This window comes from Paenibacillus phytorum (assembly GCF_013141715.1).
Taxonomy (GTDB): Bacteria; Bacillota; Bacilli; order Paenibacillales; family NBRC-103111; genus Paenibacillus_E; species Paenibacillus_E phytorum.
In genome coordinates this window covers 1-57,671 of the sequence record NZ_WHOA01000099.1, presented here as the reverse complement: position 1 = coordinate 57,671, position 57,671 = coordinate 1, and the positions used below count along the sequence as shown (strand labels likewise).

The 57,671-nt window shown below is 43.0% G+C and carries 50 protein-coding genes and 1 pseudogene (1 of these 51 running past the window's edge); 45 read left to right on the top strand and 6 right to left on the bottom strand.

The annotated features are described in order from the left end of the window. Positions 1-593, bottom strand: partial view of a sigma-54 interaction domain-containing protein gene (locus tag GC098_RS15365; RefSeq protein WP_246358632.1) — the beginning only. The gene continues 814 nt to the left of window position 1, outside the view; only the first 593 of its 1,407 coding nucleotides appear in the window; its start codon is at positions 591-593; its stop codon lies beyond the left edge, outside the window. 276 nt (positions 594-869) lie between these two features. Here GC098_RS15365 and GC098_RS15360 point away from each other — a divergent pair, with 276 nt between their 5' ends. The 16 genes from GC098_RS15360 (at position 870) to GC098_RS15285 (ending at position 22,324) form a co-directional block, all read left to right on the top strand. Continuing rightward, on the top strand, positions 870-1,850 hold the full coding sequence (locus GC098_RS15360) for an NAD(P)-dependent alcohol dehydrogenase (protein WP_171644128.1): 981 nt from the start codon (positions 870-872) through the stop codon (positions 1,848-1,850). A gap of 89 nt (positions 1,851-1,939) precedes the next feature. Next, positions 1,940-3,418 (top strand): protein adenylyltransferase SelO, encoded by a 1,479-nt coding sequence (locus GC098_RS15355; protein WP_171644013.1) that lies wholly within the window; start codon positions 1,940-1,942, stop codon positions 3,416-3,418. Positions 3,419-3,648: 230 nt separating this feature from the next. Then, the gene (locus GC098_RS15350; RefSeq protein ID WP_171644012.1) at positions 3,649-4,233 is read left to right on the top strand and encodes a TetR/AcrR family transcriptional regulator; all 585 of its coding nucleotides are present in this window, start codon (positions 3,649-3,651) and stop codon (positions 4,231-4,233) included. Positions 4,234-4,317: 84 nt separating this feature from the next. Next, complete coding sequence (locus GC098_RS15345) at positions 4,318-5,088, top strand: SDR family NAD(P)-dependent oxidoreductase (protein ID WP_171644011.1); 771 nt, start codon at positions 4,318-4,320, stop codon at positions 5,086-5,088. 350 nt (positions 5,089-5,438) lie between these two features. After that, positions 5,439-6,689 (top strand): S1C family serine protease, encoded by a 1,251-nt coding sequence (locus tag GC098_RS15340; protein WP_171644010.1) that lies wholly within the window; start codon positions 5,439-5,441, stop codon positions 6,687-6,689. A gap of 143 nt (positions 6,690-6,832) precedes the next feature. Then, a complete protein-coding gene (locus GC098_RS15335) occupies positions 6,833-7,411 on the top strand; it encodes a TetR/AcrR family transcriptional regulator (protein ID WP_171644009.1) in 579 nt (192 codons plus the stop codon). Positions 7,412-7,432: 21 nt separating this feature from the next. Further along, a complete protein-coding gene (locus GC098_RS15330) occupies positions 7,433-7,774 on the top strand; it encodes a DMT family transporter (RefSeq protein ID WP_171644008.1) in 342 nt (113 codons plus the stop codon). After that, the gene (locus GC098_RS15325) at positions 7,774-8,088 is read left to right on the top strand and encodes a DMT family transporter (RefSeq protein ID WP_171644007.1); all 315 of its coding nucleotides are present in this window, start codon (positions 7,774-7,776) and stop codon (positions 8,086-8,088) included. Before GC098_RS15330 ends, GC098_RS15325 begins: the two co-directional genes overlap by 1 nt. A gap of 513 nt (positions 8,089-8,601) precedes the next feature. Beyond that, the gene (locus tag GC098_RS15320) at positions 8,602-9,804 is read left to right on the top strand and encodes a multidrug effflux MFS transporter (RefSeq protein ID WP_171644006.1); all 1,203 of its coding nucleotides are present in this window, start codon (positions 8,602-8,604) and stop codon (positions 9,802-9,804) included. Between the two features lie 476 nt (positions 9,805-10,280). Then, positions 10,281-10,676 carry a VOC family protein gene (locus GC098_RS15315; RefSeq protein ID WP_171644005.1) on the top strand — a complete coding sequence of 132 codons (396 nt, stop codon included), beginning with the start codon at positions 10,281-10,283 and terminating at the stop codon, positions 10,674-10,676. A gap of 137 nt (positions 10,677-10,813) precedes the next feature. Next, positions 10,814-11,206 carry a DoxX family protein gene (locus tag GC098_RS15310; RefSeq protein WP_171644004.1) on the top strand — a complete coding sequence of 131 codons (393 nt, stop codon included), beginning with the start codon at positions 10,814-10,816 and terminating at the stop codon, positions 11,204-11,206. A gap of 776 nt (positions 11,207-11,982) precedes the next feature. Further along, positions 11,983-12,720, top strand: a complete 738-nt coding sequence (locus tag GC098_RS15305) for a hypothetical protein (RefSeq protein ID WP_171644003.1) — start codon at positions 11,983-11,985, stop codon at positions 12,718-12,720. 12 nt (positions 12,721-12,732) lie between these two features. Continuing rightward, positions 12,733-14,415, top strand: a complete 1,683-nt coding sequence (locus GC098_RS15300) for a vWA domain-containing protein (RefSeq protein WP_171644002.1) — start codon at positions 12,733-12,735, stop codon at positions 14,413-14,415. Positions 14,416-14,437: 22 nt separating this feature from the next. Continuing rightward, entirely contained in the window at positions 14,438-15,577 is a 1,140-nt protein-coding gene (locus GC098_RS15295) for a toxic anion resistance protein (RefSeq protein WP_171644001.1), read from the top strand. A gap of 335 nt (positions 15,578-15,912) precedes the next feature. Next, positions 15,913-20,571, top strand: coding sequence for an S-layer homology domain-containing protein (locus GC098_RS15290; protein WP_171644000.1), 4,659 nt, complete (start codon positions 15,913-15,915; stop codon positions 20,569-20,571). Between the two features lie 148 nt (positions 20,572-20,719). Next, positions 20,720-22,324 (top strand): glycoside hydrolase family 99-like domain-containing protein, encoded by a 1,605-nt coding sequence (locus tag GC098_RS15285; protein WP_246358631.1) that lies wholly within the window; start codon positions 20,720-20,722, stop codon positions 22,322-22,324. A gap of 93 nt (positions 22,325-22,417) precedes the next feature. On the opposite strand, the gene GC098_RS15280 is transcribed toward GC098_RS15285, so the two are convergent. After that, positions 22,418-23,998: an FAD-dependent oxidoreductase gene (locus tag GC098_RS15280; RefSeq protein ID WP_171643998.1), complete on the bottom strand. Its 1,581-nt coding sequence runs from the start codon at positions 23,996-23,998 to the stop codon at positions 22,418-22,420. Positions 23,999-24,323: 325 nt separating this feature from the next. Here GC098_RS15280 and GC098_RS15275 point away from each other — a divergent pair, with 325 nt between their 5' ends. From GC098_RS15275 to GC098_RS15185, 20 genes and pseudogenes are all read left to right on the top strand, one after another. Then, positions 24,324-25,244 (top strand): ABC transporter permease, encoded by a 921-nt coding sequence (locus GC098_RS15275; RefSeq protein ID WP_171644127.1) that lies wholly within the window; start codon positions 24,324-24,326, stop codon positions 25,242-25,244. 30 nt (positions 25,245-25,274) lie between these two features. After that, a complete protein-coding gene (locus tag GC098_RS15270; protein ID WP_171643997.1) occupies positions 25,275-26,144 on the top strand; it encodes a carbohydrate ABC transporter permease in 870 nt (289 codons plus the stop codon). 100 nt (positions 26,145-26,244) lie between these two features. After that, positions 26,245-27,777 carry an extracellular solute-binding protein gene (locus GC098_RS15265; protein WP_171643996.1) on the top strand — a complete coding sequence of 511 codons (1,533 nt, stop codon included), beginning with the start codon at positions 26,245-26,247 and terminating at the stop codon, positions 27,775-27,777. 76 nt (positions 27,778-27,853) lie between these two features. Then, entirely contained in the window at positions 27,854-29,665 is a 1,812-nt protein-coding gene (locus GC098_RS15260) for a cache domain-containing sensor histidine kinase (protein WP_171643995.1), read from the top strand. Position 29,666: 1 nt separating this feature from the next. Next, positions 29,667-31,280 (top strand): response regulator, encoded by a 1,614-nt coding sequence (locus GC098_RS15255; RefSeq protein WP_171643994.1) that lies wholly within the window; start codon positions 29,667-29,669, stop codon positions 31,278-31,280. A gap of 282 nt (positions 31,281-31,562) precedes the next feature. After that, complete coding sequence (locus tag GC098_RS15250) at positions 31,563-32,264, top strand: response regulator transcription factor (protein WP_171643993.1); 702 nt, start codon at positions 31,563-31,565, stop codon at positions 32,262-32,264. Next, positions 32,261-34,078 carry a sensor histidine kinase gene (locus GC098_RS15245; RefSeq protein ID WP_171643992.1) on the top strand — a complete coding sequence of 606 codons (1,818 nt, stop codon included), beginning with the start codon at positions 32,261-32,263 and terminating at the stop codon, positions 34,076-34,078. The genes GC098_RS15250 and GC098_RS15245 overlap by 4 nt, the downstream gene beginning before the upstream one ends. 172 nt (positions 34,079-34,250) lie before the next feature. After that, positions 34,251-34,973, top strand: a complete 723-nt coding sequence (locus tag GC098_RS15240; RefSeq protein WP_246358624.1) for an N-acetylmuramoyl-L-alanine amidase family protein — start codon at positions 34,251-34,253, stop codon at positions 34,971-34,973. Positions 34,974-35,160: 187 nt separating this feature from the next. Beyond that, positions 35,161-35,265, top strand: a pseudogene (locus GC098_RS41595) (CapA family protein); the annotation flags it as partial. A gap of 65 nt (positions 35,266-35,330) precedes the next feature. Next, positions 35,331-35,468: a CapA family protein gene (locus GC098_RS41590; protein WP_376773884.1), complete on the top strand. Its 138-nt coding sequence runs from the start codon at positions 35,331-35,333 to the stop codon at positions 35,466-35,468. A 192-nt stretch (positions 35,469-35,660) separates the two neighbouring features. Then, positions 35,661-36,743 (top strand): endospore germination permease, encoded by a 1,083-nt coding sequence (locus GC098_RS15225; RefSeq protein WP_281367051.1) that lies wholly within the window; start codon positions 35,661-35,663, stop codon positions 36,741-36,743. Continuing rightward, the gene (locus GC098_RS15220) at positions 36,740-38,143 is read left to right on the top strand and encodes a spore germination protein (protein ID WP_171643989.1); all 1,404 of its coding nucleotides are present in this window, start codon (positions 36,740-36,742) and stop codon (positions 38,141-38,143) included. The genes GC098_RS15225 and GC098_RS15220 overlap by 4 nt, the downstream gene beginning before the upstream one ends. Further along, on the top strand, positions 38,140-39,246 hold the full coding sequence (locus GC098_RS15215) for a Ger(x)C family spore germination protein (RefSeq protein WP_171643988.1): 1,107 nt from the start codon (positions 38,140-38,142) through the stop codon (positions 39,244-39,246). The genes GC098_RS15220 and GC098_RS15215 overlap by 4 nt, the downstream gene beginning before the upstream one ends. A gap of 207 nt (positions 39,247-39,453) precedes the next feature. Continuing rightward, positions 39,454-40,320 carry a carbohydrate ABC transporter permease gene (locus GC098_RS15210; protein WP_171644125.1) on the top strand — a complete coding sequence of 289 codons (867 nt, stop codon included), beginning with the start codon at positions 39,454-39,456 and terminating at the stop codon, positions 40,318-40,320. Between the two features lie 2 nt (positions 40,321-40,322). Continuing rightward, positions 40,323-41,201, top strand: a complete 879-nt coding sequence (locus tag GC098_RS15205) for a carbohydrate ABC transporter permease (RefSeq protein WP_171643987.1) — start codon at positions 40,323-40,325, stop codon at positions 41,199-41,201. 36 nt (positions 41,202-41,237) lie between these two features. Further along, on the top strand, positions 41,238-42,341 hold the full coding sequence (locus GC098_RS15200; protein WP_171643986.1) for an efflux RND transporter periplasmic adaptor subunit: 1,104 nt from the start codon (positions 41,238-41,240) through the stop codon (positions 42,339-42,341). A gap of 34 nt (positions 42,342-42,375) precedes the next feature. After that, positions 42,376-43,803, top strand: coding sequence for an ABC transporter substrate-binding protein (locus GC098_RS15195; protein ID WP_171643985.1), 1,428 nt, complete (start codon positions 42,376-42,378; stop codon positions 43,801-43,803). Positions 43,804-43,936: 133 nt separating this feature from the next. Further along, the gene (locus GC098_RS40055; protein WP_246358623.1) at positions 43,937-44,395 is read left to right on the top strand and encodes a hypothetical protein; all 459 of its coding nucleotides are present in this window, start codon (positions 43,937-43,939) and stop codon (positions 44,393-44,395) included. Between the two features lie 9 nt (positions 44,396-44,404). Then, on the top strand, positions 44,405-44,704 hold the full coding sequence (locus GC098_RS40050) for an FtsX-like permease family protein (RefSeq protein WP_281367063.1): 300 nt from the start codon (positions 44,405-44,407) through the stop codon (positions 44,702-44,704). Next, positions 44,701-45,411, top strand: a complete 711-nt coding sequence (locus GC098_RS15185) for an ABC transporter ATP-binding protein (protein WP_171643984.1) — start codon at positions 44,701-44,703, stop codon at positions 45,409-45,411. Before GC098_RS40050 ends, GC098_RS15185 begins: the two co-directional genes overlap by 4 nt. An 88-nt stretch (positions 45,412-45,499) precedes the next feature. On the opposite strand, the gene GC098_RS15180 is transcribed toward GC098_RS15185, so the two are convergent. Both GC098_RS15180 and GC098_RS15175 read right to left on the bottom strand, forming a co-directional pair. Next, positions 45,500-45,934: a hypothetical protein gene (locus GC098_RS15180; protein WP_171643983.1), complete on the bottom strand. Its 435-nt coding sequence runs from the start codon at positions 45,932-45,934 to the stop codon at positions 45,500-45,502. Continuing rightward, positions 45,915-46,388 (bottom strand): MerR family transcriptional regulator, encoded by a 474-nt coding sequence (locus GC098_RS15175; RefSeq protein ID WP_171643982.1) that lies wholly within the window; start codon positions 46,386-46,388, stop codon positions 45,915-45,917. Before GC098_RS15175 ends, GC098_RS15180 begins: the two co-directional genes overlap by 20 nt. A gap of 367 nt (positions 46,389-46,755) precedes the next feature. On the opposite strand from GC098_RS15175, the gene GC098_RS15170 reads away from it, so the two are divergent. The 6 genes from GC098_RS15170 (at position 46,756) to GC098_RS15145 (ending at position 54,112) form a co-directional block, all read left to right on the top strand. Continuing rightward, positions 46,756-46,956 carry a hypothetical protein gene (locus GC098_RS15170; RefSeq protein ID WP_171643981.1) on the top strand — a complete coding sequence of 67 codons (201 nt, stop codon included), beginning with the start codon at positions 46,756-46,758 and terminating at the stop codon, positions 46,954-46,956. Between the two features lie 201 nt (positions 46,957-47,157). Further along, positions 47,158-47,586, top strand: coding sequence for a GreA/GreB family elongation factor (locus GC098_RS15165; RefSeq protein ID WP_171643980.1), 429 nt, complete (start codon positions 47,158-47,160; stop codon positions 47,584-47,586). 1,275 nt (positions 47,587-48,861) lie between these two features. Beyond that, positions 48,862-49,524, top strand: coding sequence for a PDDEXK family nuclease (locus GC098_RS15160; RefSeq protein WP_171643979.1), 663 nt, complete (start codon positions 48,862-48,864; stop codon positions 49,522-49,524). Next, positions 49,514-51,496: a hypothetical protein gene (locus GC098_RS15155; protein WP_171643978.1), complete on the top strand. Its 1,983-nt coding sequence runs from the start codon at positions 49,514-49,516 to the stop codon at positions 51,494-51,496. Before GC098_RS15160 ends, GC098_RS15155 begins: the two co-directional genes overlap by 11 nt. A gap of 13 nt (positions 51,497-51,509) precedes the next feature. Continuing rightward, positions 51,510-52,499, top strand: a complete 990-nt coding sequence (locus GC098_RS15150; RefSeq protein WP_312880138.1) for an ATP-binding protein — start codon at positions 51,510-51,512, stop codon at positions 52,497-52,499. Further along, the gene (locus tag GC098_RS15145; RefSeq protein WP_171643977.1) at positions 52,442-54,112 is read left to right on the top strand and encodes a hypothetical protein; all 1,671 of its coding nucleotides are present in this window, start codon (positions 52,442-52,444) and stop codon (positions 54,110-54,112) included. The genes GC098_RS15150 and GC098_RS15145 overlap by 58 nt, the downstream gene beginning before the upstream one ends. Before the next feature lie 157 nt (positions 54,113-54,269). On the opposite strand, the gene GC098_RS15140 is transcribed toward GC098_RS15145, so the two are convergent. Next, positions 54,270-55,265: a DGQHR domain-containing protein gene (locus tag GC098_RS15140; protein ID WP_171643976.1), complete on the bottom strand. Its 996-nt coding sequence runs from the start codon at positions 55,263-55,265 to the stop codon at positions 54,270-54,272. Between the two features lie 26 nt (positions 55,266-55,291). Beyond that, positions 55,292-55,768 carry a hypothetical protein gene (locus GC098_RS15135; RefSeq protein WP_171643975.1) on the bottom strand — a complete coding sequence of 159 codons (477 nt, stop codon included), beginning with the start codon at positions 55,766-55,768 and terminating at the stop codon, positions 55,292-55,294. A 237-nt stretch (positions 55,769-56,005) separates the two neighbouring features. Here GC098_RS15135 and GC098_RS15130 point away from each other — a divergent pair, with 237 nt between their 5' ends. The 3 genes from GC098_RS15130 to GC098_RS15120 all read left to right on the top strand — a co-directional run bounded on the left by GC098_RS15130 (position 56,006) and on the right by GC098_RS15120 (position 57,503). Further along, positions 56,006-56,359: a helix-turn-helix domain-containing protein gene (locus GC098_RS15130; RefSeq protein WP_171643974.1), complete on the top strand. Its 354-nt coding sequence runs from the start codon at positions 56,006-56,008 to the stop codon at positions 56,357-56,359. Between the two features lie 55 nt (positions 56,360-56,414). Further along, complete coding sequence (locus tag GC098_RS41585) at positions 56,415-57,167, top strand: DDE-type integrase/transposase/recombinase (RefSeq protein ID WP_171643973.1); 753 nt, start codon at positions 56,415-56,417, stop codon at positions 57,165-57,167. A 186-nt stretch (positions 57,168-57,353) separates the two neighbouring features. Continuing rightward, positions 57,354-57,503: a hypothetical protein gene (locus GC098_RS15120; RefSeq protein WP_216625298.1), complete on the top strand. Its 150-nt coding sequence runs from the start codon at positions 57,354-57,356 to the stop codon at positions 57,501-57,503. Positions 57,504-57,671: the final 168 nt, after the last annotated feature.

Here is a 57,671-nt window from a genome sequence, read left to right as displayed (position 1 = left end):
TGAGCAATAAATAGACGGTTTCGGCGGGCTCCAGCATTGTGTATGCTCTGGGCGAACAATTCTTTACCGGTACCGGTAGGTCCGGATATCAAAACAGGCGAGCTAGTACGCGAAGCCTTCTTGGCGAAGGAGACTGTATGTAGGAAGGTTTCGCTTTTGCCAATTAAATCACTGAAATGGTATCGGGCGGAGCTGGCGGTTTTCTTATCTTTTGACGGTGATTCGTAGATTTGATGCCTGAGATCAAGGATTTGGTCGTGGAGATGAACAATGCTTGTTATATCCTTTGCCACTTCTAAAGCACCGATGATTTCGCCATTTTCCAAAAGAGGATATGTACTGTTAATGGTAGTGATCCGTTTCCCCGTTACACTCACGTATGTTTGAATTTTTTCTCGTATTTCGATACCTGTTTGTAAAACTTTTATGAAGGTGCTTGTTTCATTCGTTAGGGAAGGAAAAAGGTCGAAGAAGTTCTTTCCTACAACTTGTTCCCGTTTAAAACCATCGGTTTCAGCCATCTTATCATTATAAAAAATGGTTATTCCCTTGTTATCAATCAGATGAACACCGACATCAATGATATTCAACATTTTCTCAAAATACTTCGATCCATGATCGTTCTGCTCGAACAATATGTTCACCCGCCTCACGAAGAATGGTTCAATGGTTCAATTAACACCTTATGATATTTTATCTGGAAAAATGACCCGTGGAAAAACAAAAGGCGAAAATCGGCAAAATAAGCGACAAGCCAGTGCATATTAATCTTGACACAAAGTATATTATAAATTACATTGTGTATATAAAACTTTACATTATGTAAAAGTAAACGTACAGTTCGAGGAGGAAAATGCATGAATACCCGAATGAAAGCAATCGTATGCACCAAATACGGATCACCGGATGTTCTTCAGCTTAGGGAGGTAGAAAAACCTACCCCTAAGGACAATGAAGTACGGATCAGAATATGTGCGGCAACAGTTGGGCCAGCGGACTGCGCCTTTCGAAAGGGAGACCCGTATATTGTCAGACTTTTTTACGGTCTTAGCAAACCGAAAAACCCCATACTGGGGTTTGAGCTAGCCGGGGAAATTGAGGCAGTAGGTAAGGATGTGAAATTATATAGAGTAGGTGACCAGGTCTTTGGTTTAAGTGCAAAGATCTCTGGTGCTCATGCCGAGTACAAATGTCTGTTTGAAGACGCACCACTAGCAATCAAATCGTCCTCTATGTCTTATGAAGAAGCTGTCGCCGTTTGTGATGGGGCAACAACTGCCTTGACTTTCCTTAGAGATAAGGCAAAGATTCAGAGCGGACAAAAAGTCCTGATCAATGGCGCTTCCGGTTCGGTGGGTGTTCACGCGATTCAGCTTGCCAAGTTCTATGGGGCAGAAGTTACGGGGGTATGCAGTACCACGAATGTAAGTTTGTTGAAGTCATTGGGAGCTGATAAGGTAATAGACTATACCAAAGAGGATTTTACATTATCAAGCCAGTCTTATGATGTTATTTTCGACACGGTAGGCAAGCGTTCTTTTGCTCAGTGTAAAGGATCGCTAACGCAACGGGGTGTCTATCTTTCTACTGTCCCTACGCTTTCCATAGTGCTGCAAATGTTATGGACTTCAATGTTAGGCGGCAAAAAAGCTATTTTTACAACTGCTGGATTAATGCAGAGTAAAGAAAATCTAATCTTCCTTAAAGAGCTGTATGAGGCGGGGAATATAAAATCGGTCATCGATCAACGATATACGTTGGAGCAGACTGCCGAGGCTCACCGATATGTTGATAAAGGACACAAAAAGGGAAGTGTAGTCATCACGATGGGACATAATAGTAAGAGCTAACAAAGCGTTGCAGTTGATTGCTGAGAACTGTGATAAGATAAGTCTAACGGTTAGAAAAAATACAAAAGACAAATGAAAAAGGAGCTATGATGACAGAGAATAAACCAATGATAGAAACCGGATGGAACTTCGACAACAGCTATGCTCGGCTACCGGAATCACTTTTTACCAGAATTAATCCAGTTCCTGTTCACTCACCGAAGGTAATTATTCTTAATGATCAGTTGGCAACATCCTTGGGGTTAACCGTCCAATCACTGCAAAGCAATGATGGTGCAGCGGTACTGGCTGGCAACGAGATTCCTGAAGGCGCTTTGCCTCTTGCCCAAGCCTATGCAGGGCATCAATTCGGACATTTTAACCGGTTAGGGGACGGCCGGGCACATCTTCTTGGCGAACAGATCACTCCCGCAGGTATGCGGGTTGATATTCAGTTGAAGGGTTCAGGTAGGACGCCATACTCCCGCGGGGGCGATGGTCGAGCGGCACTTGGACCGATGCTGCGCGAATACATCATCAGTGAAGCCATGTATGCGCTTGGTATTCCTACAACACGCAGCTTAGCCGTGGTAACAACCGGTGAGTCCATATTCCGTGAAACCGAGCAGCCCGGTGCCATTCTTACCCGCGTAGCTGCGAGTCATCTGCGCGTCGCAACCTTTCAGTTTGCTTCTAAATTTGGCAGTGTCCAGGATCTCCGAGCCCTTGCTGATTACACTTTGCAAAGACATTTTCCAGAAGTTGAAGCTGCTGCTGAGAACCGCTACCTTTTACTACTTCAGGAAGTGTTCAAGCGTCAGGCCGTACTCATCTCCAAATGGCAGCTCGTTGGCTTTATTCATGGGGTGATGAACACCGACAATATGGCGATTAGTGGAGAAACTATTGACTACGGTCCTTGCGCCTTCATGGATGCCTATGATCCGGCAACGGTATTCAGTTCCATTGACAAGCAGGGTCGCTATGCCTATGGTAACCAGCCATATATTGCCGCATGGAATCTCGCGAGATTTGCTGAAACCCTACTACCGTTGCTTCATGACGACGAGGCGCAAGCAGTCAAACAAGCCGAGGATGCAATTGCAAGTTTTTCCGAGGTGTATCACCGCAATTGGTTTGCCGGCATGAGGGCAAAACTGGGAATCTTTAATGAAGAACAGCAGGATGAATCTCTTATTAAAGACCTGCTCACTATGATGCAGAAGTTTAATGCGGACTATACCAATACTTTCCGTGCATTAACATTTGATAAGCCAGAAGAGACAGCCCTATTCGGCACCACAGAATTTGTTCAATGGCATGAGCAGTGGCAGGAGAGACTAGGCAGGCAGCAGGAAACAAAAGATTCCTCAAATCAGTTGATGCGCAGCAGCAATCCTGCGATAATCCCCCGTAACCATCGGGTAGAAGACGCACTAGAAGCCGCGGTGAAACAAGGAGACTACAGCGTGATGGAGCGGCTTCTTGATGTTCTTTCGAGACCCTATGCGCACTCCACCGAACAGGCTGATTACTATACATTGCCTGAGTTATCAGACCGTCCTTACCAAACCTTTTGCGGTACCTGAGATAGTAGGTAAGGAATTTCGGAACTTTAAAAAATAACCTGATTGATAGGTTATTTTTTTTTGCAATTTTAGCTTTAATTGAATCGTTAATTTCGTAAATAAAAATAATAGCAGGAAGGAACTCGGATATTTGTTTACATAAAAAATGTTATGGAGTCTTAAGATGTAATTAATTCTTTACCGATCGTTCTCAATATGATAAGATCAAATCGAAAGGAGGAGTCACTAGAATGGCTAGAACCAAGGAATTTGATGAGGATACGGTGTTGCTCAAAGCCATGCAGTTATTCTGGGAACAGGGCTATGAGAAGACATCCATGATGGACCTAGTCTCACATATGGGGGTTCACAAGAGAAGCATGTATGACTCCTTTGGCGATAAGCATTCCTTGTATATCAAGGCGTTAAAGCGATATAGTGATTTGATAGATAAATCGGTTAAAAGCATTATAAAAGGCACCAATTCTGCAGAAGAAACTATTAGGTTGGTGTTAGAAATGGCAATCAGACGGGATGAGGACGAGTTTCCAAAAGGCTGTCTGATGGTAAATACCGCTGTCGAGTTGGCCCCACATGATTCTGAGTCCAGAGCTTTGGTCAATCAGAGCTTGACCTATTTTGAGCAATTGATACGTGAGCTTATTGAGGCAGGTCAACAATCAGGTGAACTTGACAAAACGCTCAATGCGGAATGGCTTTCGTGTTATTTTAATAATGCATTAACTGGGCTTCGGGTTTTGGCGAAGACGACAGACGACAGAGAGAAACTAAAGCAAATAATTGAAACAACAATGTCAATTTTGAAGATAAACTAAATTTTTTTGTTATTTTGTGAATGATCGTTCTCGAAATAGTAACTGAAGAGACGAAAACTATTAATCACAAAGGAGCAATAGAATATGGGAAAACTGAATGGGAAAGTTGCATTAATTACAGGGGGGAGTAGCGGTATTGGCTTGACAGCCGCAAAATTGTTTGTGGCAGAAGGCGCAAAGGTCGTTATTACTGGCCGCAATCAAGTCGCGTTAAACGCGGCAGTGGAGGAACTTGGTACCACCAACGCTCTTGCCGTGCAGGCTGATGCCGCCGATCCAACAAGTGCGGAAATAGCTGTGGCCGCGGCGGTTGAAAAATTCGGCTGCCTGGATGTGGTATTCGCAAATGCGGGCATTTCTGGTCAAACACCAGCGGGAGGAACCGAGCTTTCCGTTTTTGAGGAAATACTCAAGGTTAACGTTACCGGAGTCTTTTTCACTGTTCAAGCTGCTTTGCCTTATCTGAAGGCGGGGGCTTCGGTGATCTTAAACGGCTCGATTCTTGCCAAGGCAGGAAGTCCGGGAACGTCAGCCTATGCGGCGAGTAAAGGGGCAGTCACTAGTATGGCGAGCGTGCTGGTTTCCGAGTTGTCACCGCGCGGCATTCGAGTGAACACTGTCGTGCCAGGAGCAACGCGAACGCCAATTTGGGGACAGCCTGAAAGAATAGCACAATTGGAGCCCGTACTCGCTCGTACGGTTCCGTTGAATCGTTTGGGTGAACCGGAGGAAATCGCAAATGTTGCCTTATTCCTGGCCTCAGATGACTCTTCATTTGTCCAGGGTGCTGAAATTAGCGTAGATGGTGGCGCGGGCTCATCCCCGTTTGGCGCTCCAATTTATCGTCGGAATTAAGGTTATCATATAAAAAGAAGAGATTTCCATGAGTAGAGTACGGTTTTAAACGCAAAATTTATAGTAGACCGTTGGAATATGCATATATTCTCTCTCAATTTGAGAGAGAATAGACTCTTTCGAAATATGCAGAGTTGCAGGCTATTCAATATGACTACAACAAAAAACCTCTTGTTTAACAATTCTCGTTAAACAAGAGGTTTTTTTTGCGCCAATTGACACCTTCAGCATACTTTCAGTTAACTTTCATATGCCTATCAGCCAAACTTAAGTAACACTTCAGGTTAGCGCCTTATACTTCTATCTATCAACACCAATAAAATTAATGGCGCACGAAAGGTGGTAATCGTATGAATGAAGATATGAAAAAAATGATTAACTTAAATGATATAAAGGTTAAAAACAAGACGGGGAGCAGCAAATTTAGATCTATGTTTGCAGCTTTTATGGCTGGTGCAGTCGTTGTCGGTGGGTTGATGTTTACGTCGGATAAGATGAATTTGTTTGGCTATGATGCCGGGCCTGTTCAATCAGGCGTCGCTGCAGGTGCAGCCAACTCGGTGGCAGCGAATGTCCAAACGGCATCATTAACCCCAACGGGGACGAACAGTGTCTCAGCCATTGTCCAAACGGCGAGTCCAGCCATTGTCAAAATAGAGACGAAAGTAAAACAGACGAATAATGGGCAGAATAGAAGAAACACACTGGGGCAAGGTACCGAAAGCGGAGATACCATTGAAAATGGGATTGGATCAGGCTTCGTTTTCGACTCGAGTGGTTATATTTTAACGAATGAACATGTTATTAATGGCGCAGACGAAATCGATGTCTACGTGCAAGGTTATGACACACCATTTACGGCAAAGCTTCTTGGAAGCAGTTATGATCTAGACTTGGCTGTGCTCAAAATTCAAGGGGATAAAGCTTTCCCTTCCCTGAAATTAGGCAACTCCGACACTACGCAAGTGGGGGATTGGCTTGTTGCGATCGGTAACCCGTATGACTTCGATTACTCCGTAACTACGGGCGTTTTAAGCGCCAAAGAGCGCACGATCAGCATCGATGATGAGCAGGGTACTCGAAATTACAAACATTTGCTGCAAACTGACACAGCGATTAATCCAGGTAACTCCGGCGGTCCACTTTTGAATTTGAATGGTGAAGTGATCGGTATCAACACAGCTGTAAACGCTGAAGCGCAAGGAATGGGATTTGCAATTCCCGCAAGTACGATTAGTTCTGTTGTAGATAAACTGAAAAATAACGAAACGATTCCCAAAGAGCCAGCACCATACATCGGCGTAGCTCTACAAAATATTTCGGATGATATGCTAGAAGACTTAAAAATTAACAGCACAAAAGGTGCGATAGTTGCTGAAGTGCAGCAAGGCACGCCAGCTTTTGCAGCGGGCATTCGTCAATATGACGTTATTTTAAATGTGAATGGCACAGTCATTTCAAGTACGGATGACATCACAAAAGCTGTGCAAGCCGCGGCCGTGGGAGACGAACTGAAAATAACAATCTCTCGTGATGGTCAAACGAAAGATGTTACTGTTAAAGTTGGGAATAGAAATGAAGAGACCGGCTATCAAAGCTAATATAAATTGAAACATCTAAGCAAAATAAGATTGCCTACTATCCTGCCATTCTGGCTAGGTGGTTGGCAATCTTTTTCTGTTGTTGCCCCAAGACGGAGAACGTGATACAATCTTCCTGACGAACGTTCGGAAGGATGGATCCAATGACTGCAACTCGAATCAAAGAGGTAGCCCTCACTCAGTTTGCCAAAAACGGATATGAAGGTGCGTCACTTGCAGATATTGCTGCGGAGGTAGGAATCAAAAAACAATCCATTTATACACATTTCAAGGGGAAAGATGAACTTTTTCTTGATCTGTTTGACGATGTGCTAGCAAAGGAATTGAATTTTGTTGTCGAGTATCTTGATCACCATAAGCATCTTTCGATTGATCAGCTTCTTTATGGCTTTCTTATCCAATATAAAGATTGCTACGAACAGGATGATAACACCAAATTTTTCTTGCGAGTTGCCTTTTTCCCGCCTTCCCATCTCTACGATGAGATTGTCAAACAAGGCTATAACTATTTAGATAAACTTGAAACGATGTTAATTCCTTTGTTCGATCAAGCGATAGCAGCAGGTAGAATTCATGCAGATGTCAGCAGTGAAATGGCGGCAGTTGCTTTCCTTGCTGTACTGGATGGCATGTTTGTAGAGTTGTTATTTGGTGGAGCTGAAAAGTCGCTTAAAAGGATTGAAGCTTCCTGGTTCGTATACTGGCGTGGCATCAAATCGTAATACAGCAGGAGGATCATACACATGAATCGTAATTGGATTTATATATTTATCGGCGCTTTTTTTGAAGTGATATGGGTTACGGGTTTAAAACATGCGGATACGATGATGATGTGGATAGGCACGATCATTGCGATGTATATCTCTTTTCATCTAATTATTAGCGCGTCTACCAAACTTCCTGTGGGGACCGTGTATGCTGTCTTCACAGGAATGGGGACAGCCGGCACCGTATTGGTGGAAATGCTGCTGTTCGGAGAGCCGTTCAGGTTTCTTAAAGTAATCCTTATTTTGCTGCTTTTATCCGGGGTATTTGGACTCAAATTTGTGACAAAAGAGCAAGATAAGAAAGGAGCTGCAGTCTAATGGGTTGGATTTTCCTCATGTTTGCCGGGATGTTCGAGGTCGTAGGCGTCGTGGGCATGAACCAAATAAATAAAGCGAAAACCATCCGCTCCTTTAGTATTTTCATAGTAGGCATAGTCATGAGTTTCGCGCTTCTGAGCCAAGCGATGAAAAGCCTGCCGATGGGCACTTCTTATGCGGTCTGGACAGGGATCGGTACAGTTGGCGGCGCAGTCGTCGGGATGCTGTACTATGGCGAATCCAGTGATTGGAAGCGGATTATGTTCATCGCAATGGTATTAAGCGCTGCGGTTGGTTTGAAGTTAATTTCTTAACCACAAAGGCAAAGCTAAACAGAGATCCGCGTTTAGCAGAGCGTTTTTTTATTTTTATGGGCATATATGGATGGTTTCATTTAAGTAACGGACAGTTATCTTCAAGTGGGGGGTTAATTCTTTTTTTCAAAATACACGAACGAGAAACTTTAGTGAAGGAGCTGTTTTGAAGCAGCTCCTTTTTTGATTTCATTAACGAACGGGCAGATTTGCTTATCAAAATGAGGATCACAGCAGTCTCTGGAAAAATATCGTCACAAGTGGTACGAGAAAAATTCGGAGGTTTTTGTATGAAATTTAAAAGATTTATGAATGATGCGGATAAACGTATATTAAGATTCAGCTCGCACATTTAATCTGTTGTCGGAATCAGTACAGTTGTGATAGGATGAAAAGTAGACTCTCTGCTTCGAAACGTACAAGCCTGCTTCCGGATCTTGTGAAAAATCGAAAACGATAAATAGAGATTAAGAGTCTTGGATATGGAATGAAGAATAGGAGATTCTCTTTATTATGACCAACAAGAACAATCAGCATGTGGTTAGGCTAGCTTTGCTGCTCGGTTTATTTTCGACACTCGGGCCTTTTACTATCGATATGTATTTACCGGCGTTCCCGGAGATTGTGAAGCAATTCGATACGACGGCTTCGCTAGTGCAGCTCAGCTTGACCGCTTGTTTACTCGGACTCGGCATCGGTCAGCTCGTCATGGGTTCGCTGAGTGACGTCTATGGTAGACGCAACCCGCTGCTAATCTCCATGGCAGTTTATGTCGTCGCCTCGTTAGCTTGCGCATTCTCGCCAAATATCGGGCTGTTGATCGCATTCCGGTTCGTGCAAGGTTTTGTCGCTGCGGCGGGCATTGTCATTTCACGCGCGATCGCACGCGACCTGTACAGCGGTAACGAGCTCACAAAATTTTTCTCGCTGCTCTTACTTGTCGGTAATTTGGGTCCGCTCGTGGCACCGGTTACCGGTAGTGGGATTCTTTCTTTCACTGCTTGGATTGGCGTATTTATAGCGCTCGCACTGCTGGGAATCTACCTCTTGATGATGACAAAATGGAGGCTACAGGAGACTCTGCCATCTGATCGCCGCAGGCCCAGCAATTTCGTGCAGCAGCTGCGGAACTACGGATCGCTCTTGCGAGATCGCCAGTTTGTCGGCTACATGCTGGCACAGGGCATTATGATCGCGGGGGTCTTCGCGTATGTTTCGGGAACGCCCTTTATTTATCAAAATATTTACGGGGCCTCGCCGACCGTCTTCGCTCTTTTGTTCGGATCGAACGGCATCAGCCTGATCATCGGCTCCCAACTGGTCGGGCGGATGTCGCATCGCGTATCCGAACACGCATTTCTGTTGTTCGGCCTATGGCTTGCCTGTTTGGCAAGCGTCACTGTCTTAGTGGTGGCCATCGCTCATGGACCGCTTTTCGCATTGGTGATTCCGCTGTTTTTCTTCGTAGCGGCAATCGGCATTACATCAACGGCGGCATTCCCGCTTGCAATGGAGAGCCAGGGTCATATGGCGGGCAGCGCAGCTGCGCTACTTGGTGTCATTCCCTTCTTGCTTGGAGCGGTCGTCTCTCCACTAGTCGGCATCGCGGGTGAAGACACTGCCGTTCCGCTGGGCGTAATTATTTTATTGACGAGCACCGCAGCGATGTTGGCTTACTTCTTTCTGGTAAGAAAAAGCCCACATGGAGCAGCTTAAGTTAGTAGCATGTGGTAAATGGAAAACCAGTCTGGCACTGTAACTTAGTGATGCATCAGGCAAAATTAAAGTGGCTATTTTTTAAAATATAAAGTTGTTAAACTCTAATGTAGAACGATAGCGGAAGAGGAGCTGCCTTGAGGCGGCTTCTTTTTGGTTCCTATTCAACTATCGGGCAGGAAAAGTTACAACAAAAGTGCATTAAGCGTAATGGAAACATTTTACGTTATGGTGTTGTCTAAGAAGTTGAGTATTTTATTTCGAAAGGAAAATTAATTGTAATAAATTTTAATGTGTGCTGACCGCTAACTGGCAGTTATGCTTGGTTTGGCATCACAAAGAAGATACATTTCGTAACCAATTTACAAGCTAAAAAACAATATAAAAAAATAGTTAATTCCTTTGTCGATTTCACCATTGTTCACTCGTCGTATTCATAGAAGGACAAATTCAAGTGGAAAGGTTGTTGAACTTTTATGGGAGCACAAATTCACTCTTATTTGATGTCGGGGGATGCAAGAGGTCAGGCGAATTTTTACGTCGAGTCACTCGGTGGCGAAATTCAGTTTCTCACCACATTCGGTGAGACGCCGAGAACACCCGAGGCGATGAAGGATAAAGTCATGCATTTGGCTTTGACAGTGGCTGGTACGAGTACGTTAATGATTTCCGATTCATTCGAGCCGGTTTCGTATAACCGCAGCATCAGTCTTGCTTTGAACTATGACGATGTGTCAGAAGCCAGAACGGCATATGCCAAGCTAAGCGAGGGCGGTGAAAGCATATATCCTCTCGCTCTTCAGCCATGGGGTGCTTATTATGGAGAAGTCGTAGATAAATTCGGTGTCACGTGGATGATTACCAAACAGTAAGTTTGCGGAAGGTATGTTCGAGGGTCACGCTGGAAAAGTGGCTATTCAACAGGCGTGCTAAAAGAAATAAGTATCATTCATTTGTGTTTCTATATTTTTGTAATCAATAGGGAGTCAGTTAAAAGGAGAGATGGACGATGACAAGAACAATTTCTAAAGGCCGACTATGGACGGCAAGAGTGATGAGCGGAATAGCCATTTTGTTTATGCTGCTTGATAGTATCATGAAATTATTTAAACCTGCGTTTGTTGTTGATTCTACCGTATCGCTTGGTTACCAGGAACATCATATTTTTTTGATGGGCATACTCGGACTTCTTTCTACTATTCTTTATGCATTACCTCGTACAACGATCTTGGGTGCAGTGGTGTTGACCGGTTATTTTGGCGGCGTGATTGCGACACAGGTTCGTCTAGATGCCCCACTTTTTTCTACGATCCTGTTTCCCGTTTATCTTGCAGTGTTAGTTTGGGGAGGCCTTTGGTTGAGAAATGAGCAAGTCCGTAAAATCTTTTCTTTGCAAAAATAGATAAGAGACTTTTAGTGAAATCAAGTTAGAGCGAAACATTCGCCATTTAATTGTATTTTAGCCTTTTTGTACGAAACAATCACTTCAGAACTTTAAATGTTTTGAAGTAACAAATAAAGTTTTGAAGTAATTTAGTAGGCGTTCACTCTATTGGGTGAACGTTTATTATTTTTGTGGGAGTGGTGGAGGAGGATGGTAGGTTAGATTAACGAACGAATACATTTTTAGGTGGGTTGGTAAGTACTTGAACGCAAGACAGCCTGGGCGATTAAGATAACGGGCACAATATGCTCCTTATAAAAGATGTGCCATTTGGTTTTAGCCATTGTTGATGGGCGTAGTGAATGCAAGGGAAAAATATTAAACCGATGATAAATCGCAACCCTCATGATTTTAGACCGCTGAACTAACGGGGAACTTTAGTTTAATGAATAAGGAGCAGTTTTACTGTGGCAGCTGCTCCTTGTTGGTTTATTAAATTGTAAGAAGTACTTCAAAGCTTATTTGTAATTCAGCCTTTTTGATCAAAGCAACGACTCAAAACTTTATTTGTAATTTATTTTTGGGCTTCAAAACATATTTATCAACTAACACCGTGCAAGGATACTTCTGCAGCAGCTATTGATGGTATGAGTCCGAATGGTATACCGTTGATAATCAGCACAAAACGGTTCCAAATGATCATGTGAGCACGTGCCGCTAATATATATATATAGGTAGTAATCGAGGCGGGTGAAACAAATTAATCGTAATTCGAAACGAGGGGGGTGTAAGAATTGCTAAGCAAAAATCATTTAAAACTTGTCGTAATCATCTTAGGTGTAGTGGTTTTTAATATTGCGGTCCTTTCACCTGGGATTATTGGGATAGAGATCGGCGGTAGTGCTCTTGAAACTGCTTCAGGTGTGACAATAATTTTTGCCAGTATCCTCGCTCTATCGTACGCGACCAACATGTTGATCTTCAAGCTACCGTCAGTTAAACCAGTGAAAGAAATCAGGACTTTCAATGAATATATAGATGCCCTTTCTCATTATAAAGGAGTCAAAACATTGCAGAGCGATATTGGGCTAGCCCTTCGACAGCTCGAGCGCCTTAGAAAAAGAATGGAGACCCTGTCAGGACTTTTAAATCAAAGGTTTGATCCTAATGAACTCACTTATAAGAAATTCACTTCTGTGGCGCAAGAAGTCGAGAATTTGTTCTATCTCAACATTCGCAGCATACTGGGCAGAATGCATGTATTCGATGAGAACGAGTACAAGATTGTCATGCTCAAGGGATCGTCGAGGTTACCTTCAGATCTCATCGCAGAAAAGACGATGGTGTATAACGAGTTCCTGTCGTTCGTTAAAGATTCTCTCAGTACAAACGAAGAAATATTGTTGAAAATAGACAAACTTTTGATGGAAATCTCACGATTGGACAGTTTAGAACTCGCTGACATAGAGCAGATGCCGTGCATGCAAGAAATAGACTCGTTGATAAAACAAACAAAACACTATAAGGAATAAGAGGTGACTTAGATGAAAAATAAGAGCTTCTTCCTATCGGGGATTATCATTGTTTTAGTATTCGGACTTGTGTATGCAGGTGTGAAACTGACTGCAAATCTTGGGAAATCCAGTGTTCAGGTCGCAGCTGAAAATGCAGGAGAACGGTTATCCGAACTTTACTCTGATATTTCTATTGCCACGGATAAGCCAGTAAAGGGACAGATAGACCTTAATCCGGCTGATGTAGCTGAAACACTTCCGGATATCTCGAAGTTTCCAATAACAGTGGGAAGCACAACGGATAATTTTGTAGAGATCTTCTCCTCTACAGAAAAGTCGGGGACCGGTGTTGATGGTTGGTTAACCGAAGTGGCAACGGAGTTCAATCAAGCCAAGATTGAAGTAAACGGCAAACCAGCTTCCGTGAAGATACGAAATATTGCTTCAGGTACTGCGACGGACTATATCAAATCCCGTACATACATTCCTGACGCATTCACTCCATCCAACGAGTTATGGGGAGAAATCGTAAAGGCAAATAGCATCAAGACTCAGCTAATTACAAAGCGTTTAGTAGGAAACGTGCCGGGGATCGTCATTTCAAAAGCAAAACATGATGCTTTGGTAGAGAAGTACGGATCAGTGAATGTCAAAACCATCACAGAAGCGATTTCCAATAACGAGTTCGCAATGGGATATACTGATCCATTCGCCAGCTCTACTGGCCTGAACTTTCTCGTTACTGCTCTGAACACCTTCGACAGCTCCAACATATTGGGGGAGAAAGCGGTTAAAGGCTTCGAGAGATTCCAATCCAATGTACCGTTCACCGCGTCCACAACAATCCAAATGCGTGACGCTGCCAAGTCTGGCGCTCTAGACGGGTTTGTCTTGGAGTATCAGACATATGTCAACGCGGCGGACCTTAAAGGTAGCTATGTGTTCACACCATTTGGCGTAAGGCATGATAGCCCACTCTATGCATTAGGGGACCTGCCACAGAATAAACTCGATGTAATAAAGAAATTTGCTGAATTCGTAACACAAGAGAAATACCAAAAAACAGCGAAAGAAAAGGGCTTTAACGGCCTCGAAGACTACAAGTCTGAACTCGCGCCTGTTGACGGTAACCTTCTAGCTTCTGCTCAAAAAGTATGGAAAGAAAAGAAAAATGGCACCAAACCAATTGTCGCGGTATTTGTAACGGATGTTTCCGGAAGCATGGCGGGGGCGCCGCTCAATCGCCTCAAAGAGTCCTTAATCAAAGGACAGAAATACTTGGGCAAAGACAACAGCATCGGCCTAGTTTCTTACTCTAGTGGTGTAACAATCAAACTCCCGATCGCGAAGTACGACACAAATCAGCAGTCCATGTTCGTCGGCGCGGTCAATAGCCTCCAGGCGAGTGGTGGAACGTCAACCTTTGACGGTATTATTGTTGCCCTAAAGATGATTCAAGACGAATTGGCTGTTAATCCGAATATGAAGCCAATCATTTTTGTTTTGAGCGATGGCGAGACAAACGAAGGGCATTCTCTCAAGGACATAAAGGGATTAGTCGAAATCTATAAAGTCCCCATTTATACGATCGGCTATAACGCAAACATCAAAGCCCTCGAAAGCATTTCTAGTATCAACGAAGCTGCAAGCATCAATGCAGACACTGATGATGTGGTGTATAAACTCGGCAACCTGTTCAACGTCCAAATGTAATTCAAATCAAGGAGGGATTCACATGTCATTCACATTGGAAATAGCCAATCCTGAAGAAATTAAAGCAGTGATCGAACATGAGATTAAGCCGGTCCCCGAGGAAATCGCCAAGTTGAAAGAGCTTGCTGACTCTAATGTAGCTACGATCATGTCAATGGAACTTGATTCGCTCGACAAGCGGAGGGAAATTCTACAATCGATCGATACATTCGGTGTAGATACAATGAAATTGTCTTCCTCTAAAAATGCGTTACTGCAAGTGTCGGTCGGTAATCTTTCAAAAGCTGGCGAAGATGGCGGGCAAGTAGCCAAGGGATTAGCAGACCTGCACACACAAATAAAAGATTTGGACCCAAGCCTCGTTGATTTCGCCAAAATCGGCATCCTTGGTAAGTTCTTCAGCCCTATTCGGAGCTACTTCCTTAAATATGAAAAGGCAGATGGCATCATTGCAGATATCATCGTTTCTTTAGATAAGGGAAAGTCCACGCTCAAGAATGACAACACCACACTGGAGTTCGAACAACAATCCTTGCGTGAATTATCCAAGAAACTTAGAAAGGAAATTCAGCTTGGAACGCTAATGGACGAATCCATCGAGTTACAAATCGAAGCGGCAAAGATTCGGAATGAAGATCCAGAAAAGATTCGGTTTATTATAGAGGAAATCCTTTTCCCCTTAAGACAGAGGGTTATGGACTTGCAAGAGATGTTAGTTGTAAACCAACAGGGCATTATGGCAATGGAACTGGTTATACGGAACAATAGGCAGATGATGCGTGTTGTCGATCGCTCAAAGACCGTAACGATTTCCGCATTGAAGATATCTGTAATGGTTGCCAGCGCCCTATACAATCAAAATATCGCTTTGAAGAAAGTTGAGCTCTTGAACCAAGTAACTAGCAATATAATAACTGCTACTTCGCGTATGTTGAAAGAGCAAGGAGCCGAAATTCATAAGAAATCGATTGAATCCAACATTTCAGTTGATACTCTAAAACAGGCATTTACAGATGTAATTTCTGCTCTGGACTCGATTAGTACCTATAAACAGGAGGCTCTGCCAAAAATGCGAGAAACAATCAATGAGTTCCGCAATTTGGCTGATATCGGCGAAAAGCAAATATTGCATCTGAAGAAGGGCAGCCAGTTATCCATATAATAGATTAAACAGCCGGTCCAAAAGGACCGGCTTCTTATTTGCGATGGCGGGCTCAAACCATTTTCTTCTACTATTTCCATTACGCTGTAGATGATGGCATTAGCATATTTCACCGCGTTGATTCTGTTTGGGGACACCTCCTGTCGGGTTACACTTTTAGTCTTCATAGCAGGAGGAGGCGCTCAGATTATTGTATGTGCTTCAGAATACGGCGTTCATGATGAGCCCATAGGTCATCAAAGAGACTGAATATGTCATACGAGTGTAATAGGAAGCCGATCTTTTTCCTCGTATACTGACATTAGTTTCAGATAACTTATCACAAGGAGGAAAATATGGGCATCATGAACCGATTAAACAGGCGACTTTTCGTCCGCACAGCGATTCTTTTACTTACTTTTGCAATCGCTTTCAGCTCAATTGCCACAGGTGCAGCCGCCGAGGAAGCTGGTCCGGCAGATGCGATGATTGGCAAATATGTAACACTCGGGGGTTATTTGAATGAGCCCGTGAATTACCGGATTATTCATGCGGAGGATGTGAATGGCGATGGCAGAAAGGAATTCCTGTTGTTTGCCGACCGTATTATTTCGCTCAAGCCATTCGATGCATCCGGTGACGATCCTGGTGGACGAGGCGGTACATCGCGCAAAGGAAACGGCTCCAATCTATGGAGCGAAAGCAATATGCGAGACTGGCTGAACAGTGATCAGCCACAGGTTCAGTGGAATGCGTTATCACCTGAATCAATCCGCGTATGGAATGGCTACAATGCTTATGCTGACGAAGGAGGCTTCCTGTCGCAGGGAAATATGACGGAAGCGGAACGTTCCTTCATCGTACCGGTTACCCATCGGCATATGCTGGCTGCCGTAGATGATAGCTTGAAGAGCGGCGGTGCAGGGGATCATCAGTTTCTGGACGCTTCCGTATCCACGGCGCTAGCTAATTATGATTCCGCACGTTATGGACTTACTACGGACGGTGTCTTCCTGCTTTCTTTGAAGGAACTGAAGGAGTATGTCGTAGACCGCTTCCCTGAGCAGTTAACTGGATATGTGACTGACCAAGCTTTGACACAGTCGAATTCAATCTATGACCCTGCTAATTCGGGGGTAGCGGCTCCTTATTGGACCCGTGATGCGGTATCGCAGAACTCGTATGCGGTCAGATATGTTGCTGCCGATCTGAAGGCTCCGCTCAATGGCAATGCGATAACGGGTACTCGTGGAGTAAGACCGGCGATGTATCTGAAATCCGGCTTGCAATTCACTGGTGAAGGCACGAAGCAATCGCCCTTCTCTGTGACGAGAAAAGCAGACCCGGTAGATGCGATGATTGGCAAATATGTATCGTTCGGGAGTTATTTGAATGAGCCTGTGAAGTACCGGGTTATTCATGCTGAGGATGTAAATGGCGATGGCAACAAGGAATTTTTGTTGTTTGCCGACCGCATTATTTCGCTTAAGCCGTTCGATGCATCCGGTGACGATCCGGGAGGACGAGGCGGTACGTCGCGTAAGGGAAATGGCTCCAATCTTTGGAGCGAAAGCAATATGCGAGACTGGCTGAACAGTCATCAGCAACAGGTTCAGTGGAATGCGTTATCACCCAGAACATTCCGCGTATGGAATGGCTACAATGCTTATGCTGGCGAACAAGGCTTCCTGTCGCAGGGAAATATGACGGCAGCGGAACGCTCTGTGATCGTACCTGTTACCCATCGGCATATGCTGGCTGCCGTAGATGATAGCTTGAAGAATGGCGGGGCAGGGGATCATCAGTTTCTGGACGCTTCCGTATCCACGGCGCTAGCTAATTATGATTCCGCACGTTATGGACTTACTACGGACAGCGTCTTTCTGCTTTCTTTGAAGGAACTGAAGGAATATGTCGTAGAACGCTTCCCTGAGAAGTTAACTGGATATGCGACGGACCAAGCTTTGGAACAGTCGAATTCAATCTATGACCCGGCTAATTCGGGGATAGCGGCTCCTTATTGGACCCGTGATGCGGTATCGCAGAATTCGAATGCGGTCAGATATGTAGCTGCTGATTTGAAGGTTCCGCTCAATGGCAATGCGATAACCGGAACTCGTGGAGTAAGACCGGCGATGTATCTGAAATCCGGCTTGCAATTCACCGGTGATGGCACTGAGCAATCGCCGTTCTCTGTGTCAGGTTTGCCGGAAGTACCGGATGAGCCTGGAGCAGGTACGAATCCTCCGGAACCGTTTCCGGCCCATCACGGTGAACAAGGTATTCATGTTATTGTTCGCAACAATGATTTGACTAGCAGTACGGCTGAACAAGCTATCGCTTCCGGGCATGTGGACGGTATTACTTATTACTCCGGCCTGTCTGTCTTGGAACCGACCGAGGGTGTCTACAATTGGGATTACATCGATGAGATGATCTATCTGAGCAGGAAGTATGGCAAACCGCTTAAGATCGCTATTTTACCTGGAAGATGGGTTCCTGAATGGGTATACACCAAAGGAGCAGTCAAGTTCAACTGGAATCTGGTCACGGATCTGGTTGATCCCGGAAGCTATGATGCTTCAGCTCCTGTTCCGTGGGATCCCGTGTATTTGTCCATTATGGAGAATATGATAAAGGCGTTGTCAGCTCGCTATGCCGATGAAGCGGCGATTGGAGCGGTGCAGGTAACCGGACCTTCCTTAAGTAACGGTCTGGAAACCAATCTGGTGTTAAACGATCATGATGTGACCAGAATCGGCTATACGCCGGATAAGCTGATTGGTGCGTGGAAGCGCATGATTGATGCTTATAATCAAGCATTTCCGAACAAATCGATTGCGCTATTGCTGAATAATTATATTACCCAGCAGCGCAATAACGAGATTCCAAGAGAGCTTAGGGACTATGCGTTCGATAAGCTCGGCCCCCGTCTGAATTCGCAGATTGCCTATATTACCTACGAGGATTGGTTCGAGCGAGGCAATGAAGGCATTGAAATTTGGGCGGAGGCGTCCGACCGGATGAAGCTGCAGGGACAGCTAATAGACGTATATTCGGTCAAGAAGGCGAATCCGGAATATCTCTACGAAGCGATTCGCAAGGCAGCGAGCATGGGAAGCGATATGATCGAAGTGTTCGCTCAGGATTTGGTAACGCCAGTCTACGCAGCCAAGGCTGCCGAAGCGAGAGAGCTTCTGGTCAACAAACGGCCAAGCGGAGTTGTCATCGAACCTTCCTCGGAAACGCTGACAGCCGGAGAATCAGCCAGGTGGTCGGCAAAACTTATCGATCAGAATGGCTATCCGATCAGCGCAGTTCCTTTGCAATGGAACAGCGACGATGAGGCAGTGGCGACGGTAGATGTCAAAGGAGGGATTGCGGCAATAAGCGAAGGCAGCACGGTCATCCGTGCCGTTTATGCAGGTACGCTAGAGGCTTCTGTGGAACTACGAGTTTATGCACAGCCACGGCTTCGGTTCAATAAGACGCGCTACAGTCTGACGGAAGGAGATAGACTGCAAACGGTTGTAGAACTCGTTTACAAAGGTACGAATATCGATGTTACCGCAGGAGCGGACATTCTGATTGCAAATCCTCGTGTCGCAGTCACAACTACCAATGGAATGATTAGTGCTTATAGTGAAGGAACTACGGTAATTTCGGCGACATACAAGTCATGGACAGCGAGCGCAGAGTTAATCGTATCTGCATATAGCAGCGGTGGAGATTGGAGCGAATCCGTTGATGGAGACAGCCAAACGGGAGGGGGACCTGGCCAGGTCGGAGCGGTACAACCTGAAGTCAAGACCGGTAATTCGGCTGCCAAAGGTGTGGCTCTTACGCTCAACGATGGCAGCATAGTGACGATTACAGATCAGCAGATTGCAAGTGGAAAAGTCCTAATTGAAGCGGGTAATGCTAAGGGCTCTACCTATTCCTTAGACATAACAGGCGCTCAGCTCACAGAACTGGCGACTAGGAAAGCGGATTTGGAGCTCGAATTCGTCACTCCGTTCGGCTCTTACAAGCTTCCGCTGCAGGCAGTTCGTACCGACAAGATAGGGAAGTTGCTGCAGGAAAGTCTGGAAAATTTTACACTGACGCTATCGATCACGAAAGCAGATGCTGTTACTGTAGCTGCTATACGCGATGGGGCTATCGCTATCGGAGCAGCACTGATCGGTGAGCCGCTTCATTATGAATTGAATGCGCAGAGCGAAGACGGTAAGCAGCTGGTTGTCGCATCCTTCGAGCGATATGTGAGCCGTTCTATGCATGTTGACGGTCAGTTGGATGCGAAGACGACGGTCGGCGTTTATTACGATCCGGATACTAGCAGCTATACGCCGGTGCCTACGATTGTCACCTCTTCGGGTGGGAAGACGACGATTGAGCTGAAACGCCGTGGTAACAGTATCTATGCGCTGCTGCAGGTAAAGCCTTCTTTTGCCGATCTGGTGCAGCACTGGTCTCGCGAGGATGTTGAAGCTTTGGCAGCCAAATTGATCGTGAAAGGCAAGTCAGAGCTAGCCTTCGATCCTGATGGAATTGTCACAAGGGCGGAATGGGCGGCTATGTTAACTAGAGCACTTGCGTTGGAAAGCGAAGGTTCGTTGCAAGAGCGGTCGTTTGCGGATGCGGAGGAAAACTGGTTCACAGAAGCAGTCAGTGCTGTTCATGCAGCTGGGCTGATGAATGGGTATGAGGATGGAACGTTCCGGCCTTTGGCGAACATAACTCGGGAGGAAATAGCCGTTGTGCTCGAACGAGTAAGCTCTTTTACAGGTAAAAGATTAGCTTTGCCGACCGATACGAGAATGGTTCTTGGCAAGTTTAATGATGCAGGGCAAGTTGGGAGCTGGGCTCAGGCCGCATTGGCGAGTGTAGTTGCCGCCAAAATTATGCAGGGAGATGAGCAGGGAAGACTTGCTCCGAATTCCAGTACGACAAGAGCTGAGACAGCCGTGCTACTAAAGCGAATGCTTGTGTATATCGAATTTATGAATCCATAATCGACTACAAGACAAACGGGGATTGTATGCGAAGGTGCAGGGAAACGCGTTAGGAGCGTATCAAAAATGCAGGGTGCCAAGCTGACGACTGTGAGGAAGGGGTCGGCTTGGCGCCACATTCTAATTTGAAGGAGGTTTTATAGTGAAAATGGAACATGGCAAGAAGGAAAAGAGATGCAAGAGCTGGTTGCAAAGGTTGGCGGGCTTCACTACCTTGGTTGCTGGCTTTACGCTGCTGTGTGGACTAGGTGCTATCCTCTCGTCACCGCCTGCCGTTGCTGCAAACAGTCCTTTGCTAGGTGTCATCCGTTGGGATTGCTTCAGCAACAGCACCTGCGCCGATCTTAACTCGTTAGGTCCGCAGCAGTATCATGATCGAGTGCCTTATTTTCTCAGCATTGATTCTTCGACCCAGGTCAGTGGCAATGAAAATAGCCAATCGACGATCGATCAGCAAATTCAATATGCATATGATACGGGCATTGATTACTGGGCGTTCGTCAGCGGACCGGATACGAGTCCTAATGTAGCGGAAGCGTATGCGCTGCATAAATATTTGGCTAGCGACTATAAGGAAGATCTGGATTTCTCGGTGATTATCCATAGATACAATGCTCAGCAAAGCTGGTCGCAGCGGGTGGATCAGATGGTGGAATGGTTCGAGGAGCCGACTTATGTGAAGGTGTTGGGTGATCGGCCACTGGTTTATATTTTCAATGTAGCGGATATGGAGAGTTATTACGGATCGGGGACACCAACCCAAACGAATATCGATCTGCTGCGCCAAAAGACTGTGGCTGCCGGCTTGGGTGATCCTTATATTGTTGCGATGCATTGGCAATTAAACACTGCGGTGTCGCAGTTGAATAAGTACGGCTTGGATGCGATTGGGCGCTACGGCTATTCAGGTCTTAACGGTAGTCAGGACATGAATAATCCATCGCCGTTCTCTGCACTTGCTCAAGCTCAGGCAGACTCTTGGGACGATTATGCCAATTCGGGCAAGCCTTTTGTCCCGGATATCTCGACAGGCTGGGATAAATCACCCCGCACGACAACCCCTCCACCTTGGGGTGGTGGCGGTGGCCCTTACTACAGGCAGCCGACACCTGGCGAGATCGCTGGGCACTTTAAGGCGGGGATGGATTACACCCGCAATCATACGACTGCTGTAGAAGCCAATACGGTATTGGCTTTTGCATGGAATGAGGTTTGCGAAGGAGGCTGGCTTGTGCCTACACATGCCCAAGGCACCGAGCGTCTGGATGCCATCAAAGCGATGCTGAACGGTGTCGGCGTCAATGCGCTTCGCAACCCCGGCTTCGAGGCAGACATGGATGGGGTCCAGTCACCCAAGAGCTGGAGCACTTGGGGAGGCTCCTCCGGTACACATGCCAATGCGGATTATACGGAGTCTAGCGGATACAGCTGGAGCTGGCGTCTGACGCATAACAAATCGGCTGCTTATGAAGTGGCAACACACCAGACGGTTACGGGGCTGACCAATGGCTTGTACACCTTGACGGCCTGGGTGCAGTCGAGCGGAGGGCAGACGACCGCCCAGATGTCAGTGAAGGACTACGGTGGTGCTGAAGTCATTCGCAATATTACCACAAGCTCCACGTGGCAGCAGATCCAGCTTCAGCATGTTCCCGTCACGAACGGACAGGCGAAGATTGTGTTCTACTCCAATGCCGGAGCCAATCAGTGGATTCGAGTGGATGATGTTAGCTTCTTTAAGGAAACGTATTGAAAGTGTTCTAAAGAATGAAAAAAGAGGGCCGTCCGGTAACATTCCGGACGGTCCTTTGCGAGCTTAAGCTGACTTGTGAGCATGCAAGCTCACTCATACCTCGTGTATATGCGGCCATTTCAGCTCAATGCCCTCTCGCGTTAGCAAGCGCTGGAATTCCTCAAGCTGATCTTTGTTGCTCCACACCTCCACCGGTTGAACGCCACGGGTCATGCAGTATGCGGACAGGTATCCCGCCGCTTCACCGATATTCCATTCCACAGGATGCAGGCGGTAGGAGCCGTTGGTGATGTGGGTGACGCCGATATTTTTGCAGGCGGGCAGCAGATTCTTCATGCGGATCGGAATAAGGCTGCCCAGAGGGATCTGGAAAGGATAGGAGGCAATGTCGATATAATTGCGATTGCCTGTGCTCGGGTGAAGATCCAGCCGATAGCAGCCGATGCCTACGGAATCGACGAATGTCTCTGCACTGTTGAAGCCCGCCGACTGCCTCGCCTCTACGCCGATATGCTGCTCCAGTACAGTGAACTGGGCGCGAATTCTACGCGACTCACGGATATAAGGAGCCATCGCCAAGCCGTCCTCAGTTCCTGTTACGTCTCCTCGCAAACGAAGTCCTGGCAAGCCCATTTTGCCGTCTGCGCGCGGGGCTTCGGTCTGCATCCAATATAGCAAAGAGAGGCTGAGCTGCTTGGCTCCTTCCAGATGGCGCAGTCGTTCTTCCTCACTGACCTCGAATATGGGACCTAGCCAGTAGTCATTCTGTGGCCAATTGACGAGTGTAATATCGCTGGCGAGGAAGCCAGGAGTAAAATTACTGCGGTCCAGAATGCGCCTGTAAAGCCAACGATTGTCCGGACCTTCCGACGGAAACAAATGATAAACGGTCGGTTCATGCGTAATGTAATGGGGCACAGTCCAGCTGAGTTGCTTGTCCGGCCAGAAATCTGCCCTGTAGCTGTTCCAGAAAGCATACTGCTCAGGCTTGTCGATCGTATGATCTTCGCCTTCCAGATAGTCGACCGCAAAGCAATGCGTAATCGCCTGCATATCCAGCGGATCGGCCGCTCCCGCCAATGCGTGCGGCTCGTCGGTCTCGCTTCTGGACTCCGAGCCGGTCACGTACTCCGTACCTGTCATCGGCAGCAGGTCTCCGCATTCCGTGGCGTCGAGAAAATAAGTCGCATGAAGCACAGTCACTTCGCCCGACAGTGAATGCACGACCTCTACTGTTGTTACGCGGTCTCCGTCCGTCTCTGCTCCAATAGCCCGGCGCTGACTAAGTAGCATCAGCCGTCCGCTGTGTATATAGGGGGACAGCATACGCTCCAATACCGACAAGGCAGCCCGTGGCTCATGGCACAGCCTGCTCACGTACCCGTTGCCGGGGTTGAACACGGGATTCGATCGCGCGGCTTCGGTGAGTGGGAACCCGTCCTTGTAGAAGGCGCGGACCTGATCGCGGAACTGCCGATAGCTACGCGTGCAGCCGAACTGCTCGATCCACGGATGCTCATCGGGAGGCACAGCCTGGCTAGTTAGCTGTCCTCCGATCCACATGGTCTCCTCAGTCATGACAACCTTGTATCCCATTTTGCAGGCGGCCAACGCAGCGGCACATCCGCCCGTTCCTCCGCCGACAATAACGAGGTCTGTTTGAATTTCCTTCATCTATATATGCACCCTTTCGTTGTAAACTCCTATCCAGAATAACGGAAGTCAACTCTATTGGACATATCGGTTCATGACACGATGGCGTCTCCTGATGACTTTCCGTCAGGACGAACGTATCGATCGCGATGTCATGAGCGGTGCAGGTGATGTCATTGTGCTTGGATAGAAACCGTATACCGAATGGCCTAGAATGAAATTAGGCCAAGGAAACAAACTGTCGGTAATGATACGCAAGCTCAGGCAGTGCTAGAAAGTGAGAAGGAGGGGCGTTATGCATGCTGCAAGTAAAGCTGTAGGCAATGAATATGCCATCCCACCTATAATGAAAGCGAAGCGTAATCGTAACCGATACGGGCATCTGAAGGACTACTGGGATCTGTACCTGATCATGGTACCGGGAATTGTTTACTTTCTCGTATTCAAGTATGCACCGATGTGGGGAATCGTGATTGCGTTTCAAGATTACAGTCCATTTCAAGGGGTGCGGGGCAGTGAATGGGTCGGGTGGATGCATTTTCGCGAAATGTTTACGGACCGCGAGTTTTATCAGGTATTCCGCAACACGCTGTTAATCAGCCTTTACAAGCTGATCTGGGGCTTCCCGGGACCCATTATTTTGGCGCTGATGCTTAATGAGGTGCGGCATCTTATGTTCAAGCGCACTGTTCAGACGCTCGCCTATTTGCCCCATTTTTTGTCGTGGGTCATTATTGGGGGTATTCTCGTCAATGTGCTGTCTCCGGTTACTGGTGTGGTTAACGCCATGCTTGGCTGGTTTAGCATCGAGCCGATCTTCTTCCTGGCTGACGCAGACTGGTTCCGGACCGTGATTGTGGCGAGCGATATTTGGAAAGAGGTTGGCTGGGGAGCCATTATTTATTTGGCGGCGATAGTTTCCATAGATCCTCAATTGTACGAAGCCGCTGTCATCGACGGAGCGGGCAAGTGGCAGCAGATCCGGCATATTACGCTGCCGTCGTTGCTAGGTACGATCATCATTCTGTTCATCCTCCGCTTGGGGCACGTGCTGGATGTAGGCTTCGAACAAATATTTGTACTGTACAATTCGATGGTCTACGAGGTTGGAGATGTCATCGAAACGTATGTGTATCGGGTAGGTATCAGCCAATCCGAATTCAGTTTCTCAACGGCTGTCGGTTTGTTCAAGTCGGTTATTGGCCTTGCGCTGGTCATTTTCTTCAATCGTATGGCCAAAAGAGCGGGCCATGAAGGCGTATATTAATTGCAAATTCAGGGAAAGGGGGAACCACTAATGAGATTTAGCCGGCAAGAAAAGATCGGACATCTATGGAATTATGCGCTGCTCGGAGCGTTCAGTCTGCTGGCGCTGGCGCCGTTCGTGCACATTTTGGCTCAATCGTTCAGCAGCTACCGGGCAGTCATGAGTGGAGAGGTGTCGTTCCTGCCAGTGGAATTCACATGGGAGGCTTACGGCAAAGTATTCGACGACAATGCTTTCCGGCAAGCGTTCCTAATCAGCACCTGGCGTACCGTACTGGGAACGTGTTTGAACGTGCTGCTGACGGTTCTGCTCGCTTATCCGCTCTCCAAGTCTTATATTAAAGGCAGACATTTTATTCTTTTCCTGATCGTATTTACGATGATGTTCAACGGTGGGATGATACCGACCTATTTGATCGTCAAGGAGCTGGGGCTTTACAATTCATTTTGGGCCTTCCTGCTCCCGGGAGCGATCAGCGCTTTTAATGTGATTATTATGAAAAACTTTTTCCAGAGCGTCCCGCCTGAGTTGGAGGAATCGGCCCGTATCGACGGCTGCTCGAACCAGGGAATTCTGTACCGCATTGTGGTGCCTCTGTCGATGCCTGCGATTGCTACGATCGCGCTCTTTCATGCCGTTGCGCATTGGAACTCATTTTTCGATGCGGTACTGTATGTAGCCGATTCCAAGCTCAACCCGCTGCAGGTATACCTGCGCAATCTGATTCAGGCGAATGTAACGACTATTAATGTAACCGACAATTTGGAGCGGCAGTTGCTTGCCGTTGAATCCCTGAAGGCGGCGGCACTTATCGCAAGCACTGTACCGATCCTGATCGTCTATCCGTTTCTGCAAAAATATTTTGTGAAGGGCATTTTGATCGGCTCCGTAAAGGGATGACCATGCTGATTCTAAGGGCGGTACGATTCGCTGAAAGCAATTTTTCATTACGACAATTGTTCCATTCCGTCAATTCCATTACAATAAAGGGGTTAATACGATGAAAAAAAGGTCAAATCTGACGATAATCATTGCATCTTTATCTACACTTGTCGTACTCGGAAGCGCCTGCTCCCAGGGAGAATCCGCTCCGCAAGCATCCAACTCGGCAGCACCGGCCGTGAAGAAGTCACTGACGCTGGTGCTCGATAATGCCGGACGCAAGTATCCCGATGGCATGAATGAGAACACGAATCCTTACCTGGATTATATTCGTCAGCAATCCAATCTGAACATTACGGTTACCACGCCGCCGCCGGACGGTTACCAGGACAAGATCAATATTATGATGACCTCAGGCGAAAGTTATGACTTAATCCGTTCCACGGACAGCGCTTGGGTGTCGAAGCTGGTAAAGCAGAAAGCGCTCACACCGCTGAACAAGCTGATCGATCAATATGGACCTAATCTGAAGAAAGCATACCCCGAGGAAGTGTGGAAGCAGGTTACGTTCGAGGATGGTAACATATATGCGCTACCGGGAGTGACCACCAAGAAGGCCGATGAGCTGATGTATGTCCGCAAAGACTGGCTGGCTAAGCTCGGTCTTAATCCGCCCAAGACGCTGGACGAATACACGGAGGTTATGCGCGCTCTGGCAACCAAGGACCCCGACGGCAACGGAAAGAACGACACGATCGGCCTGATTATTGGCGAGAAGCTGGCCAGAACCGGCCCTATATTCGGTGCTTTCGGCGTTCCGCTTGGGCAGAACAACTGGGTGGAACGGAATGGTCTGCTTGTGCATTCCTATATTTTGCCGGAGACGAAGGAGGCGCTTCGCTATCTCGCCGGGCTGTACAAGGATAAGCTGATTGACTCGGAGTGGGCGCTGAACAAGCCGAAGAATGTGGACGAAAAGGTAGCGGGCGGCAAGGTCGGCCTGTTCTCCGCTCAGTGGCACGAAACGCGTGGCTCGATTTTGACGAACAAGAAGAACGATCCGAAGGCGGATTGGGTCGCGCTGGATTATCCTACAGGCAAGGACGGCAAATCGGGAATCGCTGCTATTAATCTGGTAGGATCCTATGCCGTCATTCCGGCTACAAGTAAAAATGCTGCCGAAGTTATCAAGATGATGGATGTGATCAACAGCACGCAAGGCCACGAAACGTTAAAACTCGGTCTGCCCGAACATCAGATCTGGGTGCGCAAGGACGGCAAACTGACGATGAATTTCGAAGAACATAACAAGCATATTTATCGCAACACATTGTCCGAAATTGCCAATCCCTGGGATGACGAGCTAGAGCGGGAGCGACTCGACGCGTTAGGACTGGAATTCAAAATGAATGACAATATCAACCGAATCAACAGTCATGTTATCCCGAATCAATATAATGGAGCTCCAACGGAAATTCTTGGTAAGTACAGTTCGCAACTGAAGAAGACGATGGAGGAATCATTCACCAAAATCATTATGGGGACAAACCCGATCGATGATTTTGACGCATTCGTAAAGCAATGGAAAAAAGAAGGCGGAGACGAGATGACGCGCGAAGTGAATGAATGGTACAGCAAGAATCGAAAATAAAATAGAAGTGAAGTCAAATCAAGGTGCTCTCTAACAGAGCATCTTTCTTTGCTTGAAAGGCTTGGAGGTAACAGTGATGTGGAGAAACTGGAAGCGTCTGTATGCAGAGTCGGTGCATATTCGAATTACGAGCTATTTTCTGCTTATTTTGCTGCCGCTTGTCGCGATGAATCTCTATGCTCAGAACAAGTCGCAGCTCATTCTGAAGGAGCAGGCGATGGAGCGAACGAAGGGCGTCATGCAGTCCGCTATGCAGTTCATCGATACGACACTTCTGAATGTTGAGGAGCTATCCAATCTCGTCGTGACGGACAGTACGCTTAACCGTCACTTGGATGCAGCTGACGGTGAACTGGAGCCGAATGATATTCTCAACTTTCAGGCGGCGGCGACCGAATTGATCCATTTTCGTACGATGAATCGCACACTGTCGCAAACGATGATTTTGCATACCCCATCTTCCTTGTTGCTTTCCGATTCGGGTTATTCCCGGCTGAACGATATGCAGAATGAGGATTGGGTCCGCGAAACGGTCCGTTCCAATGGCAGTCCCTGGTACTACATTCCTGCAGAGAATCAATTTACGTCTCTTGGGAATAAAGATTTGATACACAATACCGAGGTCATTACCTTAATGCGTCTAATGACCCAGTCGGAGCATCTGCGCGAGCCCTCGATTTTCATGGCTTCGATACGCAAGGAATACTTATACGGACTTATCGGTCGGCTAGCGGATCCTGGCCAAGGTACGATCTATTTATTTACTCCAGACGGCCGATTGGCGGTAGGCACACCCGGCAGCAATCCGCCTTCTGATTGGGAAGTAAAGGGGGGCGATTTCGGTACGATTCGGGAGGGGGAGCAATCACTTATGATGGTGAAGGTGGCTTCACCTAGCTCTGGATGGTCGCTCTTGATGCTGCAGCCGCAGAATGCTCTATTCGAGAAGTCCAGTCAGTTGCGTGATCAGACCTATGTCATTACGGCCATTAGTCTTGCTATCGCTGTTATAGTAGCCTGGTTCCTGTATAGGGGGATTTCGTTTCCACTGAGGAAGCTAATCCGAGGCATGAAGGAGATACGGCTTGGGCGTCTGGATGTTCGCATCGAGCACAAGAGGGCAGATGAGTTCGGGTATATGATGGATACATTCAATGAAATGATGGATCAGCAGCGTTTTATGATTCGCGACATCTACGACAAGGAGCTGCGCATCATTCAAACGGAGCTGAAGCTGCTGCAATCGCAGATTAATCCTCACTTTCTGTACAATACACTCGATTCCATCTATTCATCAGCGATTTTGGTGGGCGCGGACCAGATAGGAGAGATGGTGCTTAATTTGTCGAAGTTTTTCCGGATTAGCATCGGTAGGGGCAAGGAAGTGTTCACGACGGAGGAGACGGTCGTTCATTTGGGATATTACATAAACGTGCAGCAACTTCGCTTTAAGGGTCGACTGCAGGTGGACATCCGGGTGGACAATGCCGTGCGGTCCTGCATGCTGTTGAAGCTGATTCTTCAGCCGCTTGTGGAGAATGCAATCGTGCATGGCTTAGAGCAGAAGTCAGGGAAGGGACAGCTGAACATCGAGGCATACCCCGAGCAGGAGCGCCTGCATATTCGCATTACCGATAATGGAAGCGGGATAGCACCTGAGCGTTTACTCTTTATTCAAAACGAGCTAGGCGCGATCGGGAGTACCGATATGAAGACGCTGCGGCATGATGTGAAGGAGCTGTTCGGCCTGCGTAACGTCAAGACCCGATTGATTCTCTATTACGGCGATCAGGCAGAATTGCATATAGACAGCGTGGAACAGCAGGGCACCGTCGTGTTGGTCACGATTCCACTGGCCTCTTGTGCGGATCCAATAGGAGGAAAATGACATGAATCTGATGATTATAGAAGATGAAGTTGATATTCGGCAAAGGCTCGTGCAAACGATACCTTGGGAGGAGCATGGCATTCACGTGGCTGCCGAGGTAGGAGACGGGCTCGATGCGTGGCGTATGGTGGAGCGGGTTAAACCGGACCTGCTGCTGCTGGATATTCGGCTACCGGGCATTAATGGGCTGGATCTTGCTGCCAAAATCAGAGAAACCGAGAAGGATTTGAAAATTATCATCCTGAGCGGCCATGACGATTTCGAATATGCGAGAGCCTCAATCGATATCGGTGTCAGCCATTTTCTACTCAAGCCTGCCGGCAACGATGAAGTAATGAAGGCCGTGCTGAACGCTGCCGGACAACTGCAAAGCGAGCGGGCGGAGCGTCATGAGCGGCATCTACTAGAGACGAACTGGGAGCAATATTTGCCCAAGCTCAAGGCGCACTTCTATGAGAGCTGGATGAACGGTCATTATACAGATTGGCAGCTAAAACGGCAGTCGGAGAAGCTGGGAATCCGGCTAGCGGACAGCCACTTCTTTGCCGTCGTCGTGTTTGAGATGGACCCGCTGGAGGAAGCGGAGGTCCGATTTTCCAAACAGGATACGGGTTTGCTGCAGTTCTCCCTCTACAGTATCACGGAGGAATGCTTAAGGGGAAGCGATTGCTTCGTACTTCATGATTCTTACGGTTCTATTCTTGCGTTGTTTCACAGCAGGAGTGGTGAGCATGAGGGGGAATTTCAGCAGCGAATCAATTTTCTGGCGGTCAAGGTGCTTTCTGTCGTCAAGGACTGTTTAAAGCTGACGGCCAGCGCCGGCATCGGCAGCGTTTTCGCGGACCGCAGCGAGGCCATACATTCCTTGCGGCTGGCCAAACGCGCTCTTCTGACACGTGTGGTTTACGGGCATCATCTGGCTCTTCATCACCATGACCTACAGTTGGAGGAAGACCAGCCGAGCGTATGGTTTCAGCCGGCCTCCTTGCGCAGCCTTACCGTGGCACTGGATATGGAAGACGAGGAGCATGCAATGAAGGCGATGGAAGAGTTGATTGGCGAATTAGGCCAGACCGCTACCTCTGCCGAGATCATTCAGGAGCAGGTGCTGCTCTTGAGCAGCTTATTGACCCAGAGCATTCATACACGCAATTGGTCCGTTGCTGCTGTGCTTCAGGAGGATTCGGCGCTGCTGTATCATTTGAGCAGTTTCGTGACGAGGGAACAGATTGCCTCCTTTCTCAGACGGATCGTCCGCAAAATCCTCGCTTTCGCCGCACAGCGCCGCAACACCGGAAGCAGCAAGCTTATTCAAGATATGCTGCACCTGATCGAGGAGCACATTGATATGGATATCAGCCTGCAAAGCATGGCCAACCGCTTTTATATCAACTCTTCCTATTTAAGCCGAATGTTTAAGCATAATATGAAGAAGTCGTATTCCGATTATGTGATGGAACGCAAGATGCTGCGTGCTAGGCAGTATTTGATCGATGGGTCCAAGGTGCATGATGCGGCGCGCATGGTCGGCTATATTAATGTCGGCTTCTTCTCTAAGCAATTTCAGAAATATTGGGGCGTTGTCCCCAGCGAGATGAGGGGACTGCCTGGCTGATGTCGAACCGTCAATTAAAAGTGAATCGGATTGGAAAGTGGACGGCTTCCGAAAGGAACTCCTAGCGATGGCTGAATTGATATATGAAAAAAATATTCTAAAGTACGTTACGGTAACTACTTCTATTTTTCATGCATATAGTCAAGAAAATCTTTACATAATCTTTATCTGGCTATGTTACAAATATTAAATACGCGATCTTTATAAAAATTTCCAGTAGGTAAATACTATAATAAGTTATTCGATTAGCAATGTTCCCATCAGTGAGGCAGGAGAAGCTAAATGCAAAAAACGATATTAGTTGTAGAAGATGAAGATATTTTACGTGAAATTAGTAAAGATTATCTGCTAAATGAAGGTTATCAGGTTCTAGAAGCAGCAGATGGGAAGCAGGCATTAACTTTAATTCATGATCATGACGTTGATTTAATCATTCTGGATATCATGCTGCCGGAGTTAGATGGGTGGTCAGTTTGTAGACGAATTCGGAAGACATCCAATGTGCCAATCATCATGTTGACAGCTAGAGTAGATGAGGATGATACGTTACTGGGATTTGAGCTGGGTGCCGATGATTATGTGACCAAACCATATAGCCCAGCTGTCTTATTAGCTAGAGCCAAACGATTGATTGAAAGCAGGAATCGGGAAGAACGTCAAACCATAACTTCCGATTCTTCCAATAGCGATACCTTATCTGCCAAAGGACTTCAGATTCAAATCCCCTCAAGGACACTAACTGTTGATGGTGAATCAGTATACCTGACGTATACGGAGTTCCAAATATTAGCTTACTTAATGCAGAATAACGGCATTGTCATAACTCGGGAGCAGCTTATTCTGAAAATTTGGGGTTATGAATACGATGGTGATGATCGGACAGTGAATACGCATATTCGTAATTTAAGGAGTAAATTAGGGGAGAAATCCAAGCTAATAACAACGATCGTTAGAACAGGTTATAAGTTCGAGGGTAACGCATGAGAACTAGTATTGTTTTTAAATTATTTACCCTGACAACGATGTTATGCCTATTCATTCTTGCGACGATTTATTTAGGCCAAACGATTTTTTTCAAACAATACTACGCGAACAGAAAAGTGAATGCCATTCAAGCGAATATAGAAATCTTTAAGAAAGATTATTTAAATAGTGGTGGGAATTTCCTGACTGTTCAGAAGCTAGAACAAGATTTCTATCGACAAAATAATACCTGGATTACGACACTTGATAGCCAGGGAAACTTGAAAAATGCGAATGATTTTTACATAGAAGTAAAAATCGATTCACCTAAAGCGAACAATACGTTTTATGGTAAAACAATTTCAGTACCTCTTTATCACATGATTAACATCAATGAAGTATTAAATAAAACTTCAAGTCAAACGATATCGATGTTGGCTCCCAAAGCTCGTGTTGGTGTTTCGGCGTATAAAATGGATGCCGTGTTAATTCCCTATCGGTTGCAAATTGAAAAAAGTAATGTACTTTGGATCAATGATACAATAACGAAAACGCTGGATGAACTCACCTTAGATATTAAATATTCAAGGAAAGAAAACATAGAGTTCCCAGGTATTACCCTTAGCGGAGCGATTACTAAAGTGCAGTTTCCTAACGGGAATGAATCTTCCAGCTTTATCTATACGAATAGTTTATTTATGGACAGATTGAAAGAATTTCAAGCTAACTTGCTACTAGATGAGTCGAAGATCAGCTTGGATACCTTACAAATTCTTGATTTCACACAGAATGACGTCAAGTATAAGATCTTTATTGAGCCGATTAAAGATCAGGCTGGCATAACCAGCTACATCTTTTCCATGGCCTCCTTACAGCCAGTCGATGAAGCTGTCCAAATGCTTAAAGATTATTACTTGTATTTGGTTGCTTTAGTCATGCTTCTAATTGTTCTTGCTGCTATCTATTATTCTAGAAAAATTGCCAAGCCTTTGATCCTGATGAATCAGACAACGAAAAAAATAGCACAATTAGATTTTTCGGAAACGATACCCATTAGATCCAATGATGAAATTGGAGAATTATCGCGCAATATCAATTCACTTTCCCTAACCCTTCACTCCTATATTAGAAAGCTGCAGAAGGACATTGAGAAAGAAAAGCAATTGGAACGTACAAGGAAAGAGTTTATCTCCGGGGTATCTCATGAGTTAAAAACGCCGCTTAGTGTTATGAAGAGCTGTATTTCTATTCTTCAAGATGGCGTTGCCGCACAGAAGACAGATCATTATTTCGAAGCCATGAATAAAGAAGTCGATAAAATGAATCACTTGATTGTGGATATGCTGGAGCTTGCTAAGTTCGAATCCGGTACCTATAAAATGGAGATGGAAGCGTTCTGCATTGATAAACTCATCGAGGAAATCTGTGAGAAGCTATCGTTGGAATTCAGCAGCAAACGGCTTCATGTCCATATGGAACTTGTTTATGTTGAAGTCATGGCCAATCAGAACCGTATTGAGCAAGTGATCACCAATTTTCTGACCAATGCGATTCGTTATACGCCAGGAGATGAACATATTTATGTGACAGTCCATGAAGAACTGGAATCCGTTAAGATTTGTATCGAAAATAAAGGAGCGCATATCCTCGAGGATCAGTTAGCCAAAGTGTGGGATCGTTTCTACCGCGGTGATTCAGCTCGCCATCGTTCACAAGGCGGAACAGGTTTAGGACTTGCCATATCAAAGAATATACTAGAGTTACATGGCGTAGAGTTTGGCGCGGCGAATACAGGGGACGGCGTTTTGTTTTACTTCTATTTAAATAAAGCTTGAAAAATATGCACTTTTTTTGACGTGAGGTTTACGTCTTGGAAGGTGGTTTTTTATTTTCTTCATCTCATCTTTATCTGAATTCCGCTTTATTTTCATCTACCTCTTTTAAAATAACTCTATGAAATGAAAGTTTCAACCAGATAGAGTTTGCATAATGAGAGGAGCTCCACCTATGAAAAAAAATGGAATTCTTGCCTTCACTGCCATGAGTACATTTATTTCCGGTTTCATTCTATATAACGTACAGGCTAGCAGCCTTTTTAAAAATGAAACTGCCCAAACTGCTGCACAGACTGCTGCACAGACTGCTGTACGTTCTGCTACTAGCAACTCTATGAATAAAGAAAACCGTATTTTAGAAGGAAAAACGATCGTCATAGATGCTGGGCATGGAGGCAAGGATGTAGGTGCAACAGGACAAACGGGCATCCATGAGAAAGATCTAACGGTGCAGACGGCATTAAATATCAAGCAGGAATTAGCTGAAAAAACGGGCGCGAATATTGTATTGACCCGTGAACAGGATGAGTTTTTGACGCTTGCTGAGCGAGTGGAGATCGCAGAGAATCACGCGGCAGACCTATTTATCAGTATCCATTTTGATGCATTTACAAGTAATGATGTAGCTGGTATAACGACTTATTACAATAAACCAGCAGATCGACAATTGGCAACGATGATACATGATAAGATTTTCGAACAAAACATAGATACCAGAGATCGTGGAGTGTCACAGGGTGATTACTTCGTACTTCGAGAAAATAAAAACCCATCCCTTTTACTCGAGCTAGGATATATATCCAATCAAGCAGATGAACAGCGAATACAAACACAAGATTTTCAAAACAAGGCAGCAGCCGCAATTACAGAAGGCATTATTTCTTATTTAATTTAATCGTTTTTCAAAGTAAAGTGCTAATAGCCTCACTACTAATGGTCATTTCGCTTCCGTACGAGAGCTTTGCTGCCAAAATAGTTATTGATGCTGGGCATGGTGGAAATGACCCTGGAACGACTAGCGCAACTGACCCGACTAAGCAAGTAAACGGAGCTCAAATACTAATGCACTGAAAGATTTAGGGGTGGACATTGTTACCATTGCGAACAACCATTCCTTGGATAGAGGAGAGAAGGTCATTCAAAGCGCCCTATCACACTGGGATACCCTTGGCATGCCTTATACTGGCACGTTTAAGTCGCAAAGTGACCGAGACCAAATAAGGACGATGACGAAAAACGAGATTATGGCGTTGTGGTTGCTGTTCATTGGGGGAAGGAATATCAACTGTTTCCAGACCACGATCAATCTGATTTTGCGCTAAAACTCGCAGATATGGGTGTTCATATTGTCATTGGGAACCACCCGCATGTTTTACAGCCGCCAGCCTGAGTATACAGTAAAAATGGACATCGAACTTTCGTTCTATACTCGCTCGGAAATTTCATTTCCGCTCAAACAGACTTATATAAACAAATTGGCGATGGCCACGATTGAGGTTAACCTTCATCCCTTGTGCCTATTACCTATTCTTGGGATAAAAAAATAACTTGTAGGAAAATATAGGAGCAAGAGGTGAGCCCTATGTCGACGTTTTCCAATCCCAAAATCAATCCCATTCATGGTTGTATTCTATGTATGAGTGGAACTTTAGCCTTAGCCCAAATTTCAGGCGCAATCATTATCATTGAACAAGCAAAACGGGATGCGTTTGTCAGCAGCATTATCGGCTGCATAGCGTACCTCTTATATGCCTTTTGGATTTTCAAAATAGTAAACAATCAAGCGCCTAACCAATCCTTCCTTGATGTACTTGAACTTAAAATGGGGAGCTTGATCGCGTGGGCAGTAAAAAGTTGGATTGCCTTATACTTAATTTGTGAATTGTTTGTCATTGATAAAAATGTTGTCACATGGGTTAAATCATTCTTTCTGCCCTTTACGCCTATTTGGGCGATTTCGTTGCCCTTATTGATCGTTTGTGCCTACTTAGCTGTTAAGGGAATTAAATCGATCGCCATTTCCTTTTCTGTATTAATGCCGGCTATTTTGTTGCTGATTTTATTTATGGCGGTGTTTACATTTAAATATAGACATTTTGACCTCCTGCTCCCGCTATTCAGCGAAGGAATGCGACCCATCTTAGAAGGCGCGACTACCACCGTGAGAGCTGGCATGGAATTGTTTTTGTTATTATTACTAAAACCTCATACGGAAGGCACTTTCAAATGGAAGCATTTTGTAGCATTAGTGTCTGTTATTTCTTTTTTTTTCATCAATGCTGTTATGAGTGTGTTGACTATATTCGGTACATATGAAGCTTCAAAACAGCGGTTCCCGCTCTTTACGCAGTGGAGACTAGTTAGAATCAGCAGTTTCTTGGAGCATCTTGACTTTTTATCTATCTACCAGTGGCTTTGTAGTACCGCTATTCTAATCAGTTTGGGTTTGTTTTTAATAGGCGATTTGCTGACTTCCAAGCAAAGACATCATAAAATTGCGATTGTTACATGCACGACGGCCTTATTTATCGGTGTAGAGCTTCAAATCAACGATAGCAATTTTTTAGCTTTTACTAAATACTACTTTTATCCAATATCCACGTTGTCTATTCTCTGCTGGACTGCATTAGCCTACTTTACAACAAGAAAAAGAGGTTTGTCATGAACATCAAATATGCAAAAGAAGCGGATTTCAGGGCTTTATTCTCTTCCTGCTACGATGTGAAATTTCAGAAGCGCAGCGGCACTCAGGTTGTTTATTGCGAAGGCATGGTGGATAGCAAGCAGTTAAATGAAAATGTACTCCCGCGAATGACTGAAATGATTCGAAACGATGAGCTGAAGCTTATAGACGAGAATGAAGATCTTAGTCAAATTGAACAGCTTGTTTTTTCAGGTAATGTGATTGTTTTAATTTTCCATGAGAATGAAACACATGCCTATGAAGCAGATATTTCCAATCCGCCAAAACGCCAGCCCGAAGAGTCCATCAGCGAAATATCAATTCGCGGACCGCGCGATGGTTTTACAGAGGAAGTAATCACCAACGTTGCCCTCATTCGCAAACGATTAAAAACCACTTCCCTTCAATACGAACATTTCATTGTAGGCAAAAGGGGAAACGTACATTTAGCCATTCTGTATATCAAAGATATTATTAACCCACATTTCGTTGTTGAAGCGAAGCGTCGGATCTCCCAAATTGATGTAGACTCCGTTATTGGATGTGCGCAGTTGGAAGAATATTTAAGTGATTCAAGCGACTCCATTTTTCCGTTAGTGGACACGATTGGAAGACCTGACTTTGCAGCTGAGTCGCTGCTGCGCGGCAGATTTGTGATCCTCTTGGACGGATCTCCAATGGCAATCATCGGTCCATCCAATCTTACCGAGCAATTGAAATCTCCCGAGGATGCCCATTCCTCTTACTACTACACGATATTACAACGCATGTTACGTCTTATCGGTCTAGTAATTGCCATGTTTCTGCCTGGATTCTATATTTCATTGACCTGCTTTAATATCGACCAAATTCCGTTTCCATTACTTGCAACAATTGCTGAAGCACGTAGGGGTATACCCTATTCAACGACGATAGAGAACTTATTGATTTTTGGATTATTCGAATTGTTTCGTGAAGCTGGCATTCGTTTGCCGAAACCAGTAGGACAAACGGTAACGGTAGTCGGGGGACTTATTATTGGGGATGCTGCGACTCGTTCTGGACTTGCCTCTGCTGCTTTGCTCATGGTTACGGCAGCGTCTGCCGTTGCATCCTTTACGTTGGTTAATCAATCTTTGACAGGTACCGTCACCCTTGTTCGAATCTACATGATTTTGATATCCTCCTTGTTGGGTATATATGGATTTTTTATCGGATTATTTTCAGTGGTGGCTTATACCTCTACACTAACAACTTTCGGTATATCCTACTGGTCTCCGATCGCTGAACTCAATGTTAGGTCGTCTATATTAGCGCTATTTAATCGACCTTTCAAATCCAAAAACAAAAGACCGGGCATGTTACAACCGACAGATTCTACGTCACAAGGAGAGAGACAATGAAACCAGTGGCACTCTTAATCACACTCTGTTGTATGATATGCCTGTCCGGGTGTTGGGACAATAAAAATATTCAAGATTTGCTTTACGCTACTGCCATAGGGGTTGATTATAAAAATAATCTGTATGAGGTCTACATTCAAACAGTATCCTTTGGCAATATAGCTAAGTCGGATAATGGAGGCGGAGGGAGCAGCCCGCAAGTGTATGTCGGCAAAGGGAGTGGAAATACGCTCTCTTTAGCATTAGGCAATATTTATGATACGGTACAAAGAAGAATATTTTGGAGTCATGTTCGTACGTATTTGTTAACCGAAAGTGCGATGCAATCTGGTGGCGAGGATTACTTCGACAATTTAAAGAGATACAGAGAGTTTAGATATACACCATGGATATTCGGCACGAAAGGATCCATTGAGGACATCTTTAAAACATCTTCTTTTTTTCAAATGTCGCCGATTACCACCCTTCTTGGCCAACCGGAAGAAAATTATATTCAGAAATCGTTCATAAAGCCTCTACAAGCGCAAGAATATCAAATTAATCTCAATGAGCCCGGTGAGACGGCTATAGTTCCAACACTAACCATTGATAAAACAGCATGGCAGTCCACTAAGAAATCTGAAGATAAATTGAAAATAAACGGTGTGTTTGTCGTACGAAAAAACGGCTTTCAAGGCTGGATGGCAAACAATCAGCTTAAAGGATTGCGTTGGATGGAGAAAGATACAGTGAGATCACCGATTGAGATCAAGCCCGCGATCATCTCACTTGAAAAACCCAAATCTAAAATAACGGTTACAGAACAAGATGGGAAAACGATTTTCAATATTGAGGTTAAAGTCAAGGGGAATATTGTAGATTTACTTGACAGCCATCCATCCGAGCAAGAAATGGAGAAAGAGGCAGAAGAGAAAATCAAAAATGAAATCCGATCTACATTTGAAGAGGGGTTACGCATAGAGGCTGATATTTACAATTTTCGAAATGTTATGTTTAAGAAAAAAATGGAAAACTGGCAAGATATTGAGCTTACTTCTTCATCCCTAAACCAAATCAATGTCCATGTTTATATTCAACATACCGGAGAGCTTAAGAAAACATAACTTGTTGCAGTCCATAAAATGGAATACGTCATTTTATCAACAACACGGACCCAATTCGGTATCGTGTTTTTTTATGTATACCTAAAGTTCCTTTAAACTTCATCTCATCTTTATTTTAACTCGTCTTTTTCTTGATTTCAGTTGTATACACTACCATTAAAGGTTTATGTAGTACAACTAACTTCAGGTAGGAGTTCAGACATGAAGATGCAACAATTATTACGGAAACAAAGTGTCGTTGCGATTGGTTTTCTCGCACCAAGCCTAATTGGCTTTGCTATCTTTTATCTAATCCCATTTGCTTTAGGTGTTGTTTACTCCTTTATGGATCGTACGATTGGTGGCTCGTTTGTAGGCTTAGCCAATTATAAAGAACTGCTAGCTAGCGATTCTTTCCGCAAGGCGTCAACGAACACCTTGTTTTTCACAGGAACCAGCGTACCGATATTGATCGTTGTATCTCTACTTCTTGCTTTGCTTTTGAACCAGAATGTGTTTATTCGCAAATGGCTTAGAACCGCTTATGTTTTGCCGCTTGTTGTACCTGTCGCCTCGATCGTTATGGTTTGGCAGATTATGTTTGACTGGAATGGTGCGCTAAACGGGTGGCTAAATAGTTTCGGTTTAGAACGCGTGGACTGGATGAATTCAGAGTGGGCGAGATGGGTAATTTCCGTTGCTTACCTTTGGAAAAATGTTGGATATAACATCATCTTATTTCTAGCAGGCCTGCAGAGTATTCCAAGCGACTATTACGAAACGGCAGATCTGGAAGGGGCGGGACCCTTCCGTAAACTAACCTCGATTACGTTAATCTACTTAATACCAACCTTATTTTTTGTTGTTCTTATGTCGATCATCAACTCTTTCAAGATCTTCCGTGAAACATATTTGATTGCGGGGGATTACCCGCATGACAGTATTTATATGCTTCAGCATTATATGAACAATATGTTTTACTCGCTTGATGTTCAGAAGCTGACAGCGGCAGCAACCTTAATGGTCGTTGTGATATTTGTTCTTGTCCTTGGGATGCTGACGCTAGAGCGCAAATTCAGACAATTCATGGAGTGATTATGAAAAAATCAGCTTTGATAACTAAATGTCTATTATCCTTCATTTTATTGGTCATTTCAGTCTGTATGATTTTCCCTGTTATATTCACATTTACGAACTCACTAATGACAGAGAACGAAATCAGTACCAATTATGATTTGATTGGCCAGATGATAGAGAAGACAGCAGGAAGTAAAGATCAATTCGTAACATTAAAACTTATCCCCGATTGGGTTTCCTTTGCGCAGTACGGGAAGATTCTATTTGAAACGCCAACGTATCTGAACATGTTCTGGAATTCGGTGTTCCTGGTTGTGCCTATGATTATAGGGCAAGTGATAGTGGGCTCGCTGGCTGCTTATGCCTTAGCCAAACTTCGGTTTCGAGGTCGCGATACCTTATTCCTTGCTTATGTCATTGTTATGCTAATGCCGTTTCAAGTTACATTGGTGCCAAATTATATTATTGCTGATCGGCTTGGCCTTTTGAATAGTGCTAGTGCTATTGTGTTACCAGGTATTTTTGCTGCATTCGGCGTCTTCATGCTAAGGCAGTTTATGTTGTCGATCCCATATTCCTATGTTGAAGCAGCCATTATGGATGGCGCCGGTCATCTTACGATTTTCCGGCGAATTATCGTTCCTTTAATTAAACCTGGATTGGCCGCACTTGTCGTCCTTCTCTTTGTGGATTATTGGAATATGGTTGAGCAACCGCTGATCTTCTTGGATGATGCTTTTAAACAGCCATTATCCCTTTACTTATCACGTATTCAAGAGGAAGCACGAGGTATTGGTTTCGCAGCTTCCGTGCTGTATTTGTCTCCCATGTTACTACTATTCTTATATGCAGAGCGTTACTTTATTGAGGGTGTTCAGTTGTCTGGGATCAAAGGATAGTGCGCGACGACACAACTCTAGGAAAGGGAGATTACATTGAAAACCCAAGATTCTAATCTGGCTGGAACTGGCTTAAATCCAAAAATGAAATGGGCTTCGATCCTATTTATTGCTGGATTACTTATTCTCACCCTTTACAGCAATACAATTCTCACCTTGAGTTTACCTAAGGTCGTGGCAGAAGAGGGAAAATCGGAACCTCTCGTTCAACAGTACAGCGGCAGTGGTGTGCTGCAGCCGATTAGCAAAGTGGAACTTTCCAATAAGTCTGGTTGGACGATTAAAGATGTCATGGTGAAAGCGGGGGACCATGTCGAGAAGGGACAGCTTCTCGTGACTTACGAGAGCAAAGAAGTATCGCGTCGTATTCTAGATGAGGAGGCTACATTATCCCGACAGAAATTAATGATGGAAGGCATGCAAGAACGGTACATCGAAGCTGTTCAAAGCGGAGATGACCTTAAAATTCGCGCTGCCAAGCGAGATCTGGAGATCGCTCAACTGGATAATAGCGTCCAAGAGCGAAAAATAAAAGAGTTGAAGGATGACTTCGGGTTACTTAGTCAAGTCACAGCGCCATTCGAGGGCGTCATATCACATCTATCTGCTGTGAAAGGTCTTGTTTCTGGAACCGCAGGGGGTGATGTAACGATATCGAATGCAAGCTTAGGTTATCAGCTAGTTCTACAAATGCCTTCAACGGTCTCAGACAAGTTGGAACTAGGTAGCAAACAGGATATGGCTGTCAAGATGAATGGGAATAGGAAGTCATATGAAGGTGTAATTTCTGGCATTGAAGATGCTGAGCAAATGAAAAAAGTTACTTTAACTGTGCAAAATGCCGAATTACAAGGCGGCGAGCAGGCAAATGTTGAAATCAGTATAAGCTCTGCTGCCGGTGAAGGCATGCTTCTACCTGCTAAAGCTGTGCATGGAGAAGGTACGAATAAATATATGTTTGTTATAGAAGAACAGAAGAGTCCACTGGGCAACACCTATCATGCCCACAAAGTGTTCATCGAGGTAGGAGAGGCTAATGAAGATGCAGTGATTGTGCTTAAGGGTGCGTATCCTGGACAGATGATCATTACGGATAGTAGTGAAGCGCTCACAGATGGTAGTCGAGTAAGGAAGCAATAGAGTATGAACACATATCATAAGGAGTGAAATACAGATGAAAAAATGGTTTTTTATTCTCATGAGTTTAGTCATAATGTTCAGTTTAACAGCGTGCAATGAAAGTACAACAGTAAACAATAGCAAACCAGAAAGCAGTGGTAACGGAAGTACAGGAAGTTCAGAGAACACGAATAGTCCAACTACAAGTCCTGCAGGAAAAACAATCACTATTGAAGATGAAAACAAGGATACGAATAAGACCATTGTCTTATCAATCCTATCTGCGACTGATTTCTATAAACAGGCGAAGCAGCGATATGAGGCAGCTCATCCAAACACGAAAATTGAATTTAAGGAATTTATTAAAGCAGGCAGTGGAAGTGGAGTCATGAGCGCATCTGAGGTTGAGAAGTATATCAAACAGACTACGACTGAGATTTTATCCGGAAAAGGGGCCGATTTATTCGCACTAAGAGAATCGTTCGACTTACCGATTGATAAGTATGTAAGTAAAAACGCATTCGTAAACATAGACGAATTCATTAAACACGATAAATCATTTGACCAAAGCCAGTATTATATGAACATCCTCGATAATTCCAAAAAGAACGGTGGACTTTATGTCGTACCAACCAAATTTTACTTGCAAGCGTTGTTCGGAGATCAGGTTGCCATTGAGAAAGCAGGCGTAACCATCGATGATAAAAAGTGGACTTGGAGCCAGTTTGCAGATGTAAGTAAATCATTAGCTGCCAAAGGTGTTCATACGAATTCGTTAAGTGGGCTGGATCCAGAGAATATGCTAAACTCACTTGTATCGGACAATTATGATCGATTGGTTGTTGGCGCAAAGGGCAAAGCGAACTTTGATTCGTCCGATTTCACTGATCTGCTTAAACGAGTTAAGAGTTTATACGACGACAAAATCATTTCAGCTAAACCGCTGTCTCCAGAGGAAAGTAATTTCTATCTGTCGGAGATCTTTTCTCCAAAAGATTTCATCGCTCGCAATTCTCTCTATTATACAAATGGAACTGTCTATCAGAAGCCGCATGCAGCTAATCAGCAATCAGGTGTCGCATTTGGTGGCATGCAAACTATTGCCATGAACGCGAATTCTACGATCAAAGCAACAGCTTGGGATTTTATGAAATTTCTATTATCCGAAGAGATGCAGAGTATACCACAACAAGATGGTTTTCCTATGAAGAAATCAGTAAATGTGAAGTTGATTGAAGAAACCGTAAATAATGTGAAAAAAGGTACAGCTAACTCTGATAAAACTGGAAACGCCCAAGTTTCTGAGAAAGACATTCAGGTTCTTAAGACGTTGATCTCTGAAGCTAGTCTCCCAGTAACCTTAAGAAACAAGGTTCAAACGATTATCGCAGAGGAGTCCAAAGCATTCTTCACTGGGCAAAAGACGGCTGAAGCTGTGGCTAAGTTGATACAGAATCGAGTGAAGACATATATTAATGAATAAAGCTGTCGGGTGACAAGAATATAGTCCGATTAGGATCCGCTTAAATGGCGGATTTTTTATTTTATCGGATCATATTCTTGTCATTTCTCAATGTCAAGAATATGATCCGATTGCCGACAACGAGACATATACGGTGGGTCATTCCACTAACGGGCAGTGTTCTGGGCTTGCACAGGGGCTTGCGTATGACAACGCCGCTTCTGTTAAGAATATGGATGCAACACATTTTGTCTTAGGACAAGACTCTAATCACCGTTTCACCCGATCCCATCCATTAGGAGATACTGGGAAGATTGATGTTGCTTTGCTCGCCGTTAATCTCGATAGCTGGCTGGCGCCAACGGTAACAGAAGGTTCACCCATCTCGGATCAGACAAAAGATCATGTTCTTGTTGATCAAAAGCTGTCTAATTCTGGAGTCAAAATTGGCTCAATCATTGTAGATCAAGCTTCGGGAACAAAATGGACTGTAAGCGGACACGTCAAGGAACTGAATCAGCAGCAGACAGTAAAGTTTACAATGCAGTCGTCATTAACGCCTCGAAAGAAAAAGTTAAGGAGCTTCAGTCCGCGCTGCCCAATACGGAAGTGATAACGAAGTCTGAGGCCGTCCAGTCAATTTGGTATATTGAAAGCCATCGGTACACGTACTGCCTATTTAGCTAGAAGTGTGACGCTGCAGGTGTTGGTCTTATCGGTCGGCAGTTTGGTCCTTAGCGTCCTGTTGGTTCAATTGTTTGAGGCCGTATTGCCAAGTTCCATGCCATTTCAATTAGGCTTTTCCACCTTGGCACTTACTTGCCTGTCCTTTATAACAATGTCTTTGGCCGGTTCGCTATTTTCGGTGTGGAAAGTCGCCAAAATTGACGCTTTGGATGCGATTGGGAGGACAGCAGCATGAAAAACAGACTTGTATTACAGGAGATTACACGAACTTTTGAGGATGGCGGTATGGCAAGAACGATTTTGGATAAGCTAAACCTTGAGGTGGCTGAAGGTGAACTAGTTGCGGTAATGGGCCCTTCAGGCTCGGGCAAAAGTACGTTTCTGTCTATAGCAGGAGCACTTCTAGAACCAACGAGTGGGCATGTTCTACTCGATGGAGAATCCATTAACGGTAAAGACAAGCAAGCACTTTCTGAACTACGACTTCAAAAAATCGGATTTATTTTTCAAAGCGCCAACTTGATACCGTACTTGAAAGTTGAAGAACAATTAGTTTTGGTAAGCAAGCTTGCCGGGATGGAAAAGGTGAAGGCAACCAAACGAGCAAAAGAGTTACTCGATAAGATGGGATTGTCTCATCGACGAACCGCATATCCTGATAAACTCTCAGGTGGGGAGCGTCAACGGGTAGCTATCGCAAGAGCCTTAATGAATGACCCAACTGTCCTTTTCGCAGATGAACCAACAGCAAGCTTATATGCCTCACGAGGGCACGATATAGTCAGTATGATCGCGAAGCAAGTAAAGGATCAACGAAAGAGCGCGGTTATGGTTACGCATGATGAACGAGTACTGCCGCTTTGTGATCGAGTGCTTTTTCTTGAGAATGGAAAACTAATCGAAAAACAAAAAAGAAGCGCTCAAATCCATATTTCAATGTAGTTTGACGAGTGGTGGTAGCACAATAATAGCAGCGGCAGTCTAAGACTTATTTTTGAGTCCTAGTCCGCCGCTGTTTCTTTTGTGGTTGTTACTGTGGTTGCTGACCATCGTATTGCTTTTTCTTCATTCTTGTGCCCAGTATAATGAGAACGACATAGATAACGATGGCAATCGAATCTATAAGCGTATTCGTAAGCCCCGATACGTCAAGCAATGCCGTTACACCAAGAATAACCATCAGTCGGACGATCAGGATCGCCGCGATCAGCCATGCGGCAAACCGGATCTTTGATCGTTCAGTTTGGAATGACATGAAAATGAAAGCGATGCCGAAGACCAGATTTTCCGCCGTGATGATGTGCCAGACATACGTGAATACTGTCCGGGTACCCACGGATATCGTCTCAATGTTGAGCGTCGGCAGCACAGAGGATTGCCCGTTCCATGCGTGCGTGAAGGCAAACAGAATCGCAAGGACGCCTGTAATCAGATAATAAAAATTCCTAACCTGGATGTTTACCACAACCTTCCTTGGGAATTTCTGGTTCCTTCTTTTGGATATCCTTGTAAATCTCGCGGACGATCTCTGCCAGATGTTGGTCACTTTCGTTATTAAAGTCCCTTAGCGTTTCGGCTGCGACGTCGAGCAGCAGACTGACCTTTTCCAGATGAGCAATCTTTTTGCGCGTTTCTGCGTTCTTGGCATCGAGGAACGCGGCAACCTCTTCGCAGTAAGCGGGGTCGATTTTTTCCATCTTGCGGAAACCAAACTTCCCCCTAATTTCGTCAAGAGAAAAGTCTGCATACTGCATAATCTGAATATTCATCAAGTCGATGAGGTCGTCCTTTGAATACCTGCGGTACCGATTGTCTTCCCGGGACGGCGAGACGATCCCTATCCGGTCATAATACCGAAGAGTATCCTTCGGCATCCCAAGTATCCGCGAAACCTCTTGTATAGAATAACGTTTTTCCATGAAATCAGAATATCATTAGAGTTGACTCCAATGTCAAGTTATATTTCGTTTTTTTCGCAAAAAAAGTTTTTGAAACTAATTCTAATAAGATAGCCGTCAGTGCAAAGTCTTATGTGTTGCTCTTAAAATTCTTTCAAATCAATAGGGCAGTCTAGGCAGCTCCTTTTGAAATGCTCACAAAATAAGCGAATATATACATATATATTATTTTGGAGTTTTCCCTCGCCCTCGCGAAGGTTCGTTTGTTCGAATTGACACAAATTACATAAAGTGATATGGTCAAAGCAACAAGACATTCCGCAGTAAAAAAAGCGGAATGTCTTGTCATACTTTTATGGATATTCTACATAGTTAAGGGAGGTGCTGAGTGATTCAGGTAAAGGAGTTTTTAGATACGGATACGTCGTATGCGGAGACAAGAGCTAATCAGTTTTTAGCCGGTTTAAAGGATGAGCAAGTTGTTAATGTTTGTTATGGATCCATCATGAAGTCATCTGTAAACGGGTCGGGTTTCCAACGTAGTGCTATCCTAGTTGTTTATAAATCGGAAGAAAGTAATCCTAAGTAAAACGAGGTGTTCTCACCCAAAATGGAGACCTTCTTTAAACTGCTCTCAGTTATCTCTACAGTTCTTATTGCAGTAATCCTGTTTTGTTTAATCTTACAGAAGTATTGAAAAAAGTTTTTAAGAAAATAATTTTCCCGGAGGTTTTGTAAATGAGGCAAATAGATCGATATTGGAATCTAATTATTTGGGGTGGAATCTACGATGAACCGTAGTTATAGGTTCAATCCACCCCGGAGTCAACTTGTTGAGCAGCTTGTTTTTCTTGACGAGCAAATGACGAAGTTTCTTGACAGTTATTCTTCACAGCAGAAGATACAAGTGCATAAGAGTATTAAACAATATGTGAAAAAATTGGAGAGATTACTTGAGCTTGATGATGTTAATCTTGTAAAAACGTTGAGCAAAGTTACGGTAATAGGAAGTAGCATTACTATTTGTTACGAAGAAGAAGGATCTAATGAATTATTTACGGTGGTCCTCCCAACAGAAATAGATCCGGATAAAAATAGGATATCGTTGTTTTCGCCAATTGGAAATCAATTGTTATCGAGGTCAACAGGCGAAACCTTCATTCTTCAAACTCCGGAGGCTGAATACTCCGTTCGGATTGTAGGGACTGAACTTAGCTAAAGTTGGAACCATAAACAATGACTTATCTATAATGGGGGACAGCCGCACTCATTGGGCTCATATTGGATGACAACGAGCTGCCAATGCATTCCCATGGAGCAGCTAAGCGGCCGCACTGAGCTCTCCCTCAGTGCGGCCGCTTTTTAATTTTTGCCAAACATGAATAGGGAACCCCGTTTTTACCGGACATCCCTATTCGATCGTCATATTCATTAGAGAGTGATAGAGGCATTTGATAATCATGATTAGCATATTTAATAGATTTTAAGCGTATATTGTCCGCGTTATTTAATATCGTTAATTAACGATAGCTTAACACAGAATGAAACGAGGCTGCCGGCACAAACGGCAGCCTCCATTACGTTAATAGGTAGGTTCGTTAAGATTTCTTTATGGTGTAAAATCCAAATTGTTCGATTTCATCAAGAGCTTTACGTCCAAAAGACTCTATTAGCTCATCGGCTCGGATTTTGCTTCCCCCAAGTGTTAGCCCGTCTCAGCGTACAATTCTACCGTCCTTAACCAAAAAATAATCATCCATATTATAACCTCCCAAATTAAAATTTTGGAAATCTCTGTGCGCTAGCATAGCAGAGTATTAATCTGCTTATCCGTATTTTAGCATATTCTCCAAGGGAAACATAAAGAGCCTTTACGGGTCCAGTAACTCTTTTATAAAATCAACATCTAAACACAGGCCACATCATGATCTTTAGTTAGTTCGATGCTTTTATGCTAGAAGAGGAGAAGAAGAGTATCCAAGACACAAATGTGCCTACATAGTGGCTGTGTGAACGAATAACAGTCTTAGCACAATTTTCTTGTAGAACTTATCACCGTTTGATCTTACAATAGGATCGCCTTGTGAGGGGGCTAGCTGCCAGGCAATATCCGAGGGATTCCCAGTTTGTGTAAGGCTATAGACAAATTCAGCTCAAGAAGCAAGCTTTTGTACAGTTACGCGATCTTGAGAAGTTTGGAGGTTGGATAGTCAGAAAACGAAAAAATTACGGAGGGGCCGCTTAGAAAGTCGTTTAAGAAGGAAGTTGATTGAGTTGGTTGAGCGAGCACACGGCCTAATTGTACGGTGAACATAAATAGGTTGCATTAAAGCCCTTGATATTCAGGGCTTTTTTTTGATTGCAACCACTTTTGCTTCAATAAATTTGTGAAGCAAAAGTGGTTGCATAAAATATTATTGAACTAAAATAGGTTGCATAACGTACAGTTGCATTGTAAACTATTACCATAACGATAGATTAAGAGGAGATAACAGTGGATTTTATACCTATATCTATTACTCAAGCAGATAAATACAGGCGTGGACATTGGGATGGAATTAGTATAAAAGTTAATAGGAATATAGATTTATTAGGTGACTTAGAGTATGATCATTGGATTTATGTAGAAACAGATCCTAGCATTAAAACATTTTGTGAGAGACCTAAAAAAATTGAAGGTTACATAAATGGGAAGAAGATTGAATCAATTTTTAGCATGTGGGTTAAAGAAGAAAGTGGAGTAGAAACTTTTCTGAAAGTCAGGTACGAATCTCCATATCTGACAAAAAAAGAAAAAAGCACAATATCACCGGCAGAATTGCTTGAAAAATGCTGGTGTGAAGAAAATAATTTTAATTATAAGGTAATTACGGATGAGGATATTAGGAAGAATCCAATAGAATTGTCTAATAAAAAGCTATTACTATCTTTTATTAAAAACAGGCCTTTACCCATTGATACTGACAAACATTTGATTGCAAAGATATTAACAAAAAGGATTACAATTAATGAACTTCAAGCTAATTTACTAGGTGTAATACCACCATCAAGAGTTACTGAATCAATAAGCTGGATGATTTATTCAGGAGAACTTCAAAGTAATATGCATGAAGTTGCTTTTGGATCCAAGATGGAGGTATGGAACAATGGCACATAGGAGAATTATTGAGAGTGAAGATTTCTCTGATCGTATTGATACTAGTTTATGGCCAATAGTGTTAACAGATAATTTTAGTTCGGAGTTAAAGGAGATATATGAAAAACGGAAGTTAGCCGTTGATTTGTATTTGAAAAATTTATCAAACAACGAAATATTGGAAGTAACAGGGATTCACAGAAATCACTTAAGCAAATTTATTAAGCGGTGTCTTGATTTTGATGAGAATGGAGTTATTTGGGGATACAGAGCACTAATACCTCATAAACACTTAAAATCATACAAAAGTACCAATACGCCAGATTCTGATCCTCACAGTCACACACCTCCCAATATGAATGGTGCGTTTCAATTTTTACTTGCATGTTATCCAGAACTTAAGACATTAATTGAAAATCTATATTTTAAGCAAAATTCGCGATCAGCCTCAGACCCTATCATAAGAGGGAAAGAAATCCACAGAAAATTTATAAAAAAATGCACTGAACTTGGAATCAAATCCCCTACACAATACCCCTTTAATACTGTTGAACTAGCCAGAAGAAGTCTATATGAATATTTAAAAAAGTTAGATGATGCTCATTTCGAAAAGGCTTCTGAAAGACATGGAGAAGATGCTGCCCTTATTGCAAATACAACGGGGCAAGGAAGTGTTGTTAAAAAAGTTATTAGACCCTTTGAACAAGTTCAATTTGATGGACACCGATTAGATGTGATAATTGCTTTAGTTCTTTATACTCCTGAAGGAGATGAAATTGTAACGATTATTGATCGCATTTGGTTATTAGCAATAATTGATGTTGGAACAAAAGCAATTTTAGGTCATTATGTAAGCTACAACAAAGAATATACCCCAAGTGATGTTTTGAAATGTATAAGAAATGCCATAATCCCTTGGAAACCTAAGAAGTTTACAATCCCAAATTTGACTTATCCAGAAAACGGCGGGTTCCCATCAGGAGTCATTCCAAAAGCAGAATGGGCCTTATGGAATGAACTTTTATATGATTTTGCCAAAGCAAATGTTTCTGAAATTGTAAAAGTTCGCTTAAAACAGACAGTAAAATGTACTGTAAATGCAGGTAGAATAAAATCGCCAGTAAAGAGAAGCCATATTGAAAGATTTTTCGGGCTGCTTGAACAAAATGGTTTTCAACGATTACCAATTACAACAGGAAGTCACCCTGGAGATCCTAAACGAAGGAATCCCGAAAAACAGGCTATTAAATATAGAGTATCAGCTGAGCACATTGAAGAATTAGTAGAAGTATTGTTAGCTGAGTATAACGGAACAAGAAGCGAAGGTATTAATTTTGCGACTCCGTTAGAGGCAATGCAAAATAGATTACAGCGTTATGAGGTGAATCAAATGCCAGAAGAGCAAAGAAGTGAGATAAATTTTTTATCTTTAAAAGCTACGAGAGAAATTCAAGGAAATATTAAAAAGGGAAGACGCCCTTACATTCAATATGAAAATGTCAGGTATACAAATGACATTTTAGCTCGCTCTTCAGGGTTAATTGGCAAAAAACTTGATTTACTAGTTAATATTGATGATCTTCGAGTAATTGAGGCATTTTTACCAGATGGTTCTGGGCTTGGTAAATTAAGAGCTGTAGGAAGGTGGGGACTTGCACCTCATACCTTACAAGTAAGAAGAGAAATATATGCACTAAAAAAACAAAAATTGTTAGATTTCACAGCGTCCGAGTGTCCAATAGAAATCTACCAAAAGTATCTAGAATCCACATTGAAAACTAGGAAAACCAATCGGAATAAATATTTAGAATTAACAAGAAAAAATAGTGAATTTGAGAGTAGTGATAACATTGAAATTGTTCATGAGGAATCTCTCCAAGAAAAAGTAAATGAAGAAATCATAGAGCTTGCTCAAGTAAAACGAAGAACAGAAGAAGTTTCAAAGGTTGAAGTGCCAAAGCCTAATAAAATTCGCAGGACTATCGTATTTTAAGGATGTGAAAACCGTGGAAGAAATAATAGAAGAGTTACCAATTCAAATAACTTCAATTAACCGTCCCTTAATTGTTCAAGGATCTCACCCAATATATACTGGAAGGTATTTACTTTCGACGAATGAAATATCTAAATTATATGAAAAGTTGAAAAAATGTATTCAAAACCGTTTTCCTGGAGCAATAATTCACGGTAGGCCAAGGTTGGGTAAGTCGAGAGCAATCAAATATTTAATGAATATTTTACCAGATGATTTCGGAAACTTACCCATTTATGTTTTATTATGTCGAGATCATGCCAAACCAAATGAAGATGTCTTTTTCACTGAAATCTTAAGAGATATTGGACATAGTCTGTCCACAACGGGTAAGGCGGTTGCAAAACGTGAGAGACTACTTAAGTTTCTTGTACAGCAAGCAAATAGCGTTGGATTAAATCGAATCATTTTTTTTATTGATGATGCTCAGAGATTACATGTAATTCAATATGGATGGCTAATGGATATTTGTAATGAACTTGACAGTGTAGGTATAAGTTTAACGGTCTTTCTTGTAGGTCAAGAAGAATTAATCAATCAAAGAAATGTATTTTTTGAAGAAGGTAAACAACAAATTATTGGTAGGTTTATGGTTCATCAACATCAGTTTTCCGGTGTCAGAACTATCGATGATTTAAAAGAATGTTTGATAAGCTACGATGAGGAATCATTTTTCCCTGCGGATAGTGGATGGTCTTTTACTAGATATTTTTTTCCAAATATTAAGAATTTCTCCTTAGCAGCTTTTGCAGAAGATTTATATAGAGTTTTTTCAGAGATGCGTCTCGAGGCTGGGATAAGGGCAGAATTCGAAATTCCAATGCAATATGTAACATTGACAATTGAATACGCTTTGAGAAAGTTTGGGGTCGAAGACGAAAACTTAGATGTAATTACGCAAGCCAAATGGAGAGAAGCGATAGAAAGTTCAGGTTATTTAGAAGCAGAGGCTTCCCATCTTTAGCAGTTGAATTAGGGGTGTTCGATTTGGTCTTTCGATTGTTAACAGAAACAGATTATGAAGTTTCAGAAAAGTTATGTTGGAATGACCAATGGATATCTCCTTTTGAATCTGCTTGGGGTATTTTTGAAAAGTTCAAGTATGCCAACAATGCAAATTCCGTGGATATTATGTCCTTGTTTGGTGATGAGAAAGTAAGAAATCAAAAGAATAAGAGCAAAAGCAAATATGATCTTTTGAACTTCATCAAGTTTGATCTTAATATAATTAGAGATGGTTTAGGTATTGACTTTTACCATAAAAACAAAATTGAAATAGCACACATGCTAGGACCTTTAACAAAAGAAGCATATAAAAATGAACCGATTTATGATTACTCATATTTTTTTAGAGATACTATAGCTTATTGTCCTATTTGTATGGAAAATGGTTTTCATAGTATTTTTTTTCAATTTAAATTAATTAAAAAATGCCCTTATCATGAGATTCTCTTATTGAAGGAGTGCCCGAGATGTTTTGCGAAAATTCCTTATGAACTAAGTGACTTGAATACGCTTGAGCCCTTTCAATGTAAGTGTGAATATCGTTTTTTTAAACCACAATCAAAATTACTTTTTTCTAACCAATGGATACCGATTAATCTTGATAGAATTACTTGTAACAATGTAAATAAGTATCTCAATCTAACTACGGGTGATATGCTTAGACTCAAAGATATGTATCTATTTAAAGAGATTGAATTAGATGCTTACCCTAATGCTTTGGAGAATATTATTTCAATATTAGATTTTAAAGATTCACATGATGAAGATAATGCACATTACATTGTGACAAGTGCACCGAATGTTAAAAAAATACGAGGTGAGAAAGAAAAATTCGAAATACAAAAGTATACAAAAGTTAATTTCCCTGGAATAAATAATGAAGCGATTAGAAAACTTCGATTTCATGAATTTCAAAAAGAGATTTATCGATCTTATACGGCTACAATAACTGGAGTTGCTGGTCAATTAAGAAAAACATTATTATCAAAGCACAGGACTTGTATTAATAGATTAGTTAAAAATCCTAATGATAATATGCAAATTTGTCCATATGCATTTGCATATGTATTTTGGAGGGAGTATTCACAAAATTTTAGTAATCACACAAGTGTTGATAATTATGGAAGCCCAAAAAGGCTGGATAAAAATCATATTGAATTCCCCCAGTTTGATGAGGAGCTTATGGCGAATCTTTATGAATTTTTAGGAAGTGATATTGAGGATATTACTTTAGAAAGTAGGGCTGCACTAAAGTGGTTTCTTAATCGAGTAATAACTCATCTTTCTATAAACCATATCAATAACATGTTAAGCGCTTCACAAAGTTACATAGATCGAAGATTGTTTCCAAGTACACTTCCATATTCAAAATATGATAAGATTCCATTCTTTGTTGCTATCCGACCTAAAAATAGGAATAAATCCTTAGAGTTTCATTGGTGGGGACAACAATTGATTGAAAGTAATTTATATTGTCCATTTAACACTGTGAAAAGTAGGAGAGAGCCCAATCGTAAACAAAACACTCAACATGACAGAGAATTAAATAAACTTCTTTATGTTTTATCATAAATGTGTGTTTATTGTTTGAATACTCAGTATTAATACTAATATACTCTTTTTAAAAATAGTTAGTATGATAACTTATACTCTCGTTACAAGTTACTTTTTTAGATTCACCCGCGGCAATCGATATAAATAAGGTAGGACCAGTAAGGTCCTACCTTATTTATGAAAGCATCCGCTCTTCAAGATCTAACGCCAAGCTCTTGGAACCACTCATTCCCTTGATATATTTTAATGGTCCGGAAGCTGACCAGTCAATTTTTCCTAATTTTTTCACAGCTCTAGTTATACCGTTATAATCAAACTGACGTTTAGATTCAGTCGAACAGTTAGCAAGTACAGTAGCTCCTGCAATTGAAAGTGCATCTAAACAAACGATGTGTGTCAATCTGTAGCTGCTGTAATCAAGCCACTCTTGTGGAAAGCTTTCTTTGACAGCATTATAAAAGGTCAACGCCATTGTTAGTTTGTCATCCCGAGAATAAAAAGAAATTTTAGGGTTTTTACTAAGTAAGTGTAAGGTTCGATATAAATTTTGAAGTGTGATATGTCGTCCTTTATTTCTTTTTCCAATTATGCTTCCAATATTATAAAACGGACTTTCAGATCGGATGAGCAGCTCGGTAGCAATCCAGCTCATGTCGTCAGAATCTCTACGAAGATATTTACTTAAAGAGGATCCAATTCCTTTTGCCTTTGTATTTATAGTATCGAATAGGCGAACTTCCTCATCTTCATCCAAAGAATGAAAGGCTAGGAAAGGAATGTTGATTTCTGCATTTGTCTCCTGGGTATATCTTTTAATTCCACCTAATCTGTGTTGGCCATCCATTAAGGAGGCTTTTCCATTACAAATGATCCGACCAAAAGCAGGGCGCTGTTTGTCGTATGCTGAAAACTCCCATTGACCTCCAGCATTGAGCAATATGGGAGTAAACAATGCATCTTCTCCCTTAGATAAATATATGGCAAATTCATTACATCTTTTTGAATCTACGGGTCTTTGATAACCTTTACCAGATGGATCATCAAAAGGTTTAACGAAAGTCAGGTTTAAAGCTATTGTTGAAGGGACATGACTTTGATAAGCTATTTTTCCACGAATTTTGCATTGGATGATATTTTCAATCACAATTGGACTTGCTAATGTGTTGTTCATGTTGTATTAACTCCTTTGATAAATGTTTATTTAAAATGCTCAGATACTTTTGGAAATGGACGTATTATCAAATCGAGTGTTTTATAACCAAATTGATCTATGTTTTGTATGAGGAAGCCGAGCTGAAGAAATAAATCGATCACTTCTTCCATGGTACTTGGATAATACATACCGTTTTCTTCTAATTTTATCTTTATGGAATATTCTCGAAAGTAAAAAAGGAAGTATTCATTTCTTTGATGGTCAGAGGTAAAAGTTCTATTTATTTCTTCAAAGTTAATGAAGAGATGCTCGGCATTGTGTGAATACAGATATTCAACAGTGGCTTCTCTTGTTAGTCCTTTTGAGACACAATAACTAATTTGAGGCAAAGTCGTAATATTCGCTAATGGAAGCCACTCCGCCCAGCTATATTCATAAAAACCATTAGGTAGTATACATTGATTAGTAGGTATTAAATTAAGTTTGGAAAGCAATCCAACTGTGATTTTCCCTAGATTCATCTAAAGAAAACCACCTTCCTCTTGATATAATAAATATCTTTGCTCTGTTACTGGCACAGAAGGTAAAAAGTAAAGTAAGTTTACTTTTTTTGATATTTTAATCCTAATAGTACTCAACAATAACTCTCACCTCGGCAACAATATTGGGAATGGATAGTCATATTATATCACTTAAAATGGATATTAACAATTAATTATATAACTTATTAGGGATAACAATTATTGGGAGGGACATGGATGACCAGTTTGCAAATGATTGTAGGAGAAAAAATAAAGAATTTTCGAAAGATTAAAGGGATGACGCAACAGGAGTTAGGCTTCAAAGCAAATATAAAACAAGGATACCTAGGTGACGTCGAGAGAGGGGCCAGAAACATATCACTTGAATCATTAGAGAAAATAATGAATGCTCTTGGTCTAAGACCCGGTGACATATTTGGATATCATGAAGTAGATATCAATGATGTAAATTATGAATTAGAACAAATTATACAGAAGCACAGCGATTTTCTGAGAACAAAAAAGATAAAGGATGTAAAAATGCTCCATAAAATCTCATTAGAGATATTTGAGTCATTAGAATCTAAGTAGAAGGCCTGGACTTATTAGTCATGCACTTAAGTAAAATAATCCTAGGGAGAATTCTATGTTCTGTTGGAACAAAAACTGGATACAATCTTACGAATCACCTTGGTCTTTATTTGAGAAATTTAAATATGCCAATGAGATTAATTCCATTGAACTGCTACAAACCTTAGGAACTACTCAAGTAAAGAAGATAAAAACAGGATTGAGAGGACGAAGGATAAGAAATTTGTACACTTTGGAAGGATTTGAAGAAGAACTACTGACTTCAGCGTTCCAAAGCAACATAGTTGAAACCAATAAGATTAATTTGGATAAGATCACATCTGTGTTAAATGCAAAAGATGCTCATTATAGATCGCATTTTAATGATCACTTTGTTTATTGTCCGATGTGTTTGCAGGAGGGATATCATAGCCTCTTTCATCAATTTAAATTAATACATGAATGCCCTTTTCATCACATTAAATTAGAGAATGTATGTTTAAATTGCCATATAATCCCACGTGTAATCACCTTGGATAAAAATCCAGCATATCCACCAGCAATACAAGAATTAATAAATGAGAAATCCTTACCAAAAGAAACCTTGATTAGACAGACAAAGTATCTAAACAACATTGTGGAGCAAGATCACCGGTTCATAAAAAAAATCACAAAACCAATGCTTGGTTTCAAATCGTTTCTTACAGCGTATCAGACGTTAAAGGGAATTGAGGCTTTACATATGATAAGGAAAGGGCAGGCCGATGATAATTCGACTGTCCTCACTGCTGTTGAATGGCTAAATAAGATATTTGATTTAGTGGCATAGACAAACTATACTTTGTCGGGTAACTGGGAACTTTTTTAAATCCTTGCACCAGAACCAACGGATCTAATTTATTAAGATTTCATCGCTTTCTCAAGTTCAGTAGATTTCAATGCTTCTAAACCTCCTCTTGTATAAAGGAGGTTTTTTGTTTAAAATTTATGACATGCTCCATCGGAGGTGTATGAAGTGATTGAAAAATACCCATTGCTTAAAGAACCTGACAAAACAATGTTTATTTTCGAAAAGAATGGAAAGTTTTATGGACATATTGTTAAAAATAAGACTGAAAAATCAGTCGAAAAGTTAACGTTTGAAACAGGAAGTACGATTCAGTAGAGCAGTTAAAGTCTGAATATCCAGCACTGTAAATATAAATAGTATGATATACATTACTTTACAATATAAAAAAGACTACATTCACCTTGATCTGGACCCTTTGTCAAGGACACTTGAAAAAAACTTAGTTTAAGTCTAGGCAGCTAACAATAGATGATTCCTGTATTG

Bases quoted from the DNA above. Each gene is read 5' to 3' on its own strand.
- GC098_RS15360 (WP_171644128.1), top strand. From the start codon at position 870: ATGAAAGCAATCGTATGCACCAAATACGGATCACCGGATGTTCTTCAG.
- GC098_RS15355 (WP_171644013.1), top strand. From the start codon at position 1,940: ATGACAGAGAATAAACCAATGATAGAAACCGGATGGAACTTCGACAAC.
- GC098_RS15350 (WP_171644012.1), top strand. From the start codon at position 3,649: ATGGCTAGAACCAAGGAATTTGATGAGGATACGGTGTTGCTCAAAGCC.
- GC098_RS15345 (WP_171644011.1), top strand. From the start codon at position 4,318: ATGGGAAAACTGAATGGGAAAGTTGCATTAATTACAGGGGGGAGTAGC.
- GC098_RS15340 (WP_171644010.1), top strand. From the start codon at position 5,439: ATGAATGAAGATATGAAAAAAATGATTAACTTAAATGATATAAAGGTT.
- GC098_RS15335 (WP_171644009.1), top strand. From the start codon at position 6,833: ATGACTGCAACTCGAATCAAAGAGGTAGCCCTCACTCAGTTTGCCAAA.
- GC098_RS15330 (WP_171644008.1), top strand. From the start codon at position 7,433: ATGAATCGTAATTGGATTTATATATTTATCGGCGCTTTTTTTGAAGTG.
- GC098_RS15325 (WP_171644007.1), top strand. From the start codon at position 7,774: ATGGGTTGGATTTTCCTCATGTTTGCCGGGATGTTCGAGGTCGTAGGC.
- GC098_RS15320 (WP_171644006.1), top strand. From the start codon at position 8,602: ATGACCAACAAGAACAATCAGCATGTGGTTAGGCTAGCTTTGCTGCTC.
- GC098_RS15315 (WP_171644005.1), top strand. From the start codon at position 10,281: ATGGGAGCACAAATTCACTCTTATTTGATGTCGGGGGATGCAAGAGGT.
- GC098_RS15310 (WP_171644004.1), top strand. From the start codon at position 10,814: ATGACAAGAACAATTTCTAAAGGCCGACTATGGACGGCAAGAGTGATG.
- GC098_RS15300 (WP_171644002.1), top strand. From the start codon at position 12,733: ATGAAAAATAAGAGCTTCTTCCTATCGGGGATTATCATTGTTTTAGTA.
- GC098_RS15295 (WP_171644001.1), top strand. From the start codon at position 14,438: ATGTCATTCACATTGGAAATAGCCAATCCTGAAGAAATTAAAGCAGTG.
- GC098_RS15290 (WP_171644000.1), top strand. From the start codon at position 15,913: ATGGGCATCATGAACCGATTAAACAGGCGACTTTTCGTCCGCACAGCG.
- GC098_RS15285 (WP_246358631.1), top strand. From the start codon at position 20,720: ATGGAACATGGCAAGAAGGAAAAGAGATGCAAGAGCTGGTTGCAAAGG.
- GC098_RS15280 (WP_171643998.1), bottom strand. From the start codon at position 23,998: ATGAAGGAAATTCAAACAGACCTCGTTATTGTCGGCGGAGGAACGGGC.
- GC098_RS15275 (WP_171644127.1), top strand. From the start codon at position 24,324: ATGAAAGCGAAGCGTAATCGTAACCGATACGGGCATCTGAAGGACTAC.
- GC098_RS15270 (WP_171643997.1), top strand. From the start codon at position 25,275: ATGAGATTTAGCCGGCAAGAAAAGATCGGACATCTATGGAATTATGCG.
- GC098_RS15265 (WP_171643996.1), top strand. From the start codon at position 26,245: ATGAAAAAAAGGTCAAATCTGACGATAATCATTGCATCTTTATCTACA.
- GC098_RS15260 (WP_171643995.1), top strand. From the start codon at position 27,854: ATGTGGAGAAACTGGAAGCGTCTGTATGCAGAGTCGGTGCATATTCGA.
- GC098_RS15255 (WP_171643994.1), top strand. From the start codon at position 29,667: ATGAATCTGATGATTATAGAAGATGAAGTTGATATTCGGCAAAGGCTC.
- GC098_RS15250 (WP_171643993.1), top strand. From the start codon at position 31,563: ATGCAAAAAACGATATTAGTTGTAGAAGATGAAGATATTTTACGTGAA.
- GC098_RS15245 (WP_171643992.1), top strand. From the start codon at position 32,261: ATGAGAACTAGTATTGTTTTTAAATTATTTACCCTGACAACGATGTTA.
- GC098_RS15240 (WP_246358624.1), top strand. From the start codon at position 34,251: ATGAAAAAAAATGGAATTCTTGCCTTCACTGCCATGAGTACATTTATT.
- GC098_RS15225 (WP_281367051.1), top strand. From the start codon at position 35,661: ATGTCGACGTTTTCCAATCCCAAAATCAATCCCATTCATGGTTGTATT.
- GC098_RS15220 (WP_171643989.1), top strand. From the start codon at position 36,740: ATGAACATCAAATATGCAAAAGAAGCGGATTTCAGGGCTTTATTCTCT.
- GC098_RS15215 (WP_171643988.1), top strand. From the start codon at position 38,140: ATGAAACCAGTGGCACTCTTAATCACACTCTGTTGTATGATATGCCTG.
- GC098_RS15210 (WP_171644125.1), top strand. From the start codon at position 39,454: ATGCAACAATTATTACGGAAACAAAGTGTCGTTGCGATTGGTTTTCTC.
- GC098_RS15205 (WP_171643987.1), top strand. From the start codon at position 40,323: ATGAAAAAATCAGCTTTGATAACTAAATGTCTATTATCCTTCATTTTA.
- GC098_RS15195 (WP_171643985.1), top strand. From the start codon at position 42,376: ATGAAAAAATGGTTTTTTATTCTCATGAGTTTAGTCATAATGTTCAGT.
- GC098_RS15185 (WP_171643984.1), top strand. From the start codon at position 44,701: ATGAAAAACAGACTTGTATTACAGGAGATTACACGAACTTTTGAGGAT.
- GC098_RS15175 (WP_171643982.1), bottom strand. From the start codon at position 46,388: ATGGAAAAACGTTATTCTATACAAGAGGTTTCGCGGATACTTGGGATG.
- GC098_RS15165 (WP_171643980.1), top strand. From the start codon at position 47,158: ATGAACCGTAGTTATAGGTTCAATCCACCCCGGAGTCAACTTGTTGAG.
- GC098_RS15155 (WP_171643978.1), top strand. From the start codon at position 49,514: ATGGCACATAGGAGAATTATTGAGAGTGAAGATTTCTCTGATCGTATT.
- GC098_RS15145 (WP_171643977.1), top strand. From the start codon at position 52,442: ATGGAGAGAAGCGATAGAAAGTTCAGGTTATTTAGAAGCAGAGGCTTC.
- GC098_RS15140 (WP_171643976.1), bottom strand. From the start codon at position 55,265: ATGAACAACACATTAGCAAGTCCAATTGTGATTGAAAATATCATCCAA.
- GC098_RS15135 (WP_171643975.1), bottom strand. From the start codon at position 55,768: ATGAATCTAGGGAAAATCACAGTTGGATTGCTTTCCAAACTTAATTTA.
- GC098_RS15130 (WP_171643974.1), top strand. From the start codon at position 56,006: ATGACCAGTTTGCAAATGATTGTAGGAGAAAAAATAAAGAATTTTCGA.
- GC098_RS41585 (WP_171643973.1), top strand. From the start codon at position 56,415: ATGTTCTGTTGGAACAAAAACTGGATACAATCTTACGAATCACCTTGG.